The 55,949-nt window shown below is 66.9% G+C and carries 52 protein-coding genes and 1 other RNA gene (1 of these 53 running past the window's edge); 34 read left to right on the top strand and 19 right to left on the bottom strand.

The features are described 5' to 3' along the window. A protein-coding gene (locus VIM54_RS06015; protein WP_331899860.1) for an MFS transporter crosses the window boundary here: on the bottom strand, positions 1 to 1,387 show its 5' portion. The gene continues 80 nt to the left of window position 1, outside the view; 1,387 of the gene's 1,467 nt are visible here — the first part of the coding sequence; the start codon lies at positions 1,385 to 1,387; its stop codon lies off the left edge, out of view. Positions 1,388 to 1,476: 89 nt separating this feature from the next. Between VIM54_RS06015 and VIM54_RS06010 the strand changes: the two genes are divergently transcribed. Together VIM54_RS06010 and VIM54_RS15925 are read left to right on the top strand one after the other, a co-directional pair. After that, positions 1,477 to 2,328: a LysR family transcriptional regulator gene (locus tag VIM54_RS06010; RefSeq protein ID WP_331899859.1), complete on the top strand. Its 852-nt coding sequence runs from the start codon at positions 1,477 to 1,479 to the stop codon at positions 2,326 to 2,328. Between the two features lie 414 nt (positions 2,329 to 2,742). Continuing rightward, positions 2,743 to 3,135: a hypothetical protein gene (locus VIM54_RS15925; RefSeq protein WP_414673179.1), complete on the top strand. Its 393-nt coding sequence runs from the start codon at positions 2,743 to 2,745 to the stop codon at positions 3,133 to 3,135. Between the two features lie 646 nt (positions 3,136 to 3,781). Here VIM54_RS15925 and VIM54_RS06000 read toward each other — a convergent pair. Both VIM54_RS06000 and VIM54_RS05995 read right to left on the bottom strand, forming a co-directional pair. Then, positions 3,782 to 4,822 carry a CU044_5270 family protein gene (locus VIM54_RS06000; RefSeq protein WP_331899857.1) on the bottom strand — a complete coding sequence of 347 codons (1,041 nt, stop codon included), beginning with the start codon at positions 4,820 to 4,822 and terminating at the stop codon, positions 3,782 to 3,784. Then, positions 4,788 to 5,411: a sigma-70 family RNA polymerase sigma factor gene (locus VIM54_RS05995; RefSeq protein ID WP_331899856.1), complete on the bottom strand. Its 624-nt coding sequence runs from the start codon at positions 5,409 to 5,411 to the stop codon at positions 4,788 to 4,790. The genes VIM54_RS06000 and VIM54_RS05995 overlap by 35 nt, the downstream gene beginning before the upstream one ends. 461 nt (positions 5,412 to 5,872) lie before the next feature. Here VIM54_RS05995 and VIM54_RS05990 point away from each other — a divergent pair, with 461 nt between their 5' ends. The 3 genes from VIM54_RS05990 to VIM54_RS05980 all read left to right on the top strand — a co-directional run bounded on the left by VIM54_RS05990 (position 5,873) and on the right by VIM54_RS05980 (position 7,027). Then, the gene (locus tag VIM54_RS05990) at positions 5,873 to 6,310 is read left to right on the top strand and encodes a phosphoribosyltransferase family protein (RefSeq protein ID WP_331899855.1); all 438 of its coding nucleotides are present in this window, start codon (positions 5,873 to 5,875) and stop codon (positions 6,308 to 6,310) included. Next, the gene (locus VIM54_RS05985; protein WP_331899854.1) at positions 6,307 to 6,633 is read left to right on the top strand and encodes a hypothetical protein; all 327 of its coding nucleotides are present in this window, start codon (positions 6,307 to 6,309) and stop codon (positions 6,631 to 6,633) included. The genes VIM54_RS05990 and VIM54_RS05985 overlap by 4 nt, the downstream gene beginning before the upstream one ends. A 64-nt stretch (positions 6,634 to 6,697) precedes the next feature. Next, positions 6,698 to 7,027: a hypothetical protein gene (locus VIM54_RS05980; RefSeq protein WP_331899853.1), complete on the top strand. Its 330-nt coding sequence runs from the start codon at positions 6,698 to 6,700 to the stop codon at positions 7,025 to 7,027. A gap of 48 nt (positions 7,028 to 7,075) precedes the next feature. On the opposite strand, the gene VIM54_RS05975 is transcribed toward VIM54_RS05980, so the two are convergent. Continuing rightward, positions 7,076 to 7,600, bottom strand: coding sequence for a GNAT family N-acetyltransferase (locus VIM54_RS05975; RefSeq protein WP_331899852.1), 525 nt, complete (start codon positions 7,598 to 7,600; stop codon positions 7,076 to 7,078). A gap of 121 nt (positions 7,601 to 7,721) precedes the next feature. Beyond that, entirely contained in the window at positions 7,722 to 7,994 is a 273-nt protein-coding gene (locus VIM54_RS05970; RefSeq protein ID WP_331899851.1) for a type II toxin-antitoxin system Phd/YefM family antitoxin, read from the bottom strand. Between the two features lie 97 nt (positions 7,995 to 8,091). On the opposite strand from VIM54_RS05970, the gene VIM54_RS05965 reads away from it, so the two are divergent. From VIM54_RS05965 to VIM54_RS05955, 3 genes are all read left to right on the top strand, one after another. Next, positions 8,092 to 9,273, top strand: a complete 1,182-nt coding sequence (locus tag VIM54_RS05965; RefSeq protein ID WP_331899850.1) for an MFS transporter — start codon at positions 8,092 to 8,094, stop codon at positions 9,271 to 9,273. A 150-nt stretch (positions 9,274 to 9,423) separates the two neighbouring features. Then, the gene (locus VIM54_RS05960; RefSeq protein WP_331899849.1) at positions 9,424 to 10,020 is read left to right on the top strand and encodes a GNAT family protein; all 597 of its coding nucleotides are present in this window, start codon (positions 9,424 to 9,426) and stop codon (positions 10,018 to 10,020) included. 102 nt (positions 10,021 to 10,122) lie between these two features. Beyond that, positions 10,123 to 11,310, top strand: a complete 1,188-nt coding sequence (locus VIM54_RS05955) for a geranylgeranyl reductase family protein (RefSeq protein ID WP_331899848.1) — start codon at positions 10,123 to 10,125, stop codon at positions 11,308 to 11,310. 142 nt (positions 11,311 to 11,452) lie between these two features. On the opposite strand, the gene VIM54_RS05950 is transcribed toward VIM54_RS05955, so the two are convergent. Beyond that, complete coding sequence (locus tag VIM54_RS05950; protein ID WP_331899847.1) at positions 11,453 to 12,694, bottom strand: MFS transporter; 1,242 nt, start codon at positions 12,692 to 12,694, stop codon at positions 11,453 to 11,455. Between the two features lie 70 nt (positions 12,695 to 12,764). Between VIM54_RS05950 and prfB the strand changes: the two genes are divergently transcribed. Next, entirely contained in the window at positions 12,765 to 13,874 is a 1,110-nt protein-coding gene (prfB, locus tag VIM54_RS05945) for a peptide chain release factor 2 (RefSeq protein WP_331899846.1), read from the top strand. Here prfB and VIM54_RS05940 read toward each other — a convergent pair. Genes VIM54_RS05940 through VIM54_RS05930 form a run of 3 tightly spaced genes read right to left on the bottom strand, consistent with a single transcriptional unit; the run spans position 13,871 to position 17,009 of the window. Further along, complete coding sequence (locus tag VIM54_RS05940; RefSeq protein WP_331899845.1) at positions 13,871 to 14,794, bottom strand: carbohydrate ABC transporter permease; 924 nt, start codon at positions 14,792 to 14,794, stop codon at positions 13,871 to 13,873. The genes prfB and VIM54_RS05940 overlap by 4 nt on opposite strands. Continuing rightward, entirely contained in the window at positions 14,791 to 15,720 is a 930-nt protein-coding gene (locus VIM54_RS05935; RefSeq protein WP_331899844.1) for a sugar ABC transporter permease, read from the bottom strand. Before VIM54_RS05935 ends, VIM54_RS05940 begins: the two co-directional genes overlap by 4 nt. Then, the gene (locus VIM54_RS05930; protein WP_331899843.1) at positions 15,717 to 17,009 is read right to left on the bottom strand and encodes an extracellular solute-binding protein; all 1,293 of its coding nucleotides are present in this window, start codon (positions 17,007 to 17,009) and stop codon (positions 15,717 to 15,719) included. The genes VIM54_RS05935 and VIM54_RS05930 overlap by 4 nt, the downstream gene beginning before the upstream one ends. 217 nt (positions 17,010 to 17,226) lie before the next feature. On the opposite strand from VIM54_RS05930, the gene VIM54_RS05925 reads away from it, so the two are divergent. Then, positions 17,227 to 19,218, top strand: a complete 1,992-nt coding sequence (locus VIM54_RS05925) for an aldo/keto reductase (protein WP_331899842.1) — start codon at positions 17,227 to 17,229, stop codon at positions 19,216 to 19,218. A gap of 39 nt (positions 19,219 to 19,257) precedes the next feature. Next, positions 19,258 to 20,262, top strand: a complete 1,005-nt coding sequence (locus tag VIM54_RS05920) for a LacI family DNA-binding transcriptional regulator (RefSeq protein WP_331899841.1) — start codon at positions 19,258 to 19,260, stop codon at positions 20,260 to 20,262. A 97-nt stretch (positions 20,263 to 20,359) separates the two neighbouring features. Here the strand turns inward: VIM54_RS05920 and VIM54_RS05915 are convergent, their stop codons facing one another. Next, positions 20,360 to 21,373, bottom strand: a complete 1,014-nt coding sequence (locus tag VIM54_RS05915) for a LacI family DNA-binding transcriptional regulator (RefSeq protein WP_331899840.1) — start codon at positions 21,371 to 21,373, stop codon at positions 20,360 to 20,362. Between the two features lie 93 nt (positions 21,374 to 21,466). Further along, positions 21,467 to 22,711, bottom strand: a complete 1,245-nt coding sequence (locus VIM54_RS05910; RefSeq protein WP_331899839.1) for a Gfo/Idh/MocA family oxidoreductase — start codon at positions 22,709 to 22,711, stop codon at positions 21,467 to 21,469. A gap of 225 nt (positions 22,712 to 22,936) precedes the next feature. On the opposite strand from VIM54_RS05910, the gene VIM54_RS05905 reads away from it, so the two are divergent. The 8 genes from VIM54_RS05905 to VIM54_RS05870 all read left to right on the top strand — a co-directional run bounded on the left by VIM54_RS05905 (position 22,937) and on the right by VIM54_RS05870 (position 29,613). After that, a complete protein-coding gene (locus VIM54_RS05905; protein WP_331899838.1) occupies positions 22,937 to 24,199 on the top strand; it encodes an ABC transporter substrate-binding protein in 1,263 nt (420 codons plus the stop codon). 25 nt (positions 24,200 to 24,224) lie between these two features. After that, positions 24,225 to 25,181: a sugar ABC transporter permease gene (locus tag VIM54_RS05900; protein ID WP_331899837.1), complete on the top strand. Its 957-nt coding sequence runs from the start codon at positions 24,225 to 24,227 to the stop codon at positions 25,179 to 25,181. Next, a complete protein-coding gene (locus tag VIM54_RS05895; protein ID WP_331899836.1) occupies positions 25,178 to 26,020 on the top strand; it encodes a carbohydrate ABC transporter permease in 843 nt (280 codons plus the stop codon). Before VIM54_RS05900 ends, VIM54_RS05895 begins: the two co-directional genes overlap by 4 nt. 96 nt (positions 26,021 to 26,116) lie before the next feature. Then, entirely contained in the window at positions 26,117 to 26,887 is a 771-nt protein-coding gene (gene ftsE, locus VIM54_RS05890; protein ID WP_331899835.1) for a cell division ATP-binding protein FtsE, read from the top strand. Further along, positions 26,884 to 27,798, top strand: coding sequence for a permease-like cell division protein FtsX (gene ftsX / locus VIM54_RS05885; protein ID WP_331899834.1), 915 nt, complete (start codon positions 26,884 to 26,886; stop codon positions 27,796 to 27,798). Before ftsE ends, ftsX begins: the two co-directional genes overlap by 4 nt. A gap of 87 nt (positions 27,799 to 27,885) precedes the next feature. Continuing rightward, on the top strand, positions 27,886 to 28,362 hold the full coding sequence (smpB, locus tag VIM54_RS05880; protein WP_147782905.1) for an SsrA-binding protein SmpB: 477 nt from the start codon (positions 27,886 to 27,888) through the stop codon (positions 28,360 to 28,362). A gap of 180 nt (positions 28,363 to 28,542) precedes the next feature. After that, positions 28,543 to 28,919, top strand: a transfer-messenger RNA (tmRNA) gene (gene ssrA, locus VIM54_RS05875). 82 nt (positions 28,920 to 29,001) lie between these two features. Beyond that, positions 29,002 to 29,613, top strand: coding sequence for a hypothetical protein (locus VIM54_RS05870; protein WP_331899833.1), 612 nt, complete (start codon positions 29,002 to 29,004; stop codon positions 29,611 to 29,613). A gap of 106 nt (positions 29,614 to 29,719) precedes the next feature. Here the strand turns inward: VIM54_RS05870 and VIM54_RS05865 are convergent, their stop codons facing one another. Beyond that, a complete protein-coding gene (locus VIM54_RS05865; protein WP_414673178.1) occupies positions 29,720 to 31,747 on the bottom strand; it encodes an alpha-amylase family protein in 2,028 nt (675 codons plus the stop codon). A gap of 86 nt (positions 31,748 to 31,833) precedes the next feature. Between VIM54_RS05865 and VIM54_RS05860 the strand changes: the two genes are divergently transcribed. Further along, complete coding sequence (locus tag VIM54_RS05860; protein WP_331899832.1) at positions 31,834 to 32,640, top strand: 3-hydroxybutyrate dehydrogenase; 807 nt, start codon at positions 31,834 to 31,836, stop codon at positions 32,638 to 32,640. On the opposite strand, the gene VIM54_RS05855 is transcribed toward VIM54_RS05860, so the two are convergent. Further along, the gene (locus VIM54_RS05855) at positions 32,607 to 33,569 is read right to left on the bottom strand and encodes a LysR family transcriptional regulator (protein ID WP_331899831.1); all 963 of its coding nucleotides are present in this window, start codon (positions 33,567 to 33,569) and stop codon (positions 32,607 to 32,609) included. The two genes, VIM54_RS05860 and VIM54_RS05855, sit on opposite strands and share 34 nt — an antisense overlap. 159 nt (positions 33,570 to 33,728) lie before the next feature. On the opposite strand from VIM54_RS05855, the gene VIM54_RS05850 reads away from it, so the two are divergent. The 4 genes from VIM54_RS05850 to crcB all read left to right on the top strand — a co-directional run bounded on the left by VIM54_RS05850 (position 33,729) and on the right by crcB (position 36,614). After that, the gene (locus VIM54_RS05850) at positions 33,729 to 35,132 is read left to right on the top strand and encodes an MFS transporter (RefSeq protein ID WP_331899830.1); all 1,404 of its coding nucleotides are present in this window, start codon (positions 33,729 to 33,731) and stop codon (positions 35,130 to 35,132) included. Between the two features lie 134 nt (positions 35,133 to 35,266). After that, positions 35,267 to 35,773, top strand: a complete 507-nt coding sequence (locus VIM54_RS05845; RefSeq protein WP_331899829.1) for a universal stress protein — start codon at positions 35,267 to 35,269, stop codon at positions 35,771 to 35,773. Continuing rightward, positions 35,770 to 36,240, top strand: a complete 471-nt coding sequence (locus VIM54_RS05840) for a fluoride efflux transporter FluC (RefSeq protein WP_331899828.1) — start codon at positions 35,770 to 35,772, stop codon at positions 36,238 to 36,240. Before VIM54_RS05845 ends, VIM54_RS05840 begins: the two co-directional genes overlap by 4 nt. After that, complete coding sequence (gene crcB, locus VIM54_RS05835; protein ID WP_331899827.1) at positions 36,237 to 36,614, top strand: fluoride efflux transporter CrcB; 378 nt, start codon at positions 36,237 to 36,239, stop codon at positions 36,612 to 36,614. The genes VIM54_RS05840 and crcB overlap by 4 nt, the downstream gene beginning before the upstream one ends. Positions 36,615 to 36,617: 3 nt before the next feature. Here the strand turns inward: crcB and VIM54_RS05830 are convergent, their stop codons facing one another. The 3 genes from VIM54_RS05830 to aroA all read right to left on the bottom strand — a co-directional run bounded on the left by VIM54_RS05830 (position 36,618) and on the right by aroA (position 40,109). Next, positions 36,618 to 37,484 (bottom strand): inositol monophosphatase family protein, encoded by an 867-nt coding sequence (locus VIM54_RS05830; RefSeq protein ID WP_331899826.1) that lies wholly within the window; start codon positions 37,482 to 37,484, stop codon positions 36,618 to 36,620. A gap of 143 nt (positions 37,485 to 37,627) precedes the next feature. Further along, entirely contained in the window at positions 37,628 to 38,653 is a 1,026-nt protein-coding gene (rsgA, locus tag VIM54_RS05825) for a ribosome small subunit-dependent GTPase A (RefSeq protein ID WP_331899825.1), read from the bottom strand. 55 nt (positions 38,654 to 38,708) lie between these two features. After that, positions 38,709 to 40,109 (bottom strand): 3-phosphoshikimate 1-carboxyvinyltransferase, encoded by a 1,401-nt coding sequence (gene aroA, locus VIM54_RS05820; protein WP_331899824.1) that lies wholly within the window; start codon positions 40,107 to 40,109, stop codon positions 38,709 to 38,711. Between the two features lie 160 nt (positions 40,110 to 40,269). Here aroA and VIM54_RS05815 point away from each other — a divergent pair, with 160 nt between their 5' ends. Both VIM54_RS05815 and VIM54_RS05810 read left to right on the top strand, forming a co-directional pair. Further along, entirely contained in the window at positions 40,270 to 40,917 is a 648-nt protein-coding gene (locus VIM54_RS05815) for a sigma-70 family RNA polymerase sigma factor (RefSeq protein WP_331899924.1), read from the top strand. Then, entirely contained in the window at positions 40,914 to 41,156 is a 243-nt protein-coding gene (locus tag VIM54_RS05810) for an anti-sigma factor family protein (protein WP_331899823.1), read from the top strand. The genes VIM54_RS05815 and VIM54_RS05810 overlap by 4 nt, the downstream gene beginning before the upstream one ends. A 148-nt stretch (positions 41,157 to 41,304) precedes the next feature. Here the strand turns inward: VIM54_RS05810 and VIM54_RS05805 are convergent, their stop codons facing one another. After that, on the bottom strand, positions 41,305 to 45,195 hold the full coding sequence (locus VIM54_RS05805) for a multifunctional oxoglutarate decarboxylase/oxoglutarate dehydrogenase thiamine pyrophosphate-binding subunit/dihydrolipoyllysine-residue succinyltransferase subunit (RefSeq protein ID WP_331899822.1): 3,891 nt from the start codon (positions 45,193 to 45,195) through the stop codon (positions 41,305 to 41,307). Between the two features lie 144 nt (positions 45,196 to 45,339). Between VIM54_RS05805 and VIM54_RS05800 the strand changes: the two genes are divergently transcribed. From VIM54_RS05800 to VIM54_RS05790, 3 genes are all read left to right on the top strand, one after another. Further along, entirely contained in the window at positions 45,340 to 46,779 is a 1,440-nt protein-coding gene (locus tag VIM54_RS05800) for a GuaB1 family IMP dehydrogenase-related protein (RefSeq protein WP_331899821.1), read from the top strand. Between the two features lie 136 nt (positions 46,780 to 46,915). After that, positions 46,916 to 48,232, top strand: a complete 1,317-nt coding sequence (locus VIM54_RS05795) for a hemolysin family protein (protein WP_331899923.1) — start codon at positions 46,916 to 46,918, stop codon at positions 48,230 to 48,232. Then, entirely contained in the window at positions 48,229 to 49,269 is a 1,041-nt protein-coding gene (locus VIM54_RS05790) for a hemolysin family protein (RefSeq protein WP_331899820.1), read from the top strand. The genes VIM54_RS05795 and VIM54_RS05790 overlap by 4 nt, the downstream gene beginning before the upstream one ends. Positions 49,270 to 49,490: 221 nt before the next feature. On the opposite strand, the gene VIM54_RS05785 is transcribed toward VIM54_RS05790, so the two are convergent. Beyond that, positions 49,491 to 50,579, bottom strand: a complete 1,089-nt coding sequence (locus tag VIM54_RS05785; RefSeq protein ID WP_331899819.1) for an NADH:flavin oxidoreductase/NADH oxidase — start codon at positions 50,577 to 50,579, stop codon at positions 49,491 to 49,493. 3 nt (positions 50,580 to 50,582) lie between these two features. Next, entirely contained in the window at positions 50,583 to 51,203 is a 621-nt protein-coding gene (locus VIM54_RS05780; RefSeq protein WP_331899818.1) for an HAD family phosphatase, read from the bottom strand. A gap of 40 nt (positions 51,204 to 51,243) precedes the next feature. Here VIM54_RS05780 and VIM54_RS05775 point away from each other — a divergent pair, with 40 nt between their 5' ends. The 5 genes from VIM54_RS05775 to VIM54_RS05755 all read left to right on the top strand — a co-directional run. After that, the gene (locus tag VIM54_RS05775; RefSeq protein WP_331899817.1) at positions 51,244 to 52,065 is read left to right on the top strand and encodes an ADP/ATP-dependent (S)-NAD(P)H-hydrate dehydratase; all 822 of its coding nucleotides are present in this window, start codon (positions 51,244 to 51,246) and stop codon (positions 52,063 to 52,065) included. Between the two features lie 49 nt (positions 52,066 to 52,114). Then, positions 52,115 to 53,527 (top strand): glycosyltransferase 87 family protein, encoded by a 1,413-nt coding sequence (locus VIM54_RS05770; RefSeq protein ID WP_331899816.1) that lies wholly within the window; start codon positions 52,115 to 52,117, stop codon positions 53,525 to 53,527. 67 nt (positions 53,528 to 53,594) lie between these two features. After that, complete coding sequence (locus VIM54_RS05765; protein ID WP_331899815.1) at positions 53,595 to 53,906, top strand: thiamine-binding protein; 312 nt, start codon at positions 53,595 to 53,597, stop codon at positions 53,904 to 53,906. A 90-nt stretch (positions 53,907 to 53,996) separates the two neighbouring features. Beyond that, positions 53,997 to 54,566, top strand: coding sequence for a TetR/AcrR family transcriptional regulator (locus VIM54_RS05760; protein ID WP_331899814.1), 570 nt, complete (start codon positions 53,997 to 53,999; stop codon positions 54,564 to 54,566). Between the two features lie 153 nt (positions 54,567 to 54,719). Further along, positions 54,720 to 55,949: MFS transporter (locus VIM54_RS05755; protein ID WP_331899813.1), on the top strand; the 1,230-nt coding region annotated here is incomplete at its 3' end.

Genomic DNA, 55,949 nt, shown 5'->3' with positions numbered 1-55,949 from the left:
CGGAATTCATCGCTCGTCGACTGGTGGTTAGGAAGGCGAGAACCGCAACGCAACCTCCTGCAGCGGCAACGGTCCACCATCCTGGATGGCTGGCGGCGGCGATGGAAGTACCCACCGCGGCGTTGCTTATGCCGGGAATCACGATTGCGCCAACCACGGCCACTCCGATGGCTTGCCCGACCTGACGAGATGTCGATGCCATGGCGGACGCGACTCCGGATTGCGCGGCGGGCATGCCGGCAACAGCAATCGATGTAATCGGTGCGTTCAACATTGCGAATCCCAGACCGAACAATACCAGCGAGATGATCAATATCCAGGCCGGAGCGGATTGGTGCAAGTGAGTGAGGAGCGCCGCGCTGACTGCGATCGCGGTGCCACTGATGACAAGCGGAGTCCGGGGCCCGCGTGCCGCAGCAAGCCGACCCGCCACTGGGGCGAAGAGGAACACCATGACTGCGACAGGAAGAAGGAACAGCCCCGCAGCCACAGGGGACATCTGCTTGGAATCTTGCAGGAAGAACGTCATCACCCAGAGGTATCCGCCCGCCCCAGACATCCCGACCAGAGACATCACCACCCCTCCTGCAAATGGGGCGCTCGCGAAGAACCGTGGGTCGATCAAGGGTTCCGCCTGTCGCAGTTCCCACCGGACCAGCGCTGTTGCGGCGACCGCCACCGTCACGAACAACGCAAGGATCTCTGTCGAGGCCCAACCGAGGGACTGGCCCTCGATGATGGCGTAGGTCAAGGCCAGCAGTGTGATGACGACCAGCGCCTGGCCGACGGGGTCATGCTTACGGGGCGTAGGCGATCGCGATTCGGATACGAAGAGGGCACACAAGACAATCGCGATGATCCCGATCGGGACGTTGGTCCAGAAGATCGATCGCCATCCTGCGGTGCCGACGAGGACTCCGCCGATGACCGGCCCGATGGCCATGCTCAGCCCATAAATTCCACTCCATACCCCGTAGGCTTTCGCGCGCTTCTTCGGGTCGGGGTACGCCTGGGCGACGATCGCCATGGCGACGGGGTTCATCATCGAGGCACCCAGGGCTTGAAGGATCCGGAACCCGACCAGCCACCCCACACTCGGAGCAAGGCCGCACAGGAGCGACGCGACACTGAAGATGGTCAGACCGATCTGAAGGGTACGCCTGCGCCCCCACCGGTCCGCGATCGCGCCAGCCATGAGCAGGAACGCGCCCAGAACAAGCTGGTACGCGTCGACTGTCCATTGAAGGTCCGTGAATGACGCATGTAGGTCAGAGCGCATGCTCGGCAACGCGATGGTGACGATCGTGTTGTCCACCCCGACGATCAAAACGCTCAGACAACAGATACCCAGTATCAGGCGAGGGCGCGTGCGAGAAGGAAGCGACATCTCACCACTGTCGTGTTCTTACCCGTCTGGCGTCCAACAATGATTCCGTTTCGGTATTGATCCTTTAGCATTATCAGTAGCATCGGGGCATGGTAACGCTGGACATTGTGACCCTTCGCAGTCTCGTGGCCGTCGCAGCGTGCGGCGGATTTCACAAGGCGGCGCACGCGCTGCACCTGACCCAGGCCGCGGTCAGCCGCCACATCCAGCGTCTGGAGGACAGCCTCGGGGAAGAGCTCGTCACGCGAGATGGCCGCGGCACCCGCTTCACGGCTGCCGGCGAACGGATGCTCGGCCATGCTCACGTCATCCTCGAGGCGCACGATGACGCTCTCGCGGACTTCGCCACCCCTGGAAACGTCCTCACCGTCGGAACGATGGACCACGCGGCAAACTTCGTGCTGCCCGAGTTGACAGATACCCTCCGCGACGCCTTCCCGCAGAAGACGATTCAGCTTCGACTCGGCCGCAGCGCGAACCTTCGCGAATCAGTCGCCAGTAGCCGCCTCGACGTCGCACTCGTGCTCGAACGCCTCAGCCATGACTCGAGCGAATCCGGGGCTCTGCCAACACGATGGGTCGGAGGAGAAGATCCCACCTCCGCAAAAACCACGACCGTGCCGCTTGTGCTCTTCGACCATCACAGCGGACTCCGCAGCGCTGCTATCGACACTCTCACCAGAGCTGGAATCCGACATACCATCGCCGCGGAAGCATCCGACCTCGCGGGCATTCACTCGGCGGTCCGCGCCGGTCTCGGCATCACACTCCTTCCGCGACTCGGCCGCCTCCCGGACCGTCTCCGCGAGATCAGCGACCTGCCCGAGCCCCCCGGAGTAATCGTGAGCGTCCAGACTGGGTCCCACATCTCCGACACTGACGCACGCACCATACGGCGCATAATTGAAGTTCGATTCCAGGCCGCCATCGAGCGCCTCTGACGCCCAGGCCGATGGGTGCCGCTCCGCGCAAGCGGCCTTGAGAAATCGTGCACGCGCCCTTGAGGAACGACAACATGGGCATGCCAGTCTCGCGACGGCGAGACGTCTCGTAACCCTAGGGTTGCGAGACAGCGGAGAGCGACCAGAGATCGCCCGACGTTACGGGTTCAATCTCACTCGTGAAGAAATCCCATCAAGGTTGAGAGATAAGCGCGCGACAGGAGACGCAAGTCATCAATCCGCACATGCTCGTCGATCTGGTGGATGGTCTCGCTAGTGAGCCCGAATTCGGCCACGGGGCACTAGAGGAGATGAAGCGGGCATCCGAGGTTCCTCCTCCGGTGTTGAACACCGGAGCGACGCCCGTGGCTCCTTCGACAGCGGCCGCAAGATCACTGAGTTCACTGCGCTCTCGTGGTCGAACGATTAGCTGACTACACCCAGGAAGATCTCGACGCGTTCACCATCCCAGCCGAGATCACCGCCGCTGATGCAGTACACCTTGCGTCCGCCTTCCTCGACCAGCTCGCCGGTCGGCCGGATGCCCAAGCGGTCCGCTTCGCTTTGCTGTTCGAACTCCGTGGCGATAGAGAACTCCGTGCGATGCTGACCGCAGATGCCCCCGTGCGCGGAAACTTGATCGAGGCAGCTCGAGGCGTCCTCCAGGCTATCGGCGTCAGCGAACCGGCTGTCCACGCGCCGGACCTTGTCGGGCTGATCGACGCGCTGCTGATGTACCGAACATCTGAGGCCGCGCCAATCGAGTCCCAAAGAGTGTTAGGCGCGTACCTTTCCGGCCTTCACTAAGGGCAAACCGCCGACCGGTCCACAGAGCATTCGGCTTATTTGTCAAGCTCTTGGCGGGCAGAGGCGTCCGGGGCCGCGCGAACTCGGAAACCCACAACTGACCTATTGCGCCCACTTTTCTCGCTGTCCCAGGGCCCACGCGCGGAGAGTGCCACCAACGCAAGGCCCACAAGTACAAGCGCCGCAAGACCCCACGAGGGTGCCATCACCAATCGAAGGACTCCGGTCACACCGGCGATAATGCCGGCGGCGAAAAGCGCGCGGCTGATCTGCTGTGCGGGCTCGTGCCGTTCAATCAGCGAAGAGCCGTAGTCGAGTGGCTGAGAACGCGCCCTCTAATAGTTTCCCGTAAGGCGTCCGGCTTGCGGTGATTCGTTCACGGGACACACGCGTGCCGGTGGCGAAACTCGAAACGGAGGGCGGTCGATGACCGTCCTCCGTTCGCTGACTCAGTATTTGAGACTCTTGAGCTCGAGGACCTATCAGGTGAGCGAAGCGGGGTTCACATCGGCCCGAAGGGCCGCGATAACGGATCTTGTGATGTCTACGGACTTGCATGGCGGAAGGCGCACAGCGTGAGGTTCGATGATTTCACGGCGTCTCTCCGTCGCCGACAGGTTTGAGATGGACTCTCCAGGTGACGTGATCATTTGCTCGGTGTGCTGGTTGGCGCAGAATTCACTACCGATGTCGTGACGGATGTTGAGCCCAGCGCGGTGCCTGCGGGAATTCCGGGTTGCCCGTTGAGAATCACGAGCCTCTCTCCGATGACGAGGCCGTTTGTCGGATCGATAATGATGTCCTGGCGTTCGGCGGTCTTGCTCTCGGTGCGGCCGATGGAAATCCCTTTTCGTCCGTCCAGCGTGGCGGCTTTCTCCGTCACGCTCACGCCGGGAACGAGCGCGGCTGCTTTGTAGAGCGCGGCCCGAAGATCGGCAGGAACGAATCCCGTGCGAAGCAAAACAACGATGAGGTCGAAGGCTGCGCCATCTTTTGAGACGCCTGCCCCTGGGTTCACGAGATAGAAATGGTCGAGGAGCTGCTGCGGGTCCCGCGGTAATGCTTTTAGCGCTTCTGGGGTGTAGTCAGGGCGAGAGTTCATGAACGCGCCGTTTCTGGCCTGAAAGTACTCTCCGCCCGTACCGTGTTCAGCCACTATTTCCGCCTGATTCTTCGAGGCATAGGCTTGCGATTCTGGACCGAACGTTTGAAACACCGCCGGCAATGACCGCTGCAACACCCAGCTTTTCTGGTCCGATTTCGGCACGAACAGAGAACTCGTGCTCAAGGTCGAATACCAGATGTCATGGCCGGAAATCGTGGTCCCCACCCCGCTGACAGCCTTCGTGTCGACACGGAGATACTGGTCGGGGCCGACAATCGGATCCGCGGTGAGAATTGTTGTCTGCGCAGCCTCATTGAGCACTTCTGCAGCCTCAGCCGAGGCCCCTACCGGGGACCCACCGAATCCAATCGTGTCGGTTGCGACTAGGGTTATCGCTATCGTCGCCGCCACCCCGGCTGAGGCGAATGTCCACCCCACGCGGCGCTGCATCCGCTTTTTCGCCGATGTGCGGGAAGCCGCACCGCCGATCGCCTTGTCGAGGGCCACCCGGTTTTTTGCGAGCTCGTCGAGTGGCACGGCAGGAAAATCACGTGCGCTGCGCAACAGGGTTAACTCGTCCATCGGGTACCTCCAGTTCAGGAGCTATCGCTCCGGTAGTTGTGGCCTCACGCAATGTGCGCTTGGCCCTGTTTAGGCGTGAGCGGACAGTGCCCACGATCGTGTTTGTCGTCTGCGCTATTTCCTCGTAGCTGAGTCCGGCCCAGGCAAAGAGGAGAAGTGTGTCGCGATCCCTGGCCGGCATCCGCCGCAGCACTTTGCTCAGCGCTGCGACAGACCGTTCCGCGTCGAGCCGTCGGCCGATGGCGACGTCGTCATCGGTGGGGCCGATTTCTCGTGGTGCAGCTAACAGCGCTTTCAGCGCACGAGTCTCGTCATGGTGATGTTTCCGGATGAGGTTGGTTGCGATACCGAAGAGCCAAGGGCGAGCATCCGTCCACTGCGAATCGAACTTGTCGCGTCGCTCAAACGCGATCAAGAAGGTATCGGACAGCACGTCATCCGCAGCACTTTCACCGACGCGGCGAACGACGTAACGGTGAAGCACCGCCGCGTGTCGAACGAATAGCTCGCCGAATTCCGCCGGCGTCTCAATGGACCGTCGGATCACTGCGCTGTCTGTGTTCACATAGTTAATTGCGTTACCGCCCAATTTAAGTTCATTCTTCCCCTTGAAGGCGAAGGCGTAGACCAGATAGGCAATGCTCCAGCCTCACATCGGTCATCAGCGGGTAGTTGCGAGACGGCCAAAACTGCTCTACGCCAGCGCGCCTGTCAGCAATCAGGTCCAGGTACCCCGCAGAACGTGGCTCCATCGTTCGTCGTCTTGACCAACGCTGCCCCAGCCCCCGTAGTCACGTCTTGAATGTCTTGCGGCGGCCCGCTATGAATCAGCACGGTGGTGCGGTAGCCGTTCATCATCTGCGCCAACTCGAGGTTCACGATTCGCAAGCGATGCATTGCCTTACGATGTGTGCTCGTAGGGCTCTCCTATGCTTCTGGGGTGAGCAATTCGGACGTTCGTGCGCGTATGGCTGAGCTCTATGTTCCGGTGACCGACCGCCTGACCGGTCCGAATATGTCAATCTGCAGCCGTGGTGGAGAGACGCAACGGTGATTGCGGGCATTGGCCAATTGTTGGCCTCGTCCTTCACTAACCCCGCACCTACGGTCATCATTGGGCCGCCTACGAGCGGGCACTTTCTTGGCGGTTTGGTCGCAGGCTACCTGGGCTTGGGTTTTGCGGCTATTCGCAAGGACCCTGTCGTCGCGGTCGACAGCGACCCGTGGATCGTCGTCACCACCCCGCCGGACTACCATGACCGCCATCTTGAGTTGGGACTTCGCCGCGGCATCCTCTTGTCCACCGACCGGGTTCTGGCCGTCGACGACATTGTCGACACGGGTAGCCAGCTCACGGCACTCAAACAAATCGTCGAACTCGCCGGAGCGCAGTGGCTCGGCGCCTCGGTTGCGATTGACCTGTTAGATCGCAACGCCACACGCCGAGAACTCAACATCCGCACCATCTTTCACAATCGTGAGCTTTGACCCGGGGCGCGGGACGGACAAGCCGCGGTAGCCGCGAGATCGCGGTCGCCGTCGCGACGGGCGCGGCTCTCGTCGTCTTCGGGGCCATGATGTGGGCCGCTCCCGACCAGAGCGACAGTTGCGAGGTGTACTGCGGGCCGTTCAACCTCCTCGGCACCGAGTACCTCTTGGTGCTTGCACCGGTAGTCAGCATCGGGGTCGCTGCGTTCCTTGGCATCCAGGCCATCAGGAAGCGGTGCAATCGAGTGGTGCTCATCGTCTGCGGGACGCTGCTCTTGGTTCCTCCGGCGGTTCTGCTGCACATGTACTTGGCCTCCCGGTGAGGGGTCGACCTGCAGTCGTCATCCTGATCGCGATGCGCGGCCCTGATCGCAGGAGATCTCCAGCATGATTGCTGCCCGCAATGAACCGCGAAACGGAATACTCAACCCCGGTCCAATAGCGCTTGTTATTAGCATCGCCGCCTTTCTGCTCCTGCTGACGGGCGAGATTCTCGCCCTCACGGACAAGGGAACCTCCTTCGAAAGCCAATTCAACGCCGCCGTTGGCTTCCTCATCGGCGGTGGAGTGCTCTTGCTGATCGCCATTGTTACGTCCATTGCCGTCGCGATAGAGGACCAGTCACCGCTCGCCTGGTCCGCGCTCGCGATCGCGGTACTTTCACTTCCGCTCATTGGGCTCATCTACTTCCTCTTCACGGCGCTCTTCTACTCCTAGCGAGGAGCGGACCATGACGGCAGAGTGAATAGCCCGCTCAGGGTTCGGCTAACTGGACCCGGGGATGAGCGCTTGAGGCTCACCGAGGGTGATCCAGTAACGCCACGCGTCGGCGAGTTCGCTTCCGCCGACATCATCACGGATGCCGCCTTGGCGCTCGATCGTCTTCGCTGACTGGAGGTTGCCGGCCTCGCAGACAACGAGGACCCGGTGCATGCCCAGACCACGCGCCTCATCCACCATCTGGCCCAGCGCCCACGTCGCCAGCCCGCGTCGGCGCGCAGATGGCCGGATGCCGTAGCCGATGTGCCCGGCCCGCTGAACGACGTCGTTGGACTCGTGCCGCAGCGCGATCCCGCCGAGCACCTGGTCGTCTTCGACGATCCACCGGTACGTGCAACGTGCCGAGTCCTCGGCCAGCCGCGCCGCCCACGCCGCGAATCCGGCTGGTGAGTCGACCTCGTCGGTCGGCAACAATCCGAAACCGTCCTCGTGCACGCCTGGACCCCACTCGGCATGTGCCTCGAGCCAGGTGGTGCGGAGCCGTCCGGTTGGTGCGATCAGGTGCGGCATAGGGCAACTGTATCGACACGGGAACCCGGGAGAGACCCCGCGCCGACGGTGCGACATTGATGCTCCCGTACGCCCTTCCCAAGTGACACAGCATCAGCACGCCTGAGCATTGCCTATAGGGCTAAGAAGGCCCGTCGAGTGAGGACGCGGACGTGTATTGTGCGGCTTGCTCGAACGTGTGCTGCGAGGCTGTCAGGTCGAGGACTTGCAGCGTGTGCGGGGTGGTTGCCTCCTGGATTGCCAGCGAATCGAGGAGTTTCGCCTCTGCTACGGAGACCAGAACCGCCAACGGCTTACCGTGGCGGGTGAAGGTGACGCGTTCCCGGCCATAGGCCACTTCGTTCACCAGTTCTGCTAAGACCGCTCGCGCTTGGGTTACGGGAATCTCTTTCATCCTGATTCTCCTTTCTGTACAGGACGTACGTTTAGGACTATGTTCGATACGTACATTATGTACACTATCGAGCACAGAGGGGGCGTGGACCCCACCGATGTCGATGCCTCGCGACTACATTCGACTGTGGGCCGCATCCACAATCTCGGCGCTGGGAGATGGGCTGCGGATCGCCGCCATTCCCCTTCTTGCCGCCTCGGCAACATCGGACCCGTTCGCGATTTCGATTGTGTCCGCCGCAGGCTTCCTGCCATGGCCAGTGTTCGGGCTCCTCGGCGGGGCGATCTCCGATCGTTTCGAGCGGCGTCGCTTGATGTGGATGGTCAACGCTGCTCGCGCCATCATCATCTGCGTCTCGACGATCATCCTCCTTGCCGAGGGATCACTGCCAATAGCGCTGCTTGCACTGCTCGCTTTCTTGCTCGGGACCGCCGAGACCGTTTACGACAATGCGGCGATCGGAATACTGCCCCAGGTCCTCACCCCAGATCTCCTGCCCGCGGGCAATTCGCGATTGTTCACGAGCCAACTCAGCGCAACACAGCTGATCGGACCGCCGCTCGGCGGACTCCTTTTTGTTTTCGGACCCAGCGTCCCCCTCACATTGGACGCGATCTCGTTCGTGATTAGCGCCACTCTGATCGCGTTTCTCTCTCCAACCTCCCGTTACCCTGAACAGACGCCGATGAATCTGCGCCGAGACATCAGCGAAGGAATCGCGTGGCTGTGGAAGAGTGCGACCTTACGGACCATGGTCGTTCTCACTGTTGCCCTCAGCGCGGCAAGCGGCGCGCTACTGGCAATGCTGGTCGTCTACGCTCACGACCAACTACACACCAACAGCATTGGATACGGCCTCCTTCTCGGCGCCTTCGCCGTCGGTAGCATCGCGGGCGCACTGTGCACCCCGAAGTTGATGCGGACCCGACCGCTCCGAGAAGTGCTCACCGGATCCATCGTCGCCGCCATCGGAGTCTTCGCCGGTTTGGCAACGACATCCACCCCCGCCGTAGCGGCCGGCCTCCTCCTCCTGGGAGCAGCCGTCAGCACCTGGAATGTCGCATCGGTAACAACCCGCCAGCGCATCGTCCCGAACCACCTCCTCGGACGAGTCAGCAGCGCCTACCGCGCGAGCGCCCTCACCTTCACCACCATCGGCGCCCTAACCGCTGGAATACTGACCGGCACCACATCGATCACAACCACACTGTGGGCATGCGCCGGCCTCGGACTCGTCGGACTCCTCGTCCGAGGTCGGGGTCTCTGGCAACTCCATTGAGCCGAATAACCCACATCAACGCGTCGGCCAACGAATATCGATCCTCTCGCGCGCGCGAACCCTGCGTGCAGGGACAACCTGCACGTGCCGTCCCACAGGACGTTCCTTGGGGTCTTACGGGCACGCCTTTGCGGGCCATATCGTTTAGGCATGACTTTCGCGGCCACTCCAACCCTCAAGAACGACCGTGTGACTCTGGAGACCCTTCGCCCGGAACACTGCGGCCACCTTGCGGTCGCGGCCGAAACGGATGACTTGTGGCGAACGTGGTACACCCACATCCCGGCGCCGACCGATATAGATGATGAGATCGAGCGCCGACTCTCTCTTCAGAAAGAGGGTCGTATGGCGCCTTGGGCGATCATCGACGGTGCAAGTGGCCGTGCTGTTGGCATGACGACGTACTGCAACCTCGATCCTGCTAATCGTCGCCTGGAGATTGGGTCGACCTGGCTCAGCCGTGCCTCGCAAGGTACCGGCGTCAACGCGGCGGCGAAACTCCTCCTCCTGACGCGGGCGTTCGAGGAGCTGGGCTGCATTGCTGTGGAGTTCCGGGCGCACTGGCACAATCACCAGTCGCGAGCCGCCATCGAGAAACTCGGCGCGAAGCAGGACGGCGTGCTGCGCAACCACACCGTCTTCGAGAACGGAACCGTGCGCGACACCGTCGTGTTCTCCGTCATCGACAACGAGTGGCCCACCGTGAAGTTCGCGCTGTCTGACCGCGTTAACCGCGAGGCCAGCTGAGTCCGGATCTCCGCAGGACGTTCCCCTTTATGCACTCGGCAAACGACGTCTCGGTCTGTGCAAAGGACTATTGAAATTTGTGCAGACGTAGGGTTGACGCAAATGTTCAGCGAGCAGACCCTCTGGGATGTGGTCGTCGTGGGAGCCGGGCCGGCCGGCTCGACGGCGGCGCGCGTCGCGGCCGAGGGCGGGGCATCCGTGTTGCTCGTCGACCGGGCGCGGTTTCCGCGGTACAAGACCTGCGGCGGCGGACTGATCGGCATCTCGCTGGAGCACATTCCGCCGTCGGTGCTCGAGACCGTGGAGCGCCGCGCGAGCGCCGTGCGGTTCTCGCTGCGCGGTGGCGCCGTGCGGTCCCTCCGGGCGGGTCGACAGTTGCTCGCCCTCGTGCAGCGGGAACGGTTCGACGCTGCCCTCGTGGCGGCGGCGGTCGCGGCCGGCGTCACGTTCGCCGATGGCCTCACGGTGCGCTCGCTCGCCGAAGTCGAAGCCGAGGCCGAGGGCGGGGAGGTTGTCATCGCAACCGACCGGGGCGACATCCGGGCACGAACGGTGATCGGCGCCGACGGCACGAGCGGCCGCTGCGGCCGCTACGTGGGGGTGGTCGCGGGTGGGATCGACCTCGCGCTCGAGCTGGAGATCCGCCGCCCGTCGGAAAGGAGACAGGTCGACGCCACGAGGTTCGACGACCGGGTTTTTCTGGATTGGGGCGAGAGTCCTGGCAGCTACGCGTGGATGTTCCCCAAGGACGACGTGCTCACTGTGGGGGTGATCCAGGCAAAGGGGTCACCCGACGCCACGCGGCGCTACCTGCGCGAGTGGGTTGAGGGGCTGGGCCTGCAGCACGAAGAGGAGCTGCGGTCGTCCGGGCACCTCACCCAGTGGCGAACGCCGGACTCGCCGCTGCGGCGGGGAAGCGTGATCGTGGCGGGGGACGCGGCCGGGCTGCTCGACCCGTGGACCAGGGAGGGCATCTCCTACGCCCTCCGCTCCGGATCCTGGGCGGGAGAGGCTGCGGCGCGTGCCTCCTCCCACGCCGACGAGAGCGGTCGGGCGGCGGCCCTCGACTCCTACGTGGCGCGAGTCGACACCGAGCTCGCGGCCGACATCTCGGCGGGCCTCAGGCTCCTGCGAATCTTCGAGAAGCATCCGGGGGTCGTGCACTTCTTCCTCGCGTTCTCGGGCGTCGGAGGACGCCTCTTCGTGAGCGTCTGCACCGGCGCGAAGACCCTCTCCGGCATCGTCCGCACGAGGGCGATGCGCACGGCTCTCGCCCTGCTGCGGCTCTGACCCGCGGGGGCGATTCGGCCCGGGAGAGTGAGCGGAGGATCCACCGTTCGACGTACAGTCGTTCACTCGTGATCGGGCGGGGTCGCGCGCGCCGGCGCGAGCGGCGGCTGAGTTAGCGGCGGCTCAGCTGACGGCGGCTGAGCTAACGGGGGTGCGGGGCGAACCGCGGCACGTAGCGCAGCAGGATGCCCGCCCCGATGAGCCCGACGACGCCCATGACGCCGCTCGCGACGGCGATCGACGCGACGGCCACGACGGCCGAGACGGCGAGCGGGGCCGCTGCACTGCCGGCGTCGCCGGTGAAGCGCCAGGCCCCGAGGAACGGGGCAGGGTCCCGCGGGTCGGCGAGGTCGGCGCCGAGAGTCATCAGGATTCCGCTGCCCACGCCATTGGCGAGCGACATGAAGATGGCCGCGGCGATGAACCAAACGACGGCGCCAGGCACATCGTGGGTGAAGGCGAGGATCAGGTGCCCGACGCCGAGGCCGATCATGGATGGCAGGGCGCTCCAGAGCCGGCCCCAGCGGTCCATGATCTGGCCGCTCGCGTAGAAGAGGGCGAAGTCCACCGCGCCGGCCGCTCCAATGATGAGGGCGGTCTGGGCGTCCGGAATCCCGATGCTCACCGCCCAGAGCGGCAGGATCACCTGCCGGCTCGCCCGCATCGCCCCGATCAGGGCGGCGCCGGTGCCGAGCCGCGCGAGCACCGCGCGGCTGTTCCAGATGCTGCGGAACAGGCCGTGCGCCTCGTCGGCCACGAGCTTCTCGCCCTCGCGCATCGCGGCCGGCGCGCGACTGACCGCGAGCTGCTCCGCCGGGTCCCTCAGCACGATGAGCAGGAACGCGGCCGTGGTGCAGCCCACGATGTGCACCCAGAACACCGACTGGGTGCTGCCGGTGAAGTGGATGACCGTCGCGCTGATGAACGGACCGACGAAGTACCCGAGGCGGAAGGTGCCGCCGAGCGTGGAGAGGGCGCGGGCCCGGTATGCGCGCGGCACGAAGCTCGTCATGAAGGCGTGCCTGGCGAGGGCGAACACCGCGGTGGAGAGCCCGATCGCGAGGATCCCCACGCCGAGAACCCACGGGTTGGGGGCCAGCAGGGCGGTGACGAGCCCGACGATGGACAGCAGCGCCGCGTAGATCATGGCGGTGCGTTCGCCGATGCGCGACACGATCCAGCCGCTCGGGATGTCGCCGAAGAGTTCGCCGAGCATGATCATCGACGCGATCAGGCCGGCGACCGCGAGCGAGGCACCGAGGCTGTTCGCCACCACCGGGATGATCGGGATGATCGCGCCCTCGCCGAGCGAGAAGGCGAGGGTCGGCAGGATGGCGGGTAGGGCTATCGAGCGGAAGCTGAAGTCCTGCTCTGCGGTGCCCATCCCGTTCGATGCTACCCGCGGTCGGTGGGCAGGAAGGGGTACCCGGCAGGCCCGGTAGGCTGGTGGGGACATGGACGAGCTCGATTTTTCTGAACAGATCGCCGCGCTTCGCTCGACCTTTGCGGACATCCGCTCTGTCGTCGGGGTCGACAAGCTCACGGCGGAGATCGCGGACCTGAGCGAACAGGCCGGCGTGCCCGACCTGTGGGACGACACCGAGAAGGCGCAGAAGATCACCTCGGCGCTCAGCCACAAGCAGGCGGAGCTCGCGAAGATCGTGAGCATCCAGTCGCGGCTCGACGATCTCGAGATCATGGTCGAGCTCGCCAATGAGGAGTCGGACGCCTCGGCCGCCGCCGACGCGCAGGCCGAGCTCACGAGCATCCAGAAGCTCCTCGGCGAGCTCGAGGTGCAGACGCTGCTCAACGGGGAGTTCGACTCCCGCGCCGCCGTCGTCACCATTCGCGCCGGCGCCGGGGGAGTGGACGCCTCGGACTTCGCCGAGATGCTCATGCGCATGTACCTGCGCTGGGCCGAGCAGCACAACTATCCAGCCAAGGTGCTCGACACGAGCTACGCCGAGGAGGCGGGCATCAAGTCGACGACGATCGAGGTGGACGCCCCGTACGCCTTCGGCACCCTGAGCGTGGAGGCCGGAACCCATCGCCTCGTGCGGATGAGCCCGTTCAACTCGGCCGGCAAGCGGCAGACCAGCTTCGCCGCGGTTGAGGTGATCCCGCTCATCGAGCAGACCGACGTCGTCGAGGTGCCGGAGGGCGACATCCGGGTGGATGTCTTCCGCTCGAGCGGTCCGGGCGGCCAGTCGGTGAACACCACGGACTCCGCGGTGCGGATCACCCACATCCCCACCGGCACCGTGGTGTCGATGCAGAACGAGAAGAGCCAGATCCAGAACCGCGCGGCGGCGATGCGAGTGCTGCAGTCCCGCCTGCTGCTCATCGAGCGCGAGCGTGAGGCGGCTCAGAAGAAGGAACTCGCCGGCGTGATTACCGCGAGCTGGGGCGACCAGATGCGTAGCTACGTGCTCGCGCCGTACCAGATGGTGAAGGACCTGCGCACCGACTACGAGGTGAACAACCCGTCTGCCGTGTTCGACGGTGACCTCGACGGGTTCATCAGCGCCGGCATCAAGTGGCGCAAGCGCGACAAGAGCGACTAGCCCTTTACCGCCCCCGCCGCGATGTTGGCGATGAAGTGGCGTGAGCCGATCAGGAAGACGCCGATGAGCGGCACGACGCTGATCAGCGCGCCGGCCATCACCATGCCGTAGTCGGTTCCGTAGATGGAGCTCAGCTGCGAGAGGGCCACCTGCAGGGTCTGCCTCTTCGGATCGACCAGCACGATGAGCGGCCAGACGTAGTCGTTCCACGCGCCGATGAAGGTGAAGATGCCGAGAAACGCGAGTCCGCCGCGCAGCATAGGAACGGCAACCAGGAAGTAGGTCCTGAAGAAGCCGGCGCCATCGATGCGGGCCGCCTCCACGAGTTCGTCCGGAATGGCTCCGGATGCCAGCTGCCGCAGCAGGAAGATCCCGAACGCGTTGGCCGCCCCCGGGATGATCAGCGCCTGGAACGAGCCGATCCAGCCGAGCTGGCTCATGACCACGAAGTTGGGAACGAGGGACAGCTGCGCGGGGATCATGAACGTGGCCAGCAGCACCGCGAACAGGGTGCGCCGAAACGGGAACTCGAACTTGGCGAAGGCGAATGCCGCGAGCGAGTCGAAGAACATGACGAGCACCGTGCAGGACAGGGCGACGAACAGGGTGTTGCCGAGTGCTCCCAGCAGGTCGATGCTGGCCAGCACGTGGCCGATGTTCTCGAAGAGGTGAGTGCCGAAGATGAGCTTGGGCGGGTATCCGAAGATGTCCGCGGTGGTATTGGTGGCCATGACGACGAGCCAGTAGAACGGGAAGATCGACAGGAAGACGCCGACCAGAATGGCGAGGTGGGTGACGATCCTGGCCACCCGGCTCTGCTTCAGCGCCCGGGCGTCCCGCCTGGCCTGGGCCTCGTCGATCGGGGGCGACAGCTGCGGAGGGGTCTGCAGCTCCGGCGGTTTGGCCTGCGTGGTCGTCATTTTGTCCGTCCCCACTTCTTCGTTCCAGTGCGTTCACTGACCAGCCGCCAATTGAGCGCCGCGAACAGCGCGGCGATCACGAAGAGCGCCCAGCCGATGGCCGAGCCGTAGCCGAAGTCGAACTGGGTGAACGCCTGGTTGTACTGGTAGAGCACGATGGTCATGCCGGACTCGTTGGGGCCTCCGGCGTTGCCCAGCAAGACCTGCGGTTCGGTGAAGAGACTGAGTCCGCCGATTGTGGAGGTGATCACGGTGAAGAGGATCACCGGCCGCAGCATGGGGATGGTCACCTGGGCGAAGATGCGGGCAGTGCCCGCGCCATCCATCTTGGCCGCGTCGTAGACGTCGGAAGAGATGGCCTGGAGGCCGGCGAGGAAGATGATCGCGTTGTAGCCGGTGAACCTCCAGATCACCATGACGGCGATCGTGGTCTTGATTCCCCAGTCGGAGGTGAGCCAGGGCACGGTGTCCAGGGAGAGGGACTTCAGGGCGGAGTTCACGATTCCGAAGGTGTCCGAGAAGACGGAGCCGAAGACCAGGGCCATCGCCACCATCGACGTGACGTTCGGCATGAAGTACGCGACGCGGTAGAAGCCCTTGAAGCGGATGTTCTGGTGCAGCAGCACGGCGATCACGAGGGCGAAGAACAGCATCGGGATCGTGGACATGAACCAGATGATGAAGGTGTTCGAGACGGCGTTCCAGAACCGGGGATCGCTCAGCAGGTACTGGAACTGGGCGAGCCCCACCCACTTCATCGTGCCGATGCCGTCCCAGTCGTGCAGGGAGATGTAGAGCGAGAACACGACGGGGAAGAGTCCGAAAACCAGGAACAGGATGTAGAACGGCGAGATGGCCAGGTATTGTGGCCAGTAGCGCTTGAGGGCGGGCACCGGGCGGCGAGTCGTCAACGGGGAGGTCGTCATTTCATCAGCCCCCTCTTCTCGAGCTGGCGTATGCCCTGGGCCATGGCGTCGGCCCAGGCGCGATCCGGGTCCTTGCCCTGGGTCTCGACGTTCACGAGCTCCTTGAGCACCCCCTCGGAGACCTGGCTGTCGTATGGGCTGACAAAGGTGATCGGCACCTCCTTCGCCGACTCCTGGAACACGCCGAGCACGTCTTGCCCGCCGAAGAACTTGTCTGGCGAGCTGAGTTGGGGCGACTCGAATGCCGTCGGGGCCGAGGGAAAGAGCTGTACGTCCTTGTACGTCTCGATCTGGGCCTCTGGCGAGGTGAGCCAGGTGATGAAGTCGAAGGCGGCCTTGGGGTCCTTGCAGCTCTTCGGGATGGCGAGGAAAGACCCGCCGCTGTTGCCGGGGGCGCCCGGCTGGTGGGCCACGGCCCACTTGCCTGAGCTGTTCGGCGCGGTGGACTTGAGGATCGGGCCCCACCACACCGCCTCGATGTGGCTCGCGACCTTGCCGCTGACCCAGGCCGAGTTCATCTCGGCCGGGGTCTGCACCTTCGCGGTGATGCCCGCCTGGGCCGCGGCGACCGCGACATCCCAGGCCCGGCGGACGGTCCCCTTCTGGTCCTGGAACAGGGCACGGCCGGCGGGGGAGAAGTAGCGTTCGGCGCTCGCGTTGATGATCTGGTTGTAGACGATGCTCGCGTTCGCGAGCAGGGACACCCCCGAGTTGCGCTTGAGCTTTTGGCCCGCGTCGAGCCACGCCGGCCAGGTGTCTGTGGTGGCCGCGACCTCGTCAGCATCCCGTGGAAGCGAGGCGGCGGCGAAGAGGTCGGTGCGGTAGAACTGCGCCGTCGGACCGGTGTCCATCGGCCAGAAACACATGCGGTCGGTCGGCGTGACCCCGAACTGCCACTTCCAGGGCAGGTAGTCCGCCTTGTGCTCTTGCGCCCCCAGCTCGTTCATGTCCACGAACTGGTCTTCCGAGGGGAAGTAGAGCGCGACATTCGAGTTCAGCCCCGTGATGTCCGGCACGTACGCCCTGCCGGCGAGACTCGTGCGGAGCTTGACGTCGAAGTTGCCGCCGATCATGTCGGTACGCAGTCTTCGCGGTGTGCCGGTGATACTCCGCCGGGCCGAATCCAGCAGTTTCTCGCTGATCGAGCGGTTCCAGTACCACAGCGTCAGGAGGTTGGGATCGGTGGAAATCGACTCCGTTCGGGAGCAGCCGGCGAGCGCTCCCGTCGCCGCGAGCCCCGCGACAGCCATCGTTCCGGTCATGAATCTGCGGCGGGACAAGTTGTCCATCCGGTATCCCACTCTCATCATTGAGCACGCGTGAACGTTCACGAAAACTTAGCCGACTCTGTCAGGTTCACGAATGGGTGTCAAGGATGCGGATGGCTGTCCTGGCCGCCGATGGGCGTCGGCCACGGTCGGGACCGGGCGGCAAAAACCATTTGACCTACGGTGCGCCGCTGGGTAACCTCGAGACTTCGTGAACGTTCACTACGCGGAGGGAAGAATGAGTCGACACGCCCTGAACTGGGGAATCCTGGGGCCCGGAAACATTGCTCGCCGTTTCGCGAGCCAGCTCGCCGACAGCGCAACGGGGCGCCTCGTGGCGGTCGCCAGCCGTGACCCTGCGAAGGCCGAGGCCTTCGCCCGGGAATTCGGGGCGGAGCGAAGCTATTCGAGCTATGAGCAGCTGCTCGCCGACCCCGACGTCGACGCCGTGTACATCTCGCTCGTGCACACGTTGCACGCCGAGTGGACCGTCAAGGCCGCGGACGCCGGCAAGCACGTCCTGGTCGAGAAGCCGATCGCGGTCAACCATGGATCGGCAATGGTCTCGGCGGAGGCCGCGCGGCGTAACGGCGTCGTGCTGCTCGAGGCGTACATGTACCGGTTCCACCCACAGATCGACACGCTGCTCGAGCTCGTCTCCGGCGGGGCGATCGGCACCGTTCAGCACATCGACGCGAGCTTCTCCTTCGACACGGGCGGGAGCACCGGTCGACTGTTCGACGAGAGCCTCGCCGGCGGAGGCATCCTCGACGTCGGCGGCTACCCGGTCTCCCTGGCGAGGCTGGTCGCGTCGGCCGCGCTCGGCCGTCGCAGCGAGCCGGTCTCGCTCACCGCGCAGGGCTCCATCGGCGACACGAACGTGGACGAGTGGGCCGCAGCAACCCTGCAGTTCGAAGCGGGAATCAGCGCGCACGTGCGCACCGGAGTGCGCCTCGACGACGAGGAGCGCGTGGTCGTCTACGGCTCGCACGGAACGATCCAGCTGCACACGCCCTGGGTGGTCGAACCGTCGGCGAACCCCAGGATCACCGTGCGCCGGGTGGGGGAGCAGGTGCGGGTCATCGAGTGCCCGGCCGGGTCGCAATACGCCGCGGAGGCCGATGCTGTCGCCGCAGCCGTGGCCGGCGGAACCACGTCATCCGATGTTCCGCGCATGACGATCGACGACTCGCTGGCCAACCTCCTCGTGCTCGACCAGTGGCGGGCCGCTATCGGCCTGCGCTACTCCTTCGAGCGGGACGACGCCACGACGCCCACGGTGAGCGGCGAACCACTCGCGGTGCGCGCCAACTCCATGCTCTACGGCAGAATCCCGGGCATCGACAAGAACGTGTCGCGCCTCGTGATGGGGTGCGACAACCAGCAGAACCTGGCGCACGCCTCGGCGATGTTCGATGACTTCTTCGAGCGCGGGGGGAACGCCTTCGACACGGGGTACATCTACGGCGGAGGGCTGCAGGAACGGCTGCTCGGGCAGTGGATCTCGAACCGGGGCCTGCGCGAGCAGACGGTGGTGATCGCCAAGGGCGCCCACACGCCGCACTGTGACCCGGAGTCGATCACCCGTCAGCTCACCGAGAGCCTCGAGCGGCTGCAGACAGACCACGTGGACATCTACCTCATGCACAGGGACAACGAGGATATTCCGGTCGGGGAATTCGTCGACGTGCTGGACGAGCACGCGCGCGCCGGGCGCATCCGGGCCTTCGGCGGGTCGAACTGGAGCCTCGCGCGATTCGACGAGGCCAACGAGTACGCCAGGGCCAACGGAAAGCAGCACTTCGGCATCCTGAGCAACCACTTCGGACTCGCGGAGGCGTACGACGTGCCGTGGGACGGCTGCCGCCACGCCACCGAGGCTGCGTCGAAGCTCTGGCTCAAGCAGACCCAGACCCCGCTGTTCCCCTGGTCGTCGCAGGCCCGCGGGTTCTTCACCGGCAGGGCTCGGCCAGAGGACCTCTCCGACCCGGAGCTCGTGCGCTGTTACTACGGCGACGGCAACTTCGAGCGGCTCCGTCGAGCCGAGCAGCTCGGCGCGGAGCTCGGCGTGATGGCAACGGCGGTTGCCCTGGCCTACGTGCTGCACCAGCCGTTCCCGACCTTCCCGCTGTTCGGTCCACGCTCGATCTCCGAGACGCGCACCTCCATGGCTGGGCTGAGCATCGAGCTGACGGATGATCAGGTGCGGTGGCTGGACCTGGTCGGCTGAGGCCGGGCGGCTGCCGGGCCGACTGCTAGGGTGCACAACATGAAGCCGGAACGGTCGCGAGCGAAGCCCGCGACGATCCTGGATGTGGCGAGCGAGGCGGGGGTCTCGCGCCAGACGGTCACCCGCGCCATGAACAACATGTCGGGGATCAACCCCGCGACGAAGCAGCGGGTGCTGGCGGTGGCGAGGGCGCTCAAGTACCGCCCGAGCCGGTTCGCCAGGGGACTGGTCGTCGCGCATCCACTCACCATGGGCCTGCTGCTCGACGACATGACCAACCCCTTTTATTCCGAGTTGGCGGCGAGCGTGGTGTCCTCGGCGGCCGAACTGGGCTGGAACGTGATATTCGCGGACACCGCGCACGGCCTCGCCGGGCCGCGCCCGATCCTCGACTCCCTGGCCATGCAGGTCGACGCCGCCATCGGCTACGTGCACGTGGGCTCCGACGAACTGGACGAGGTCTTCGGCGACATGCCGGTGGTCGTGCTCGAGAAGTCACCGGAGCCGGGGGACCGGTCGGTGATCACCTTCGACTTCGAGCCGGGGCTCCTGGCCGGCATCGCCCACCTGGACGACGCCGGCCGCCGGCACATCGCGATGCTCGACGCCGGCAGCGTCGACGAGCCGTCCGAACGCGGCCGACAGTTCGAGCGGATCATGCTCGAACGGGGTCTCGAGCCGATCCGCTTGCCTGGTGGCCCGACCATCGCCGACGGCGTCGACGCCATGCGGCGACTTCTCGACACGAGGCCGGAGGTCGACGCGGTGATCGCCTTCAACGACCTGGTCGCGATGGGGGCCATGAAGGAGCTCCATCGCGTGGGGGTCGACATCCCCGGCCGATGCGCCGTCCTCGGCATCGACGGCCTCTCGATCGGCGAGATAGTCACGCCGGAGCTCTCGAGCCTCGCCCTCGACCTCCGGGCGGTCGGGCGGCTCGCGGTCGAGCTGGCCGTGGGGATGTACACGGGGGAGCTCCCGATGACGGGTCCCGAGGTGCAGCGCACGGTGAGCCACACGCTCCTGCTGCGCGCGACCGCCTGACCGCCGCGCGATTGTTCCCGTGTGTCGGGTCGGGGACCTGTCGACCGAGCACAGTGGCTACACGGGGGCGCAGACAGACGGATGCGGGCAGTCGGGTTCAGGCGGGCGGCATGCCGCATCCGCAGCTCTGCCGCACTATCAGCCTGGTCGCGTAGAGGCTGAAGGCGTCAGACGCCGTGGGGGCGACGAGCCGCTCGACGGCCTCCTCGGCCATCTCCGCCACGGGCTGCTGCACCGTGGTGAGGCCGGGCCAGGTGTATTCGGCCTCCGGCGAACCGTCGAAGGAGACGACGGCGATCTCGGCGGGAATGGCGATCCCCGCCTCATGGATGGCGCGGAGCACGCCGATGGCCTGGAAGTCCGAGCTCACGAAGATGGCGGTCGGACGGTTGTCGCCGGCGATCAACAGCTTGCCGGCGGCGTATCCGCCCTCCCGGGTGAATGTGGCGGCGGCCTCGGGGCCCGCCGGGAGTCCCGCGGCGGTGAGGGCATCCCGCCAGCCGCGTTCTCTCACGTCCGGCGGCCCCAGCTCGCCCACATACCCGATGTTGGTGTGCCCGTGCCAGATGAGGTGGTTGACGCCCGTGCGGGCACCCTCGTAGAGGTCGGGGCCGACCGACGGCATGCCATCGACGCCGCTGAACTGGTTGATCAGCACGGTGCGGATGCCGCACTCGCTGATCGCGGCCAGGATCGGCATGCTCACCTGGGCCGCCACGATCATGCCGTCGACCTGCCGCAGCGCGAGCTCGCGGATGCTGCTGGCGATGTCGTGGCCGGGGTCATCGAAGTTCACCACTATCAGGGCGTACCCGTGGGCGGTCGCGGCCTGCTCGATAACGCGGCCGAGCTCCACGAAGAACGGGTTGCCGGAGTCGGGGACCACGACACCGAACATCTTCGTGTGCCCGATCTTGAGCGCCCGGGCCACGGCGTTCGGGCGGTAGCCGAGCACGCGGATCGCCTCCTGCACCCGCGCGCGGGTGGCGGGGGCCACCGCGCGGGGACCCGCGTTCACGGTGTAGCTCACCACGGCCGGGCTCACCCCGGCGTAACGCGCCACATCGGCTCTCGTCGCCCGTCTGGCGGGAGCGGCGTCAACGATGTCCATACCGGCCGGCCCTTTCTCGGTGCGCCTGGGTCTGAGTGTGCCTAAACGTGGCCGCGGTGAGCGGCGTGGAACCGATGATATATCTCCGGTCGATCACCGTGCCGTTGCTGGCTCGGCACCCGCGATGGCCGCGAAGGGGAGCGACTCCGGAGCGTCGCCGAAATCGTCGATCGGCAGGCGGGCGCCGCCGTTGAGTGCGGACTGGTGGGCGACGATTCCCGGGAGGGTGAATCGCGCGGCCACCCAGGCGTTCACGGGCGGCAGAGTCCCGTTGACCACCGCGGTCACGAAATCGTCCGCGAGGAAGTGGTGGCTGCCCTCGTGCCCGTCCGGCGCCCCGATGAACGAGTCGGGCAGACGCGACGAGTCATGGACCTCGGCGTGGCCGGAGATGAACGACGCGCGAAGCTCGGGAGCGACGTGCGCGAGGATCTCGTCATCCGGCGACATCGTCTCGGCGGTAGCGAGCAGCGTGGAGACGTCTTCGACGCCGTCCTTGGTCTGCCAGACCGAAACTTCGGCGAGCTGCTCGAAGCTGCCCTCGGTGCCGAAGAAACGGAACCGGGATTCGCGGATGTGGGACGGGTAGCCGACGCGGCGCATCTCGTTGATGCGCATCGAGCCGCCGCCGTCGAGTTCGAAGAGGGCGGTGGCATTGGAGAAGTCGTTGTCGAACATGCTCGTCTCGCGATCGAACACGCCGTCCCCGCCCTGGTCCCGCACGCCGATGCAGCTCACGCTGACCGCGTGGGTGGGCAGGGCGCCGAGAACGCCGCCGATGGAATGGGTGGGGTAGAGCATGGGCGGGTAGCTCGCCGTGCGCTTCCACTCCGGGCCTCCGCTGTACTCGTAGGCGGTGTAGAAGCCCAGGTCCATGTCGTGAACGTAGTCGCCCTCCGCGTAGAAGACCCGACCGAATGCGCCGGAGGCGAGCTTCTTGCGGGCGAAGACCGTCGCCGGGTTGTAGTAGCTGGTCTCGCCCATCATGTAGGTGAGCCCGGTCTCCCGCACGGCGTCGATGATGGCGGCAATCTCGTCGCGGGAGATCGCCATGGGCACGGCCGAGTAGACATGCTTGCCCGCGCGGAGGGCAGCGAGAACCAGCGCGCCATGCGTCCAGCGCTGGGTGAAGATGGCGACGGCGTCGACATCCGATGCCAGCATCGCGTCGAAGTCGGGCAGGGTTCCGTCCAGCTCCTGCAGCTCGTTGAGCGTGTTCGCACGCTCAGGCACGAGGTCTGTGACGTGGACACGGGAGACCTGGGGATGCAGCTTGAACAGCTTCGTGAACTGGCCGGCGAACTGACCGGCGCCCACGACGCCAATGGAGATCGACATGGTGTGACCCTTTCTGGAGATAGCTCACAGTTACACAGGCAATCTACACGCGTCAACACCTTCTTTGGGCAACAAGATACCCGTCGATGAAACAGTCTCGGCGATTCTTGCTTTCAACTATTGACTCGTGTAGCTTGTCGCGAGGGTCGACCAGGAGACTGCCGGATCGCGGCTGGCCCGACCGCAAAACGAAAGCAAATTTCACATCCCAATGGAGGAACGACCATGAGATCGCGACCGCTGTTCGTCGTTGCCGGTGCGGCAGCCCTCGTGCTCGCCCTGGTCGGGTGCGGGTCGTCGCCCGGATCGAGCCAGACGAAGGCCGCACTGGAATTCCAGACCGGGCAATCGGTGGACTCCGTCTTCCTCAAACAGCTCACGACCATCACGAAGAAGTTCGAATCGGCGAACCCGGGAATCACCGTGGATCTGAGGCCGTCGACCTCCAGCTACGAATCGGACATCAAGGTTCGCCTCGCTTCGGGCAACGTGCCGGACATCTGGTGGACGCACGGCTGGTCTCTCCTGCGCTACAGCAAGTTCCTCGTCCCGCTGCAGGACGAGGCCTGGGCGAAGGACTTCAACCCGGCGCTCGCCCCCGCGATGAAGAACTCCCAGGGCCAATTCTTCGCCTTCCCGGTGGACACGGATGTCGCGGGCATCATCTACAACAAGGACGTCCTCGCGGCCTCCGGCGTCTCGGTCGCCGGCCTCACGACCTGGGACGCCTTCGGCGCGGCGGCCGAGAAGATCGCCGCCACCGGAATCGCCCCGATCACCGTCTCCGGCAAGGCCAACGGACCGGCCGGCAACCTCGCCGACTGGATCGCCTCCGGCGCGTACTCGAAGTCGGAGCTCGCCGAGCTGTCCAACGGCACGTTCGTCGATGCCCCATACACGCACGTGCTCGACCTGATCGCCGCGTGGAAGAAGGAGTCGCTGTTCAACCCCGACTACGTCTCCGCGACATCCGACGACATGTCGCGTGCCCTCGCGACCGGCAAGGCCGCCTTCGCGTTCAGTCAGAACACGACGGCGGGCGATGCCCTCCAGTACAACCCGAAGGCCAACCTCGGCTACTTCCCCGTACCATCCCTCACCGGCGGCAAGCCGTACCTGATCGGCGGCGAGATGAACGCGTTCGGGATCTCGAAGACCTCGAGGCACCTCAAGGATGCGAAGGCATTCATCGCCTACCTGGCCAAGCCGGCCAACGCGACCCTGCTGGCGAAGGCCGCCGGCTCCATCCCGGGCCTGACGAATGTGACGCCGGACCTCGGGGCGCTGCAAGCCAGCTACGACTCGGTCGTGAAACCGGGCAAGTACCCGCTCGTGCCATACTTCGACCGGGTCTACCTGCCCAACGGCATGTGGAACACGATGGTGACCACCGCGGACTCGGTGGTGACTGGCGGCAACTCGAAGGTCGCCGAGGGGGTTTCGACGATGTCGAAGGACTTCGCCAGACTGGATGCCCAGAACAAGTAGCCGCGAAGGCCGACGGGGAGCGCGCATGACTCGGGCCTCGACACCGGCCACCGCCACCGCCGTAGCAGCAGCGGCCGGGGTTCGCCCCACTCCCACGAGGGCACGCCTCCGAACGCGGGGCGGCGGCCTCATCAACCTGCTCTACCTGCCGGCAGTGCTGCTGTTCGTCGTTTTCACGGTCTATCCGCTCCTCACCGGCGTCGGTTTCTCCTTCACCGATTGGGACGGCTACAGCCCGGACAAGGCCTTCGTCGCGCTGCAGAACTACCTGAGGCTCTTCCAGGACGACACGTTCCGGCTGGTATTGCTCAACACCTTCGGGTACGGGATCGGCAGCACCATCCTGCAGCAGCTGCTCGGGCTCGCGCTCGCGGTGGCCCTCGACCGGCCGTTCCGCGGCCGGTCTGCCGCGCGGGCGATCATCTACCTGCCGGTGCTCGTCTCGCCCGTGATCATGGGCACCATGTACTACCTGCTCTTCCAGTACAACCAGGGGGCGTTCAACGACATCGTCGTGCTCTTCGGCGGCGCGCGCGTCGCGTGGTTGAGCGACCAGTCGGCGGCGGTCGCCATCATCGTGGTGGTCAACTCGCTGCAGTTCGTGGGCATCTCGATGATTATCTATCTCGCCGGGCTGCAGGCGATCCCCACCACCTACTACGAGGCGGCGATGCTCGACGGAGCCGGTGCGTGGCAGCGGTTCACCGGGATCACCCTCCCCCTGCTGCAGCCGGCCTTCGCAACGAGCATCGTGCTCAACCTGATCGGCGGGCTCAAGCTCTTCGACGTGATCAAGGTCATGACGGGGGGTGGCCCCGGCTACACCACCAACTCGGTGTCGACGCTCATTGGGGTCACATACTTCGAGAACCAGAGCGCCGGATACGCGTCGGCGATGGGGATCGTGCTCTTCATCATCATCGCCATCTTCACCCTCGCGCTCAATGCGCTTCTCAACCGCCGACGGCTGGAGCAGCAGTGAGTGGGACTCGGACGGATGCGAGCCGGCGCACCGGCAGGATCGCGATCGGCGCGGCGCTCCTCGCGGTGATCCTGCTTCAGCTGCTGCCCTTCTACGTCGCCCTGACCACGTCGCTCAAGGCCAGGTCAAACCTGTCCTCGCAGTGGTCGTTCCCGATCGGCGACCTGTTCTGGGGCAACTTCGCCACCGCCATCCGGGACGGCGGCATCCTCCGGGCCATCGGCAACAGCGCGATCGTCACCGTCGCCGCCACCGCCATCGTCTGCGTTCTCGGGGCACTCGCCGCCTACCCCCTTGCCCGTCGGCGGTCGACGCTTAACAAGGCGGTGCTGCTCGCGATCATCGGCCTGATCATGATCCCGCCGCTGAGCATCCTCGTTCCGCTGTACTCGATGCTCAACCGGTTGGGGGCGATCAACACCTACTGGGGGATCATCCTGGTGATGGCGACGACCCAGCTCCCTCTCGCGATCTTCCTCTACTCCTCCTTCATGCGATCGCTGCCCATCGCGGTGGAGGAGGCGGCGGTGATGGATGGCGCGAACCTGCTCCAGGTGCTCTTCCTGGTGATCTTCCCGATGCTCAAACCAGTCACCGCCACGGTGGTGATTCTCTCCGGGGTCGCCATCTGGAACGACTATGCGCTCTCGGTCTACGTGCTGACCGACCCGGAGGTGAAGACCATTGCGCCGGCGATCGGCGCCTTCTTCTCCACCCAGTCCAGCAACCTCGGGGCGGCCGCCGCCGCGTCGCTGATGGGCTTCCTGCCGGTGTTGGTCGCCTACCTGTTCCTGCAGCGCTACTTCATCCGGGGGATCGTGGCGGGGTCGGAGAGGTAGCTGCCCCCTCTCGTTAGCCGAGAAACCTGAGAGTCCGGGGCATCCGGCCTGTCGCTGTGCTGCGGATGCGCCGGCCGAACCTAGAGTCGGAGGGTCATGATTCGGTTTGATCAGGTAACCAAGCTCTACAAGGGCAACGCGCGACCGGCGCTCAATGCGGTGACGCTTGAGATTTTACGCGGTGAGTTCGTGTTTCTCGTTGGGGCGTCCGGCAGCGGCAAGTCGAGCTTCCTGCGGCTCGTGCTCAAGGAAGAGAGCCCGTCCAAGGGCCAGATCCATGTGCTCGGCCAGAACCTCGGCGGCCTCACGAGCCGAAAGGTGCCGTTCTTCCGGCGCAACCTCGGCGTCGTGTTCCAGGACTTCCGGCTGCTGCCGCAGAAGAACGTCTTCGACAACGTGGCCTTCTCGCTGCAGGTGATCGGCAAGTCCCGCGGCTTCATCCAGGAGGCCGTGCCGGACGTGCTCAAGATGGTCGGACTCGCCGGCAAGACCAATCGACTCCCGCACGAGCTCTCCGGTGGCGAGCAGCAGCGCGTCGCGATCGCGCGCGCCATCGTCAACAAGCCGGCCATCCTGCTCGCCGACGAGCCGACGGGAAACCTCGACCCCTCCACGAGCGCGGGCATCATGACCCTGCTCGAGCGCATCAGCCAGAGCGGCACCACCGTGATCATGGCCACCCACGACGCGGGCATCGTCGACCAGATGCAGCGCCGGGTGATCGAACTGGTGAGCGGCCAGATCGTGCGTGACGAACGCCAGGGCGGCTACCAGACCCAGACGATTCCGCTGCAGGGCTTCGGCCCGTCGTCCATGCCGCGCCAGAATCTCGGCATCGCCGGCCAGGCAGAGGAGGCGATCCGATGAGGTTCGGCCTGATCATGTCGGAGGTCGGCCACGGACTGCGACGCAACTTCTCGATGGTCGTCTCCGTCGTGCTCGTGACCTTCATCTCCCTGACCTTCGTGGGGGCGGCGATCCTGCTCCAGTTCCAGATCGGCCAGATGAAGGGCTACTGGTACGACCGGGCCCAGGTGGCCGTCTACATGTGCACGAGCCTGTCGACCGACGGCAACTGCAAGCTCGCCGAGGCGACGAAGGATCAGAAGGCGCTGGTCGAGGCGCAACTCAAGTCGCCGGCCATCGCCGGCCTGATCAAGAGAGTCGACTTCGAGAACCACGACCAGGTCTACGCCGAGTACAAGGCGCAGTTCGGCGACACCACCGGCTCGGACTTCGTCACGCCCGCCTTCCTGCCGGAGACCTTCTGGATCAACCTCAAGGACCCGCAGCAGGCCGACGTGATCGTGGAGAGCGTGTCAGACCTCCCCGGGGTCGAACAGGTGAAGGACCAGCGCAAGTACCTCGATCCGATCTTCACCGCCCTCAACGCCGCGAGCTTCACCGCGGTGGGCGTCGCCGTGCTGATGCTCGTCGCCGCCGTGCTCCTCATCGCCACCACCATCCGTCTGTCCGCGTTCTCCCGACGCCGCGAGCTCGGGATCATGCGCCTGGTTGGCGCGTCGAACCGGTTCATCCAGACGCCGTTCATTCTCGAGGGCGTGATCGCCGCGCTCATCGGATCGGTGCTCGCGAGCGCGGCCGTCGTCGCGATCGTGAAGTTCTTCGTGCAGGGGTACCTCGGCGGCCAGGCCCAGGACACCCCGTTCATCGGGATGTCGGACGCACTGATCGTGGTGCCGATCCTGCTCGTGGTGGGCGCGGTACTTGCCGCCTCGTCGGCGAGCTTCGCGATCGGCCGCTACCTGAAGGTCTAGCAACCGTTCGCGGTGGAGCGCGGTGGGAAGCTCAGGTTAGACTGATGGGCTGCTCACGCCGTGTGGGCCGGAAAACAGGAGTGAATCGTGCCCAGGGAACGTGGCCAGAAGGTTGTGGCCACCAATCGTAAAGCCCGCCACGACTACACCATCGAGGACACCTTCGAGGCCGGACTGGTCTTGACGGGAACCGAGGTGAAGTCGCTGCGGGCCGGTCGGGCGTCCCTCGTCGACGGCTACGGGTTCATCGAGAACGGCGAGGCCTGGCTCGACGCCGTGCACATCCCCGAGTTCAACCAGGGTTCGTGGAACAACCATCCGCCGCGCCGCAAGCGCAAGATGCTGTTGCACAAGGCGCAGATCCTCAAGATCCACAACAAGGTGAAGGAGGGCGGGTACACGCTCGTCCCCCTGTCGATCTACTTCAGCGACGGCAATGCGAAGGTGGAGCTCGCCGTAGCCAAGGGCAAGAAGGAGTACGACAAGCGCCAGGCGCTGCGCGAGCGACAGGACAACCGCGAGGCCGACCGGGCGATGTCTGCCCGCCGCCACCTGGGCGACTGACCCCGGCTCTGGCGGGATGACGCGTTCGGCGGCGACCGCTCGCTTCCGCGCTAAATCCGGCGTAGGATAGAGGGCTGCCTCGGTAGCGAAGCCAGCGCCCGCGAGGGTGCTGATTGACAAGTCAACAGTGCGCGATAACGACCGCCTCCAGCAGCGAATTCGGCTGCCCGGGGTGAGCATGGGGATGATCGGTTTCGACATTGCCTGCGCAAGTGTGAGAAGCGGGTCGAGGATGCAGGGTTAACTCGTTAACGATCTCTGCAAACAATAAGTGCGAAAACAAACCGCGCTGACTTCGCTCTTGCTGCATAAGCAAAAGCACTAAATGAAGTCCGTCAGACCGGGGACGCTCTCTAACCGGATCCTGGCGCAATTTAGAGGGATTGCTGCTGTGTTACGCCTTCGGGGCACAGCGGGACTTTTACCAGGGCTGGGCTTGTCGGATTGGATGCCAGTGGCAAATTCCGGAGCCGAGTAGAACGCTTTCACTGGCTACACCCGTAGAAGGCACATGACCACAGCAGTGGACGGGGGTTCAATTCCCCCCATCTCCACCATGGTCGTTCTCGCGCACTGTTGGCCTCCTTCCGTTGGCGATCGCATTCGGCTACGCGCACGTGGAGAGCGGGACATCGACCGATGGCCAGGAAACGCGAACGGCGATCCGAGCCGGTACGACCGTACGTGCCGGTGCCCCGCGCCGAACCCATCACGGTCGAGCGTGCCGTCGAGGAGGGCATGCTCATCGCGCGCTCGGCCCTCACGATGGAGGTGAAGAACCGCATCATCGTCGGGGCGCTTCGCGACGACCTGGCCTTCGACCCGGCCGAGACGGCCGACCTGGTGAAGAGCGAGCTCGCGGTGCTGTCCCGGGAACAGGCGGGCTATGCGAGGCGCATGAACCGGCTCGCCGTCGCCGTGTCCGGAGCGAGGGGGTCGTCGATCCGTGACCACGACTACGGTCCGCGCGACTATCGGGTGCTCACCCAGCGGGGCAAGATCTACGCGGCCCTGTCCGCCGAGCTCGAACGCCTCGTAGAGGATGCGGGATTCGTGGACGAGATCGTGGAGACCGCCAGGGCCCAGGCCTGGGCGGAACTGGGCAGGACGATCGTGGGCCGGCTCGAGCGCGCCTTGGGGGCCCACCGTGACCCGGACTACGCGATCGACCGCGACACCCGTCTGCGCGCCTTCATCGCGATCGACCTCGCCCGACTGCAGCGCAGTGCGGGCGAGATCGCCGTGACCTGAACGATCCGAATGCAGTCTTAGCGGATCCGGCCCGATGAGCGGCTGGTACGCGACACCGTGGTGAACCCGAATTCGGAGCCCGTCACCGTCGCAGCTGGGCCGGCGCTCACCCCACCCGCAGCCAGACGAACTGGTGCGGGGCGAGCAGCAGCCCGCCGGAGAGCAGCAGTCGCGTGCCGGTCACGAGGTCGAGGGCGACCGCGGGCAGCCCGGACAGCGTGAGCGCGGCGACCTTCTCCGCGGTGTCGGCGAAGTTCGCGAGCACCACGACCGCCGAGCCGCCGTTCCGGCCGGGTCGCTGGTAGCCGAGCACGTGGTCGTTCTTCGCGTCGAACGGCACGAGCCGCCCGCCCGCGAACTCGGCGGTGGCCGCGCGGGTGTCGATGAGCCGGCGCAGGCGCGTGAAGATGGCGCCGGCGGCCGTCGTGGGATCGTTCCGCTGGGAGTACGCGCCGGCGGGGTACGTCGGCCGGCCCACCCATCGGCTGTCGTCCGCATGGGCCGGCACGTCGAGGTAGCCGTAGTCGTTGAGCTGACCCACCTCGTCGCCGAGGTAGAGCAGCGGGATGCCGCCCGTGCTCAGGACGATCGAGTGGGCGAGCAGCACCCGGTCGATGGCCTGCGGGTCGTGGGCCTCGAGGCCGGCGAGGGACGCCGTGGTTCCGGAGATGCGGCAATCACCGGTGCGCGGGTTGTCCTGGAACGGCACGCCGCGCGCGAAGCTCCCCTCGAACCGGTTGACGAAGAAGGCGTTGAGGAATCGGCGGTGGTCGAACCCGTTGATGCCGAGCTCGGCGACGTCTTCGTCGGCGAACGTCCAGCCGATGTCGTCGTGACTGCGCACGTAGTTGACCCAGGCCGTGCCCGGCGCGATCTCGTGGCGCCGTTCGAGGGCCTGGGACAGCATCCGCACGTCCCGGGTGGCGAGGGAACTCCAGATGAGCGCCATCTGCAGCGGGTTGTAGCTGAGCTGGCATTCCTTCTCGTCGATGTATTCCTCGATCTGGTCGGGATGCACGATCGCCTCCGACTTGAAGAGCAGCGATGGTGCGGCGATTCGGCACACCGCGTTGAAGGCCTGGATGAGCCAGTGCGCCTGGGGCAGGTTCTCGCACGAGGTGCCGAGCTCTTTCCAGAGGAACGCCACGGCGTCCATGCGCAGCACGTCGACGCCCTGGTTGGCGAGGAAGAGCATTTCACCCGCCATCGTGCGGAACACCGCCGGGTTGCGGTAGTTGAGGTCCCACTGGAACGAATGGAAGGTGGTCCACACCCATCGGCCGTCGGCGAGCTGCACGAACGAGCCGGGGTGGTCGTCCGGGAAGATCTCCCGCACGGTCTGCTCGTAGGCGTCCGGCATCACGCGGTCGGGGAAGATCCAATAGAAGCCCTCGTACTCCGGGTCGCCGGTGAGTGCCTTCCTCGCCCACTCGTGCTCATTCGAGGTGTGGTTGAAGATGAAGTCGACGACGAGCGAGATGCCGTTCTCCCGCAGCTCCGCGGTGAGGGTGGCGAGTTCGGCCATGGTTCCGAGGGCAGGGTTTACGGAGCGATAGCTCGAGACGGCGTAGCCGCCGTCGGAGTTCTCCGCCGGCGCGAGGAAGAGCGGCATGAGGTGCAGGTAGGTGAGGCCGAGCTCGCGGAAGTAGGGGATCCTCGCACGGATCCCGGAGAGGTCGCCCGCGTACCGGTCGACGTAGCAGACTCCGCCCAGCATGCGGTTGGACTGGAACCAGTCGGGCGTCGTCGCACGCCTCGAGTCGATGGCCTTGAGGTCCGTCGGTCTGTCCTGCCAGGAGTTCGCGGCATCGATCGCCAACAGCGCGAGTTGCTCGACGGCCTCTGGGCCGTCGCCGTAGATGTCGCGGAAGAGTCTCTCGAGCCGGGGAAACTCGGCGTCGAAACGCCTCTCGAGCGACCTCCAGTCCGCGTCGGTGGTGGTGTCGCGGCGGATGGCCGAGACTCGGTCCAGGAGGGGAAGCGTCGTCGCTTCCGTCCGCTCGTCAGTGGGGCACACGAGTGCAAGTGTATTGCCGCGGCGGCCCTCACCGCCGGGGCGCGGCGCGCCACACCGTGCTGCAAATCTGCAGATGCCCAGTGCGAATACGCCGGTTGACCCGCGTTCTGAGTGCATGAATACTCATTAGGTCCTCTCCGGGATCGAAAATGTTGCGCCCACCACGCCCGGAGAGACGTTGACGTGGACAGGAAAGAGCACCGATGAGCGACCCCAGACCGCCTGCTGGCAACGACGCGATGGCCGGAAGCGGGCCGCTCGGCGGGAGGCGTGCCGTCGTCACCGGTGGCGCGAGCGGCATCGGAGCGGCCGCAGCCCGGGCCCTCGCGGCGCGAGGCGCCCACGTGGTGGTCGCCGACATCGATGCGGCCGGCGCAGCGGAGCTCGCCGCCGAGATCGGGGGGTCGTCGTGGGCGGTCGACCTTCTCGACACCGAGGCGCTCGGCGACGGCGCGCTCGCCGAGGCGCTCGACGGAGTGGACATCCTCGTGAACAACGCGGGCATCCAGCGCATCAGCCCGATCCAGGACTTCGACCCGTGCGACTTCCGGCGCATCATCTCCCTCATGCTCGAGGCGCCGTTCCTCCTGATCAGGGCGGCGCTCCCCGGCATGTATGAGCGGGGCTTCGGACGCATCATCAACGTGTCGTCGGTTCACGGAATCCGCGCGTCGCCGTTCAAGTCGGCCTACGTCTCGGCGAAGCACGGTCTCGAGGGGCTGTCGAAGGTCACCGCCCTGGAGGGCGGGCCATTCGGCGTCACGAGCAATTGTGTGAGCCCCGGCTACGTGCGCACCCCGCTCGTGGAGAAGCAGATCTCCGAGCAGGCGCTCGTGCACGGCATCCAGGAGTCCGAGGTGCTCGAGAGGGTGATGCTCACCGAGAGCGCGATCAAGAGGCTCGTCGAGCCGGAGGAGGTCGGCTCGCTCGTGGCCTGGCTGGCCTCTCGGGAGGCCGCGATGGTCACCGGATCGAGCTACACCATGGACGGCGGCTGGTCGGCACGCTGATCGCCTGATTGCGTCGGCACGGTGCCGGCCCCCATCAGCTCGGCGTGGAAGCCCCGGGTCTGCGCCCGCAGCGCGTCGGCGACCGCAGCGACGGCCGGTTGCCGAAGCGACTCCGACCGCAGCACCATCCAATACGGAAGCATCTCGGCGAAGTCCCCGGGCAGCAGGCGCACCAGGTCCGTGTGCCGATCGGCCATGAAGCACGGCAGGAGGCCGATGCCGGCGCCCACCCGCGCCGCTTCCACGTGCACGAACACGTTCGTGGAGCTGATCGAGTCGCGCATCGTCGGCACGAGCCGCCGTGGCGCGTCGAGGTCGTCTACCTGCAGCATCGAATCGACGAAATAGACGAGCGGATGCGCGATGAGTTCGTCCACGGTGGCGGGCGTGCCGTGCTCGGCGAGATAGCCGCGCGAGGCGTACATGCCGAGAACGTAGTCGCCGAGCTTGATCGCCTCCGCGCGGTGAACCTGCGGCTCGCCGACCACGATCTCGATGTCGAGCCCTGAGCGGTGCTGCATGGCCCGTCGGGTCACCGTGACGATCTCAACGCTGAGGGTGGGGTTGTCGCGCTGCAGGGCGGCGATGGCGGGAGCGGCGATGTACGCGCTGAAACCGTCGGTCGCCGACATCCGCACCACCCCGGTGAGCTGGCGCGCGTCCCCCGGCGAGCCGCCGAGCGTCGACACGGCGGACTCCACATCCTCCGCGGCCTGCACGGCGCGACGACCGAGGTCGGTGAGCTCCCAGCCCCCGACGGTGCGGGAGAGCACCCGCCCAGCCAGGGACTTCTCGAGGGCGCCGATCCGGCGCGAGACCGTGGTGTGATTGAGACCCAGGCTCTCGGCCGCGGTGGTGAATCGCCCGGTTCGCGACACGGCGAGCAGGATGAGCAGGTCGTCGGGATGGGGCGGGGGCGGAGGCGCCATCGAATCCAACATATCTGCAAGTATGCACACGAAATGTGCGCAAGTGGTCATTGATGCCCACCATCTCTGCAGGAATACTCAGTGGAGCCCCGTCGCGCAGCACTCGAGAGCGGCGGGTTCCCACGACAGGTGTCAGCGACGACACTGGAGGAGACACAGATGAGCGTCAGCAGTAGCGCCGGAACCGTCGAAACGGGCAGTGGGGGATCGCGGGGCGGCAACGCCGAGAACTCCGGGCTCAGGAAGATCGTCGCCGCGTCCATGGCCGGCACGGTGGTCGAGTGGTACGAGTTCTTTCTCTACGCGACGGCGGCCAGCCTCGTCTTCGGCACCTTCTTCTTCCCCAACGCCGGCACTCAGCTCGACGGCATCATCGCCGCCTTCCTCACCTACGCGGTCGGGTTCATCGCGCGCCCCATCGGTGGCATCGTCTTCGGCCAGATCGGCGACCGCCTCGGCCGCAAGCACACCCTGCAGGTCACGATCATCCTCGTGGGCGTCGCGACATTCCTCATGGGCTGCCTGCCCGGCTACAACACCATCGGCTACTGGGCACCGGCGCTGCTCGTGGCCCTGCGCTTCATCCAGGGCTTCGCCGTCGGCGGCGAGTGGGGCGGCGCGGTGCTGCTCGTGGCCGAGCACAGCCCGGACAAGTCCCGCGGATTCTGGTCGAGCTGGCCGCAGGCGGCCGTGCCAGTGGGCAACCTCCTCGCGACCCTCGTGCTGCTCACGATGTCGTGGATCCTCCCGTCCGACCAGTTCCTCAGCTGGGGCTGGAGGGTGGCGTTCTGGCTCTCGGCCATCATCGTGCTCATCGGCTACTACATCCGCACTCACGTGAGCGAGGCGCCGATCTTCCTCGAGGCGCGTGCTCAGGTGGAGGCCGAGAAGGCGATCAGCTATGGCGTCGGCGAGGTCATCCGCAAGTACCCGAAGGGTATCCTCCAGGCCATGGGCCTGCGGTTCGCGGAGAACATCCTGTACTACATCATCGTGAGCTTCTCGATCGTCTACCTCGTCACGGTGCATCAGTACAACACGAGCCAGCTCCTGCTCGCCCTGCTGATCGCGCATGCGGTGCACTTCCTCGTGATCCCGCAGGTCGGCCGCCTCTCCGACCGGATCGGCCGCAAGCCCGTCTACCTCGTCGGAGCGGTGCTTGGCGCCACGTGGGCGTTCTTCGCCTTCCCGATGTTCGACACCCTCAACCCCGTGGTCATCGTGCTCGCCATCACCATCGGGCTGTGCTTCCACGCCTTCATGTACGCCGGCCAGCCGGCCATCATGTCGGAGATGTTCCCCACCCGCATGCGCTACTCGGGGGTCTCGCTCGGCTACCAGGTCACGTCGATCCTCGCCGGGTCGCTCGCCCCGATCATCGCAACGGCGCTGCTGCAGCAGTACAAGTCGTGGGTGCCCGTCGCCATCTACCTCGTGGTCGCCTGTGCCATCACGGCGTTCACCGTGATCACGCTGCGCGAGACCAAGGGAGTCTCGCTGCGGGACGTGGACTTCGCCGACGCGAAGAAGCACGGACTCGCGACCGCGCACCGTCCGGTCTAGCGCCACCAGTCGACGGAGAGTGCGGTCGCCCCTCGGGGTGGCCGCACTCTCCTGTCCTCGTGGCTTGCTGTGTTTCGGCCGACCGGTCTGGCAAGCTGGAGTCAGCATCCGCCGGCCAGGAGAGGACGGGAATCATGACCACGCAGTCCAGGTCCGTCGTCGTCGGCATCGTGCCAGGGCAATCGGATGACGTGGTGCTCCAGGCCGCGATGTTCGCCAGCCGATTCGAGGCCCAGCTCGTCTGCGCGTTCGTGGAGACGAGTCGCTACGTGGTGGAGGAGCTGGCCGACGGGAGCGTGCGATCGCTCCCGTTCGACCCCGACCTGCCCGAGCTGCGCGACGAGGTGTTCGACCCGGAACTCGCCGCCCACCTCGGGTCGCTTCTCGCGGCGCGGAACGTGCGCTGGAGCACGCGCGCGCTCGCCGGCGACCCGGCCCGCGCGCTCGCCCACCTCGCCGACGCCGTCGACGCCGCGATGATCGTCGTCGGCACGCGGCGCACCTCGCCGAGGCGGGGCATCCGCGAGTTCTTCGGGGGCTCGGTCGCGGCCCAGCTCGCCCACCGCCAGCACCGCCCGGTCGTCGTCATTCCTCAGGCTCCGGTGTCGATCGAGGAACCGCTGCCCTGGGAACCCGCTTGACGGGCAGGGCCCACGACGGGCGCCGCGACGGTCCGCGGCCCATCCATCTTCGCTGGCGCTACCTGGGGCTCGTCGCGGCAGGCGGGGCGGTCGGAACGGCGCTGCGCGAGGCCCTCAGCCTGCTGGTTCCTCCCGTCGGCGGCATCGACATCGCCGTGCTCGGCATCAACATCGTCGGGGCCTTCGCGCTCGGGGTGCTGCTGGAACACCTCGCCAGGCGCGGCACGGACGAGGGCGGCCGGCGAACCGCGCGACTGCTTCTCGGCACCGGGGTGCTCGGCGGTTTCACGACCTACAGCGCGCTCGCGGCCGACACGAGCCTGCTCTTCGCGGCCGACCGCGCCTGGCTCGCGCTGGCGTACTCCCTCGGCTCGGTGGTGCTCGGAGGACTCGCCGCCTGGGCGGGCATCGCCGTCTCGGCTGCCGCCGGGCGGGCGCGCCGCTCGCCGACGGGGGACACCGAGTGAGCGCCCTGCTGTTTCTCGCGATCTCGGTCGCGGGCGGCGTCGGAGCCGCACTCCGGCTCGCCGTCGACGGCATTCTCCGGGCCCGCATCCGCATCGCATACCCGCTGGGCACCACGGTGATCAACGTCACGGGCTCGCTCGTGCTTGGCTTCCTCGTCGGACTTGCGCTCACCGGGGTGCTGTCGGCGGAGTGGCGGCTCGTACTCGGCACCGGCCTCATGGGCGGCTACACGACCTTCAGCACGGCGAGCGTGGAGACGGTGCGGCTGCTGCAGAGCCGCCGGTTCGCCGCGGCGTTCGGCACCGGGCTGGGGATGCTCGTGGTCTCCGTGCTGGCCGCGAGCCTCGGCCTGTGGGCCGGTTCCCGCTTCTGACCCTCAGGCGAGGCGTTGGATGACTTCGTCGTGCAGCAGCCCATTGGTGGCGATCGCCGACCCGTGCCAGGGACCGGGCTCGCCGGCCACCGAGGTGAAGCGGCCGCCGGCCTCCTCGACGATCGGGATGAGGGCGGCGATGTCCCACGGCTTCATGTCGTACTCGCCCGCGATCTCCACGAGTCCTTCCGCCACCATCATGTACGGCCACATGTCCCCGTAGTCCCGGCTGCGCCACACGCTCCTGGCCAGGCCGAGAAACCTGTCGAGCTTGCCGGCCTGCTCCCAGCGCATGAGACCGCTGCAGCTCATCGACGCGTCGGCGAGGGTGTTCACCGCTGAGACGGCGATCCGCCGCTCGCTCGAACCGGTGGCCGAACCGAGGGAGTCGTCGATGAAGGCGCCGAGGCCCTTCGCCGCCCACCACCGCTTGCCGAGGGCCGGTGCGCTCACGACGCCGACCACTGGCACCCCGCCGATCGCGAGCGAGATGAGGCTCGCCCAGACCGGAACCCCGCGCACGTAGTTGGCGGTGCCGTCGATCGGGTCGATGATCCATTGCCGGGGGGATGCTGCACCGGCCTCGTCGGAGGCGCCCGGCTCCTCGCCGGCCTCCTCGCCGAGCTCCTCGCCGAGCACCTCGCCGAACTCCTCGCCGAGCACCGAGTCGTGTGGCCGACTGTCGCGGAGCGCGGCACGGATGGCCGCCTCGACGGCCCGGTCGGCATCCGTCACGTGGGTCATGTCCGGCTTCATCGACACCGCGAGGTCGTTTGCGCGAAAGCGGTCCATCGAGATGGCGTCGGCCATGTCGGCGAGCTCACGGGCGAGCCCAAGGTCTGACTGGAGGGAGTATGCGGTGTCGGTCACACCTCAAGGGTATGGCAGATGCGGGCGCCGGTCGGGCCTCCGTCCCCTTCCGAAATCCATGCAATCCGAGCCGACACGCCGCTGCGTGGCACCAACACGCCGAGGGCGGACGAGGAATGCATGGATTTCGGAAAGGGGGAGGGTCAGGCGAGGGAGGCCAGCAGGCGCTGGAACGAGTCGAGCCGCAGGGCGCCGGCATCGCCGAGTTCGCCCGCCTCGACACGTTCGATGATCGCGCAGTCCGGCGCATCCGGCAGGTGGGTGCAGCCGCGCGGGCAGTCCTCGGCGATCTTCGCGAGGTCCGTGAACGAGCGCAGGATGTTTTCTGGGTTGACGTGCCCGAGCCCGAACGAACGCACCCCTGGCGTGTCGATGATCCAGCCGTCGCCCACTCGGTAGGAGATCGTGGACGACGAGGTGTGCCTGCCGCGCCCGGTGACCGCGTTCACCCGGCCGATCGCTCGGTTGGCGTCCGGCACGAGGGCGTTGACGAGAGTGGACTTGCCCACGCCGGAATGGCCGACGGCCACCGTCGTGTGGCCCACCAGGAGCGCCATGATCTCCTCGGTCGGCATCGCGTCGGTGCCGCTGCGCACGACTGTCACGTCGAGCGCCGCGAAGTTCGCCAGGAAGTCGGTGGGGTCGGCGAGGTCGGTCTTGGTGATGCAGATGATCGGCTTGAGCCCCGCGTCGAACGCGGCGACGAGGTAGCGGTCCACGAGTCGGGATCGCGGCTCCGGGTTCGCCGCGGCGACGACGATGAGCATCTGGTCGGCGTTCGCGACGATGATGCGCTCGACCTCGTCCGAGTCATCCGCGCTTCGTCGCAGCACCGTCGTTCGAGGCTGGATGCGCACGATTCGGGAGAGGGTGCCCGTCTCGCCCGAGGTGTCGCCGACGAGGTCGACGAGGTCGCCCGTGACGATCGCCTTCTTGCGCAACTCGCTCGCGCGGGAGGCGGTGGCCTCGTGCTCCTCCGGCGTGCCCTCGCCGACGAGCACCGAATAGCGACCGCGGTCGACCGTGAACACGCGACCGGTGACCGCATCCCCGTGCTCCGGGCGGATCTTGGTGCGCGCCCGATTTCCCTTGGGGTTCGGCCGCGACTTCGCCTCGTAGTCGGCGTACTTGTCGTCGTCGTCATCGTCGACGTCGGTGAGCCAACTCACTGCGCAGCGCCGATCACAGGAGGCCGATCACAGGAGGCCGATCACGGCAGGCCGATCACAGGAGGCCGAGCGGGTCGACGGATGGCTTGCTGAGGCCGAGCGTCTGGCCCATCCAGAGCTCGACGAACTGGGGGAGGGTCTTCGCGGTGGTGCCGATGTCGTCGACCAGGATGCCGGGCACGGCGAGGCCGATGAGCGCCCCCGCCGTGGCCATGCGGTGGTCCTCGTAGCTGTGCCAGAGTCCGCCGTGCATCGGCTTCGGACGGATGACGAGGCCGTCCTCGGTCTCTGTCACGTCGCCGCCGATCGCATTGATTTCCGCGCTGAGCGCCGCGAGCCGGTCGGTCTCGTGGCCGCGCAGGTGGGCGATGCCGGTGAGCACCGTCTCGCCGTCGGCGAGAGCGGCGAGGGCGGCGACGGTCGGCGCCAGTTCGCTCGCGTTGTCGAGATGGATGCCGTGGATCGCGCCCGAACCGGTGACGGTGAGCTCACCGAGACCGTCGCCGGTCTCTTCGAACTGCACCACGGCTCCCATGTCGGCGAGGATGGTCGCCATCTGGGCTCCCACCTGGGTCGTCTCCTTCGGCCAGCCGGTGACGGTGACCGATCCGCCGGCGACGAGTGCGGCGCCGAGGAACGGCCCCGCGTTGGAGAGGTCGGGTTCGATGGCGATGTCCGCGCCCGAGATCGGCCCGGGCGGCACTACCCAGACGCCCGGCTCTGGACTCCGCACGGTGACGCCGCGCCGAGCGAGGGTCGCGATCGTCATCTCGATGTGCGCGAGGCTCGGCAGGCCATCGCCGGTGTGCCGGAGGGTGAGGCCGTTCTCGAAGCGCGCCCCGACGAGGAGCAGGCCGGAGACGAACTGGCTGGACGCGCTCGCGTCGATCGCGATCTCGCCACCCCGAACGGATCCAGTGCCGTACAGGCTGAACGGCAGCCTGCCTCGACCGTCGTCGTTCACATCGACACCGAGGGCGCGAAGCGAGTCGATCGTGGTGCGCATGGGACGCTTTCGGGCGGCGGCGTCGCCGTCGAATGCCACCGGGCCGAGCGCAAGGGCGGCGACCGGGGGAAGGAATCGCATGACGGTGCCGGCGAGTCCGCAGTCGATCGAGGTGCCGCCCGCGAGTTCCGCCGGCGTGATCCGCAGGTCGGCGCCGTAGGCGTTGTCGCCCGGAAGCTCCTCGATCACCGTGCCGAGCGCGCGGAGCGCCTCGATCATGAGCGCCGTGTCCCTCGAGTGCAGCGGCGCGCGCAGCGTCGACGGACCGTCGGCGATGGCGGAGAGCACGAGCTCGCGGTTGGTGAGCGACTTCGATCCGGGCAGGCTCAGGCGCGCCGAGAGCGGCCCGGGCGCGAAGGGCGCCGGCCAGGGGCCAGGGGTGTCGTCGACCACGAGCTCGTCGTCGCCGAACGGATTGAACTCTGGCCCGGAATACTTGAATACCTGCATCGGTTACTAGGGTATCGGCACTTCACAGAACGCAACGGAAAGCACATCGGTGACTCTCGTACTCGAACGGCCAGGCGTCGTGCGCCCGGCGCCTCGACATCCCGGCAAAGTAAGCTTGTCGGCGATGACGAATTCGACGGAAGACACGACGGCGCCGAACATGACAGCGAGCGGCGCGACAGGCGGATTGACCGCGCAAGCGGAGACGGACGCCAAGGCGGATGTGCGCGCTCTCTTCGAGACCCAGGCCATTCCATTCATGGACCAGTTGTACGCCGCGGGCCTGCGCATGACGCGCAACCCGGCCGACGCTGCCGACCTGGTGCAGGAGACCTTCGTCAAGGCGTTCGCCGCCTTCGGCCAGTTCCAGCAGGGCACGAACCTCAAGGCCTGGCTGTACCGCATCCTGACGAACACGTTCATCAACACCTACCGCAAGAAGCAGCGTGACCCTTACCAGGGCACGATTGACGATCTTGAGGACTGGCAGCTCGGCGGGGCCGAGTCTGTCACGCAGGGTCGCTCGACCCGCTCGGCCGAGGCCGAAGCGATCGACCACCTGCCAGACAGTGCGGTGAAGGATGCCCTGCAGGCGATCCCCGAGGATTTCCGCATGGCCGTGTACTTCGCCGACGTCGAGGGCTTCTCCTACCAGGAGATCGCCGACATTATGAAGACCCCCGTGGGGACCGTGATGAGCCGCCTGCATCGTGGCAGGCGTCTGCTTCGCGATCTCCTCGCCGATTACGCGCTCGATCGCGGAATCTCGGCGGCGGGACCTGCCACTGCGAGGAGCAAGAAGAAATGACCGATTGCGGTTGTGACAAGGCCAAGGCCGAACTCGAAGAGTATTTGCATCAGGAGCTGGCCGAGCAGGATGCCCAGGACATCGCCGAGCATCTGGCGACCTGCACGGACTGCACGGAGGAGCACCTCGTGGGCCTGACGCTCACGCTCAAGGTGCAGAAGGCGTGCCAGGAGAAGGCCCCGGCCGACCTGCGCGACCAGGTTCTGCTGCGGCTGCGAGAAATGCAGTCCAGCCGCTAGACGAGGCCAGCCGCCGACAGGAACGGGGACAACCCGACACTGCCGCGAACTCGGCCTGCAGCTGAGTGGCGCTCGAGCGGGGTCGGCCTGTTACGAGACGGGCCGCCCTCGTCGATGACGTGGCGGCCCGTGCTCGGAAGGGCGATGGCTAGCCGATCGTGAGGGCCTTGTTGATGAGCTCGACCTGCTCCTGGGCGCTGCGCTTGGCGGACCCCGAGGCGGGTGACGCGGATGCCGGGCGCGACGCGACCGAGATCGTGCGTCCGTTCAGCCGCTTCGCGAGTTCGAGTCCGATGAACGGCCACGCCCCCATGTTCTCCGGTTCGTCCTGCGCCCACACGAGGTCGGCGTTCGGATACTGGGCGAGCACGGCGTCGAGCTGGGCCTGCGGGAGCGGGTAGTACTGCTCCAGCCGCACGAGGGCGACGTCGGTCTGCTCGCGCTTCTCCACCTCGGCGAGCAGATCGTAGTGGATCTTGCCCGCGTGCAGCACGACGCGGCGCACGGCCGAGGCGTCCCGGATGCGGGCGTCATCGAGCACCGGCTCGAACTTGCCGTTGGTGAAGTCGGCGACATCGCTCGTCGCTCCGCGCAGTCGCAGCATCGCCTTCGGGGTGAAGACGATGAGCGGGCGACGGGGCCGGGCGTAGGCCTGCCGGCGCAGCAGGTGGAAGTACGACGCCGGGGTCGACGGTCGCGCCACGGTCATGTTGTTCTCGGCGCACAGCTGCAGGTAGCGCTCGATGCGGGCCGACGAGTGGTCGGGTCCCTGGCCCTCGTAGCCGTGCGGCAGAAGCAGCACGACGCTCGAGCGCTGGCCCCACTTCTGCTCGGCGGCCGAGATGAACTCGTCGATGATGGTCTGGGCGCCGTTGGCGAAGTCGCCGAACTGGGCCTCCCAGAGCACGAGGGCGTCCGCCCGCTCCACCGAGTAGCCGTACTCGAAGCCCATCGCCGCGTACTCGCTGAGCAGCGAGTCGTAGATCCAGAACCTGGCCTGGTTGCCGCTGAGGTTGCCGAGGGGCAGCCACTCCTGGCCGTTCACCCGGTCGTGCAGCACGGCGTGGCGCTGCACGAAGGTGCCTCGCCTCGTGTCCTGGCCGGCCATCCGCACCGGCGTTCCCTCGACGAGCAGGGACCCGAGGGCGAGAAGCTCGCCGAAGGCCCAGTCGATCGAGCCGTTGCGGCTCATGTCGAAGCGCTTCTTGAGTAGCTGTTGCAGCTTGGGGTGCACCGAGAAGCCGACCGGCGGGTTGTCGTGCGCGTCGCCGATGAGCGAAATAACGCTCTCGTTGACGGCGGTCGACGTCGGCTCGCCGGCCGTGTCATCCTGCTGGGACTCCGGGCGCTCGAGACCGGCGACGGCATTGCCGTCCTGGACGATGATCGGAATCGAGCCGGTCTGCGCCGCGTGGGTCTCGGCGAACGCGCGCTCCAGGCGGTCCTGGAAGTCGGCGTGGGCCGCCTCGTACTCCTCCTGGGTGATGTCGCCGCGACCGATGAGCGCCTCGACGTAGAGGGTTCGCACCGACCGCTTCGCCTCGATCAGGTTGTACATGAGCGGCTGCGTCATCGACGGGTCGTCGCCCTCGTTGTGACCGCGGCGGCGGTAGCAGATGACGTCGACGACCACGTCGCGGTGGAACCGCTGGCGGTAGGCGAACGCGAGTTCCGCGACTCGCACGACGGCCTCCGGGTCGTCGCCGTTCACGTGGAAGATCGGCGACTGGATGGTCTTCGCGACGTCCGTGGAGTAGATCGACGTGCGACCCTCTCCGGGGGGAGTCGTGAAGCCGACCTGGTTGTTGATGTTCACGTGCACGGTGCCGCCGGTGCGGTAGGCCCGCAGCTGCGACATCTGCAGGATCTCCGCCACGATGCCCTGACCGGCCATCGCCGCGTCGCCGTGGACCATGATCGGCAGCACGGTGAAGGTGCCGATCGGCTTGCGGTCCTGCTTGGCACGCACGATTCCCTCGAGCACGCCGTCGACGGCCTCGAGGTGGGACGGGTTGGCCGCGATGTAGACGGGGATCTGGTCGCCGTTGGCGCTCGTGAACGTGCCCTCGGTGCCGAGGTGGTACTTCACGTCGCCCGAACCCTGAACGGTGCGCGGGTCCTGGGTGCCCTCGAACTCCCGGAAGATCTGGCCGTAGGTCTTGCCGGCGATGTTGGTGAGCACGTTGAGGCGGCCGCGGTGGGCCATGCCGATGACGACCTCGTCGAGGTCGGCGTCCGCCGCGCCCTGCAGGATCGCGTCGAGCAGGGCGATGGTGGACTCGCCGCCCTCGAGGCTGAATCGCTTCTGGCCCACGTATTTGGTCTGCAGGAAGGTCTCGAAGGCCTCGGCCTCGTTGAGCTTGCCGAGAACGCGCAGCTGGGCATCCTTCGTCGGCTTCGTGTACGCCTGCTCCACATGCTCCTGGATCCAGCGTCGCTGCTCCGGGTCCTGGATGTGCATGTACTCGATGCCGAGGGTGCGCACGTATGAGTCGCGAAGCACGCCCAGGATCTCGCGCAAGTGGGCGGACTTCTTGCCGCCGAATCCGCCGGTCACGAACTCGCGGTCGAGGTCCCAGAAGGTGAGGCCGTGGCTCGAGATATCGAGGTCGGGGTGCGAACGCTGGCGATACTCGAGCGGGTCGATGTCGGCCATGAGGTGGCCGCGCACGCGGAAGGAGTTGATGAGCTCCTGCACGCGGGCCGTCTTGCCGACCTGGTTGGCGAGGTCGACGTGGATGTCCGAGGCCCAGTGGATGGGCTCGTACGGGATGCGGAGGTCGGAGAAGATGTCCTCGTAGAAACCACGCTCGCCGATGAGCAGCTCGTGCACCTTCTTGAGGAACTCGCCCGAGCCGGCGCCCTGGATCACCCGGTGGTCATAGGTGGAGGTGAGGGTGATGGTCTTGCCGATGCCGAGCTCCGCGAGCGTGACCTGGGACATGCCCTGGAACTCCGCCGGATACTCGAGCGCGCCTGCTCCCACGATGCAGCCCGCGCCGCGCATGAGGCGCGGCACAGAGTGCTCCGTGCCGATGCCGCCGGGGTTGGTGAGGGAGATGGTGTTGCCCTGGAAGTCCGGGGCGGTGAGCTTGTTGGCACGTGCACGGCTGACGACGTCTTCATACCCGGCGAGGAATTCGTTGAAGCCCATCTCCTCGGTGCGCTTGATGCCCGGCACCAGGAGAGCGCGGGTGCCGTCGGGCTTGGGCAGGTCGATCGCGATGCCGAGGTTGAGGTGCGCCGGCGCCACGACGGACGGCTTGCCGTCCTTCTCCTCGTAGTAGACGTTCTGGCTCGGGAACTCCTTGAGCGTCTTGACGATCGCCCAGGCGATGAGGTGGGTGAACGACACCTTGCCACCGCGGGCACGCTTGAGGTGGTTGTTGATCACGATGCGGTTGTCGATCATGAGCTTGGCCGGGATGGTGCGCACGCTCGTCGCGGTCGGGACCGTGAGGCTGGCATCCATGTTCGCGGCCAGCGACTTGGACATGCCCTTGAGGGTGGAGACCACATCCTGCGGCTCGGCCGCCTCGGCGTCTTCGGTGATCGCCGGGGGCTGGGTCGAGGAGGCGGGTGCCTGCGCCGGGATCGGCTGGGGCTTGGGCTGGATGGAGGTGGTGCGGGCGATCGGCTGGGTGGCCGGCGCCGCGTTCGAGGCCGGTGGCTTCTGGGCCTCGGGGGCGGCATCCGGTTCGGCATTCGCCGCCTCGACGATCGTCTCGGGAATCTGGGGTTGCTCGGGAATCTGGGGCTGCTCGGCTACCTGGGGCTGCTCGGCGGTCTGGGGCTGCTGGAGTGCCGGTTCGCTCGGAGCGGGCTCCGCTGGCGCCGCGGTCTCGGTCTGCGCTGTTTCCGCTGCCGGTGCTTCGGTCGTCATTTGGTGGTAGCTCTCCAGGATCGGCCACCATGACTGGTCCACCGAATTCTTGTCGACGATGAATCGTTCATACATCTCGTCAACGAGCCATTCGTTGGCTCCGAACTCGCCCGAGGATCCGTCGTCCGCTGCAAGTCCGGTCACTTGGCTAGACACAGCCCACCGCCCACTCTCTTAACTGTCGCTGTCCGTTGTCACTGTTGGACCGGGTGCCGGCCTTCGCTGGCCACACACTCGTCCAGCTTAATCACTTTCGATCGGCGGCACCGACCGTGGCCCGAAGGGATTACCTTTATTTTCATGGAGTTTTACGAGACGACGCCCAGCCACGACCTCACTTACTCCGACGTGTTCCTTGTGCCCAGCCACTCCGATGTCGGAAGTCGGCTCGCCGTCTCGCTCGCCCCTGGCGACGGCACGGGCGCGACCATCCCGGTCATTTCGGCGAACATGAACTCGGTGACCGGGCCGCGGATCGCGGCGACTCTCGCCCGGCGCGGCGGGCTCGGCGTGCTGCCGCAAGACCTGCACCTTCAGGATCTCGACGCGGCCATCCGGTGGGTGAAGGAGCAGCCGGTGGCGTTCGACACGCCGCTCGTGCTCGCGCCGGAAGAACTCGTCGCAGACGCCCTGCGCCAGATTCCCGCGCTCGAGGGCCATGGCATCGTGATCAAGGACGCGAGCGGGGCCTATCTGGGATGTATCTCCGCCGCGCGCCTCGACACCGTGCTTCCCGAGACCCGGCTCGGCGACCTGCTGACCGGGCGCCTCACGTCGATCGACGCCGACGACGTGACGGATGCGCGCGCCGCCTTCGACCTGATGGTCGCGGCCGAACTCGAATTCGCCCCGGTGCTGCACCACGGGGCCATCGTGGGCACGCTCAGCCGCACGAGCGCGCTCCGCTCGACCCTCTACACGCCCGCGCTCGACTCGTACGGCCGCCTGCGGGTCGCCGCCGCACTCGGCATCAACGGGGATGTCGCGAGGAGGGCGAAGGCGCTCGCGGCCGCCGGGGTCGACATCCTCGTGCTCGATACCGCCCACGGCCACCAGGCCGGCATGCTGAGTGCGATCGAGGCCGTCGCCGGCCTCGACCTCGGACTACCGATCGTGGCCGGCAACGTCGTGACGGCGGCCGCGGTGAAGGATCTCGTGGCGGCGGGTGCAAACATCGTCAAGGTGGGCGTGGGTCCCGGTGCGATGTGCACGACCCGCATGATGACCGCGGTCGGGCGCCCACAGTTCTCCGCGGTGCTCGAGACGGCTGCGGCGGCCCGTGAGCTCGGAGCGCACGTCTGGGCGGATGGCGGAGTGCGCTACCCGAGGGACGTCGCCCTCGCCCTCGCGGCCGGCGCGTCCTCGGTGATGATCGGCTCCTGGTTCGCCGGCACGATCGAGGCGCCGGGCTTCATCGAGACGGATGAGGACGGCGAGCTGTACAAGGACAGCTGGGGGATGGCATCCACCAAGGCCGTGCACGACCGCTTCGACCGGCTCGACCCGTACGAGCTGGCTCGCAAGGAACTCTTCGCCGAAGGAATCTCCTCGTCGAGGATCTACCTCGACCCGTTGCGTCCCTCCGTGGAAGACCTCGTCGACATGATCACGGCTGGCCTGCGCAGCTCGTTCACCTACGCCGGGGCATCCGACCTCGTGCAGTTCCGCGAGCGTGCCCTCGTCGGCATCCAGTCTGCAGCAGGCTACGAGGAGGGCAAGGCGCTCCCGGTCTCCTGGTGATCCGCGCCGCGGCGGATGCCACGACCGGGAGAAGGCCGGGTTCTCTCCGGTACACTTGAGCGAATAATGGACGACCCTCCCTCTAGGCGCCGTGCCGGCCAGACCGATGTCAGGCAGTCCCGTGTATGAGCTGATCATGCTGGGCATCGGCCTGCTCCTGACCGTCGGCACCGGTTTCTTCGTCGCCTCGGAGTTCTCGCTCGTCAACCTCAACCGCTCCGATCTGGAGTCGCGTGCGGCGCGCGGTGAGAAGAACCTCGGCCTCACGATCGGCGCGCTCAAGGTCACCTCGACCCATCTCTCGAGTGCCCAGCTCGGCATCACCCTCACGACGCTGCTCACCGGGTACACCATGCAGCCGGCGATCAGTTCGCTCCTGTTCGCCCCGCTCGCGGCAATCGGCTGGCCGAGCGGCGTCATCACCGTCGTCGCCTCGATCGCCGCGGTCGCCATCGCCACCCTGGTTTCGATGATTATCGGCGAACTCGTGCCCAAGAACTTCGCGCTCGCCCTTCCGCTGCCCACGGCCAAGCTCGTGATCCCCTTCCAGGTGGGGTTCACCACCGTGTTCCGGCCGTTCGTCACCGTGCTCAACAACACGGCCAACCTCATCCTGCGGACCGTGGGCATCGAGCCGAAGGAGGAACTGTCCTCGGCGCGCACCGCGGAGGAGCTGCGTTCCCTCGTGCGTCGATCGGCGACCGAGGGCAGCCTGGACCGTGACACGGCCACCCTGCTCGCCCGCACGCTCGTGTTCAGCGAGCACATCGCCGCGGACGTGATGACTCCGCGGCCGAGGGTGTCGAGCGTGGAACGGGGCGACCCGGCGCAGACGGTGCTCGAGCTCGCGCGGAGCACCGGTTTCTCGCGGTTTCCCGTCGTCGACGACGGGATCGACGACGTCGTCGGCCTCGTGCACGTGAAGCAGGCTATGGCCGTGCCCAGGGGCAGGCGCGCCGACGTGCCGGTGTCTGCGCTGCAGACGGAGGCGCTCCGGGTGCCGGAGACCATGAAACTCGACATTCTGCTCGGCGAGCTTCGCGGCCGCGGCTACCAGATGGCCGTGGTCGTGGACGAGTACGGCGGCACCGCCGGCGTCGTCACCCTCGAGGATCTCGTGGAGGAGCTCGTGGGCGAGGTGTCCGACGAGCACGACCGCACCCGGGCGGGCGTCGTGCGGTCGCGGGACTGGCTCACCTTCCCTGGAATCCTGCGCCCGGACGAGCTGCTGGAGCGCGCGGATGTCGTGGTGCCGGAGGACGGCCCGTACGAGACCGTCGGCGGCTTCATCATGAGCGAGCTCGGGCGACTCCCGCTGGTCGGCGACGTCGTGGCGATCGAGGGCGGCGAATTCCGGGTGGAGCGGATGGACCGCCGACGCATCGACCGGGTGCGCTACACCCCCACCGCGATCGACGACGACGGCGCGGCCGAGGGAGGTGTTCGAGCATGAGCGATTGGGCCGGACTCGCCTGGCTGGCCGTGCTGCTGCTGGTCAACGCCTTCTTCGTCGGCGCGGAGTTCGCGGTGATCTCGGCCAGGCGGTCGCAGATCGAGCCGCGCGCCGAGGCGGGCAGCCGTGCAGCGAAGTCGACCCTGTACGCGATGGAACACGCGACCCTCATGCTCGCGACCAGCCAGCTCGGCATCACCGTGTGCTCGCTGCTCATCCTCAACGTGTCCGAACCGGCGATTCACCACCTCCTCGAGGGGCCGCTCGGGTTCACCGGCTGGCCGGAACAGGCGATCGGCACCATCGGTTTCGTCATCGCGCTCGTTGTCGTGTCGTTCCTGCACGTGGTGCTCGGCGAGATGGTGCCCAAGAACCTCTCCTTCTCGGTTCCGGACCGCGCGGCCCTCATCCTCGCGCCGCCGCTCGTGTTCCTGTCCATGGTGTTCCGGCCGATCATCTCCGGGCTCAACCACACGGCGAACGGATTCCTCCGGCTGTTCAGGGTCGAACCGAAGAACGAGGCCAACAGCGCGTTCACCGTGGACGAGGTGGCCAACATCGTCGCCCAGTCCACGAGGGAGGGCGTGCTCACCGACAGCATCGGAGCGCTCAACGCGGCCTTCGAGTTCAGCACCAAGAAGGTGAAGGACATCGCCGTCGGCATGCCGGATCTCGTGAGTCTCTCCGAGGCGGCAACGCCGAAGGAGGTGGAACGCGCCGTGGCTCGCAGCGGATTCTCCCGCTACGTGCTCGTCAACGACGAGGGCGAACCCACGGGCTACCTGCACCTCAAGGACGTGCTCGACCTGGAGGATCCGGTGGAGTTCACCGAGCCGGTGCCGCCGAAACGGATTCGCCAGCTCATCTCCATCTTCCGCGGCACCGATCTCGAGGACGCCCTCGCGGCCATGCGCCGCTCGGGCGTGCACCTCGCCAGGGTGTTCGACGAGACCGGCGCCACCCGTGGCGTGCTGTTTCTCGAGGACATCATCGAGGAGCTGGTCGGAGAGGTGCAGGACGCGACTCGGCGTTCCTAGGGTCGCTCTCCAACCTCACAGAGGGTCCGGGGCTCCGTGACAAGGGTCGGGGTTCGGCGGGCATCTTTGGGCGGACCCGTGGCACGGAGTCCCGGGCCCGACCCACGCCGCCGAACCCCGAGCCTTGCCGCCCCGGCTCCGCCGATCGCGAACGCCGATCACGAACAAGGATGCGCGTCCGGGGATGGGCGACCGGCCCCTCTCCCTGGGTGGGTAGCGGGTCAAGCGGCGGGCCACTTGGCGCGGAGATACTGGGCCGGCCAGTAGTCGAGCTCGACGCCGAGTTCATGCGCGGCGCGAAGCACGAAGTGCGGATCCCGCATGATCGCCCGGCCGAGCATCACGGCATCCGCCTTGCCGGAGGAGACGATCTCCTCGGCCTGGTGCGCGTCGGTGATGAGTCCGACCGCGTTCACCTCGACGCTCGAGGCGTGCTTGACGAAGTCGGCGAGGGGTACCTGGTAGCCGGGCTCGAGGGGGATGGTGACGCCGGAGACGAGCCCGCCGCTCGACACGTCGAAGAGATCGGCGCCGGCATCCTTCGCCCAGCCCGCGACCGTCGCGACCTGCTCCTTGTCGAGTCCGCCCTCCGCGTAGTCGGTGGCGGAGAATCGCACGAACACGGGAACCGGGTCTCCCGCCTCCGCGCGCACGGCGCGCACCACCTCGAGCAGGAGCCGCGCACGGTTCTCCAGGCTCCCGCCGTACTCGTCGGTGCGGATGTTCGACAGCGGAGAGAGAAACTGGTGAAGCAGGTAGCCGTGCGCCGCGTGCAGCTCGAGAACGTCGAAACCGGCGTCGAGTGAGCGGCGAGCCGCGGCCACGAAGTCGGCCACGACCTGCGCGATGCCCGACGTATCGAGCGCGACCGGGGTCGCATAGCCCGCGAAGGCGATGGCGGACGGCGCGACGGCCGTCCAACCGCCGTCGTCGGCCGGCACGCTGCCGTGCTGCGCATCCCACGGCCGGCGGGTGGACGCCTTGCGCCCCGCATGGGCGAGCTGGATGCCGGCGACGGCATCCTGGGAGTGGATGAAGTCGACGATCCTGGCCCACACGTCGCGCTGCTCGTCGGTGTAGATGCCGGTGTCCTGCGGGGAGATGCGGCCGGCGGCGCTCACGGCGGTTGCCTCGGTCATGACGAGCCCGGCGCCGCCCTTCGCGAAGCCGCCAAGGTGCACGAGGTGCCAGTCGGTGGGCACTCCGTCCTCCTTCTCCACCGAATACTCACACATCGGGGCGACCCACAGGCGGTTGCGGAAGGTGACCGAGCGGATGCTGTACGGAGTGAAGATCGCTGGAGTGGACATGGCCTACCTGACTGAGATCGATTCGAGAAAAGTCCGCAGTTCGGCGGCACCGACGAAGTGGTGCCCGGTGATGCCGAGCGCCTCAGCGCCGTCGACATTGACCTGCTTGTTATCTATGAAGACCATTTGCTGGGGAGTTATTCCGAGCTCGCGGGCCACCTCGAGGTAGATGTCGGCGTTCGGCTTGATCGTGGAAAGCTCGGCGCTGATGAACATTCGCTCGAAGAAGCGGGCCATCGGAGAGAACCGGAAGGGGCTCGCGAAATCGAACCCGGCATTCGACAGCAGGGCCACGCGGGTGCCGCCGTCGTGCAGTTCGGCGATCACCTCGAAGGTCGCCGGGTTGACGCTCAGCCAGCCGGTGAAGTCGGCAACCCACAGCTCGTGGATCGTCGCCTCCGACCACACGACTCCGAGGTCTGTGGCCACGAGCCTCCAGTAGTCGCGGATGCTCGTCGTGCCCTCGTCGAGCCCGTCGCGGTGCGCCCAGTACGGCGGCCAGAACGCCTCGTCCGGCACGCCGGCCACCGACAGCAGGTCGGCCCGGTCGCGCTCGCTCGGGCTGCGCGAGATGACCTCGCCGTAGTCGAAGACCACCACGCGGTCTCGGATTGTCAGTGCCATAGCGCTCCCCTTGTTCGGCATCCAAACTATCGTGAGACCCATGAGCACCTTCACCGACTGGACGCCGGACGACGCCCGGGAGCACATCGCGATGCCGCGGGCGCACGACGACAAGTACTCGCGCGGGGTGCTCGGGATGATCACCGGGTCCGACGCCTACCCAGGCGCGGCCGTGCTCGGGGTGGAGGCGGCCCTGCGTACCGGGGTGGGCATGGTGCGTTTTCTCGGCGACGCCCGGCCGACGCAGCTCGTGCTGCAGCGCCGGCCGGAGGCGGTCACCGCGGCCGGCCGGGTGCAGGCGTGGCTGCTCGGCTCCGGGACGGATGCCGCCCAGCGCGACGAGGAGACGTCGAGGCGGCTCGCGGCTGCGCTCGCCGACGGCCATCCCACGGTGATCGACGCCGGCGCCCTCGACCTGATCGGCCGGGCGGCCGGACCCGTCGTGATCACGCCGCACTTCGGCGAGCTCGCGCGGGTGGTCGGCGCGACGAGGGACCAGGTCTCCTCGAACCCGGCCGCGTGGGCGGTTCGGGCCGCCGAAGAACTCGGCGTGACCGTGCTGCTCAAGGGCCACCAGACCTTCGTCGCCGCACCGGATGGCACCCGGATTGTCGCCTCCAGCGCACCGCCCTGGCTCGCCACGGCAGGCGCCGGCGACGCGCTCGGCGGCATCCTCGGCGCGCTGGCCGCGACCCACGCCGACGAAGTCGCCGCCGACCCGGGCGCACTGGCCAGACTGGCGGCCACCGCGGCGGTGATTCACGGGCTCGCGGCCGACCGTGCGAGCGCGGGAGGTCCCCTCGTCGTGCTGGATGTCGCCACGGCCGTGTCGCGGGTGATCGCCGACCTCGTGCGGCGGTGAGGGCGACCCGCGCGCTGCGGATGAGGGCCGCACGATACGCTGGGCAGTCATGAGCTCCCCGGCACACTCCAGGTCGGACTGGGCGTCCTCCGTTCGCGAGATCACGTCGAGCCGGATCCTGCTCTGGATCGCGTTTGTGCTCGTGCACCTCTGGCTCGGCCTGGTCAACCTGCACGGGCCGGGCCTGCCTCTCGGCGACGTGAGTTACGTCTACAAGTTCTGGACAGACCAGGCCATCGTCTCCCACTACTGGGTGGGCATCGACGGGTCCTGGGTCTATCCGATCGTCGCGCTCGTGCCCATGCTGATGGCGCGCGCCTTCGGGCCCGAACTCTACTCGAGCACCTGGCTCAGCCTCGCGATGGTGCTCGACGCGGTCGCCCTCGCGTTCATCGTCGGCTGGGGGAGGCAGCGACGCCACGTCGCCGTCGGCTGGTGGTGGGTGCTCTTCCTGCTGCTGCTCGGCCCCATCGCCCTCGGCCGCATCGACTCGATCACCGTGCCGCTCGCGATCGTGGGCATGCTCCAGGTGGCGAAGCGGCCGGGCGCGGCCGCGGCGCTGCTCACGATCGCGACGTGGATCAAGGTCTGGCCGGCGGCGCTGCTCGCCGCGATCGTCATCGCGGTCAGGTCCCGGCTGCGCGTGGTCGCGGTGAGTGTGGCAACGAGTGTCGCCATCGTTCTCGCGGCCCTCGCCCTCGGCGCCGGATCCAACGTGTTCAGCTTCGTCGGCCAGCAGACGGCCCGAGGCCTGCAGGTCGAGGCGCCGGTCTCCACGATCTGGCTCTGGGCGGGCTGGGCGCACGTGCCGAACACCTACGTCTACTACGACCAGGTGCTGCTCACCTGGCAGGTGCGCGGGCCGGGGGTCTCCACCGCGAGCGGGCTCATGACGCCGTTGCTCGCCCTCGTGCTGGTCGGTGTGGTCATCGTGGCGCTGCTCGCCATGCGCCGCGGGGCGCGCTCCCTCGAGGTGCTCCCCGCCCTGTCCCTCGCCTTCGTCTGTGCGTGCATCGCCGTGAACAAGGTCGGGTCGCCGCAATACATCACCTGGCTCGCCGTGCCGGTGATCCTCGGCCTCGTCACACGCCTGGAGGGGCACGGCCGGTCGTTCCGAACTCCCGCGATCATCGTGCTCGTGCTCGCGGTGCTCACGCAGGCGATCTACCCGTACCTGTACGGCTACCTGATCGGCCTCAACACGGTCATGCTCCTGGTGCTGAGCGCGCGGAACCTGCTCTATTTCGTGCTGCTGGTTTGGTCGGTTGTGGCGGTGTGGCGCGCGCCCGGGCTGCTGGGCGACCGGTGGTTCACCGACTCGACGGCCGACGCGGCTGTGCCGCCCGTGGCTGTGCCGCCCGTGGTCTGGCCGTTCTCGGCCGGCAAGAAGCCCGCTGATCGTCATGGTGCGGCCGATGGTGACAGGCTGGACCCAGAGACCCCGACCGACCGAACAACCTGACCGACCGAACAACCCGACCGACACAACCTGACCGACACAACCTGACCGACCGAACAAGGGAGTTACCGTGCTTGTGGCATTTTCGATTGCGCCGAGCGGCGCGGCGGGCGACTCGGTGCACGATGCGGTCGCCGCGGCCGTTCGCGTGGTGCGCGAGTCCGGCCTGCCCAACCACACCGACGCGATGTTCACGACGATTGAGGGGGAGTGGGACGAGGTGTTCGACGTGATCAAGCGGGCGACGGATGCCGTCGGCGCGTTCGGCACGCGGGTGTCCCTCGTGTTGAAGGCGGACATCCGCCCCGGGCACACCGGCGAGCTCACCGGCAAGGTCGAGCGCCTGGAACGGGCGATCGACGCGGCCGAGCGCGCAGAGTGACCGTAGGCCGCACCGTGCGCCGACGACGGTCCTGACAGCGGCCCGGCTATAGTGGAGAACGCAGGTTCTCAAGGTGGACGGGAGGCAGCGATGGATGACGACAGTGCCCGGGCCCTCGCCCTCGAGGCCGCCGAGCGGCTCTTCACCGCGCGCGGAATCCAGACGGTGGGAATGGACGACCTGCGCAACGAGGCGGGCATCTCCCTCAAGCGAATCTATGGGCTGTTCCCGTCGAAGGACGCCATCGTGGAGCAGGTGCTCGTGCGGCTCAACCGGTCCTGGATGCAGGGTGTGATCGAGTTCGGCGAGCGGGTGGACTCCCCACGGGACAAGATGCTCGCCGTCTTCGACTTTCTCGAGGACCGCTTCCGCCAGGGCGACTACCGCGGCTGCGTGTTCATCAACGCGTTCGGCGAGCTCGGTCCGACCGCGCCGCTCGTGGCGGAGGTGGTCCGGCGTCACAAGGCCGACTTCCAGAGCTATGTGACCGGGCTCGTCGAATCCGCCGGAGCCCCGGGATCCCTCGCCCCCCAGCTCGTGCTGCTCGCCGAGGGGGCCCAGAGCACCGCGGGCATCTTCGGGGACCCCGGTCCGGCCAGCCAGGCCCGCGCGGCGGCCGCCACCCTCATCGACGCCGCGCTGGCCAGCGCTCGAGCCTGATCCGCCGGACCACCGGCCGTGGCGGTGCGGCCGTGTCGCGTTCTAGAGTGGTGACGGGCCGTCGCGGACGGCACCGTCGCGAATAAGCACCGCCCCGTCGCTCGATGAAGAGCCGTCCCACCACCTTCCTCGAGTTCAGAACGGTTCTCCGCCATGCCAGCACTCTCCCCGACCCGCGTGCGGCTCGCGCTGCTCGCCCTCGCCCTCGGCGGTTTCGCGATCGGCTCGACCGAGTTCGTGGCGATGGGCCTTCTGCCCAACCTCGCCCACGATCTGCTCCCTGGCCTCTACGCGCGATCCCGCGAGGCGGCAAACGCGCAGGTCGGCTGGCTGGTCTCCGCCTACGCCCTCGGGGTGGTCGTGGGGGCGCCCACCATCGCCGCGGTGGCCGCGCGCTTCCCGCGTAAGAAGCTCCTGCTCGTACTCGTGGCGGCCTTCACCGTCGGCACGATCGCCTCGGCCGTGCTTCCGAGCTTCGGACTCGTGCTCGCGGCGCGCTTCCTCGCCGGGCTGCCGCACGGCGCGTACTTCGGCGTCGCGGCGCTGGTCGCCGCGTCCCTCATGGGGCCGGGCAAGCGGGGCAAGGGAGTCGCGATAGTGCTCTCCGGGCTCACCATCGCCAACATCATCGGCGTCCCATCCATCACCTACCTCGGCCAGGTCACCAGCTGGCGGATCGCCTACCTCGCCGTCGCCCTCATCTTCGCGCTCACCTTCGTCGCGATCGCCTTCCTGGTGCCGTTCCAGCCGGGGGATGCCGGGGCGACCATGCGACGGGAGCTGAAGGCATTCGGCCGGGCGCAGGTGTGGCTCGCGCTGCTGATCGGCGCGGTCGGGTTCGGCGGATTCTTCGCCGTCTACACCTACATTTCGCCCATGGTCACGGAGGTCACCCGTCTCGGGGCGATCTTCGTGCCCGTCGTGCTCGTCGTCGTGGGGGTCGGAATGACAATCGGCAACCTGATCGGGGGCTGGAGCGCCGACCGAAATGTGATGGGCTCGATCTTCGCCTACTTCGGCGTGTTCGTGGTGGCCCTCACCGGGCTCGCGCTCACCGCGAACACGGTGGCCGGCCTGCTCGCGTTCACCTTCCTCGTCGGCTTCGGCGCCGCGGCGCTGTCACCCGCCATCCAGACGAGGCTGATGGATGTCGCGGGCGACAGCCAGACGCTCGCGGCGGCCGTCAACCACGCGGCCCTCAACCTCGGCAACAGCCTCGGCGCCTACCTGGGCGGCGTCGCCATCGGTGCGGGTCTCGGCTACCTCTCGCCGAGCTGGATCGGCCTGCTCTTGTGCGTGCCCGGTCTGGGCCTCGCGCTCGCGAGTCTGCTGCTGCAGCGGCGCGGCGGCGGGCGGCTCGGCGAGGTCCCGGCCCTCGCCCTG

The sequence above is a fragment of the Lacisediminihabitans sp. genome, assembly GCF_036569425.1.
Lineage (GTDB): Bacteria > Actinomycetota > Actinomycetes > Actinomycetales > Microbacteriaceae > Lacisediminihabitans.
Note: the sequence above shows the minus strand (reverse complement) of the source record. Positions and strands in the feature narration are given on the sequence as shown.

Coding starts and splice junctions, on each gene's coding strand:
- VIM54_RS06010 (WP_331899859.1), top strand. CDS start 1,477: ATGGTAACGCTGGACATTGTGACCCTTCGCAGTCTCGTGGCCGTCGCA.
- VIM54_RS06000 (WP_331899857.1), bottom strand. CDS start 4,822: ATGGACGAGTTAACCCTGTTGCGCAGCGCACGTGATTTTCCTGCCGTG.
- VIM54_RS05980 (WP_331899853.1), top strand. CDS start 6,698: ATGATTGCTGCCCGCAATGAACCGCGAAACGGAATACTCAACCCCGGT.
- VIM54_RS05975 (WP_331899852.1), bottom strand. CDS start 7,600: ATGCCGCACCTGATCGCACCAACCGGACGGCTCCGCACCACCTGGCTC.
- VIM54_RS05970 (WP_331899851.1), bottom strand. CDS start 7,994: ATGAAAGAGATTCCCGTAACCCAAGCGCGAGCGGTCTTAGCAGAACTG.
- VIM54_RS05965 (WP_331899850.1), top strand. CDS start 8,092: ATGTCGATGCCTCGCGACTACATTCGACTGTGGGCCGCATCCACAATC.
- VIM54_RS05960 (WP_331899849.1), top strand. CDS start 9,424: ATGACTTTCGCGGCCACTCCAACCCTCAAGAACGACCGTGTGACTCTG.
- VIM54_RS05955 (WP_331899848.1), top strand. CDS start 10,123: ATGTTCAGCGAGCAGACCCTCTGGGATGTGGTCGTCGTGGGAGCCGGG.
- VIM54_RS05950 (WP_331899847.1), bottom strand. CDS start 12,694: ATGGGCACCGCAGAGCAGGACTTCAGCTTCCGCTCGATAGCCCTACCC.
- prfB (WP_331899846.1), top strand. CDS start 12,765: ATGGACGAGCTCGATTTTTCTGAACAGATCGCCGCGCTTCGCTCGACC.
- VIM54_RS05940 (WP_331899845.1), bottom strand. CDS start 14,794: ATGACGACCACGCAGGCCAAACCGCCGGAGCTGCAGACCCCTCCGCAG.
- VIM54_RS05935 (WP_331899844.1), bottom strand. CDS start 15,720: ATGACGACCTCCCCGTTGACGACTCGCCGCCCGGTGCCCGCCCTCAAG.
- VIM54_RS05930 (WP_331899843.1), bottom strand. CDS start 17,009: ATGGACAACTTGTCCCGCCGCAGATTCATGACCGGAACGATGGCTGTC.
- VIM54_RS05925 (WP_331899842.1), top strand. CDS start 17,227: ATGAGTCGACACGCCCTGAACTGGGGAATCCTGGGGCCCGGAAACATT.
- VIM54_RS05920 (WP_331899841.1), top strand. CDS start 19,258: ATGAAGCCGGAACGGTCGCGAGCGAAGCCCGCGACGATCCTGGATGTG.
- VIM54_RS05915 (WP_331899840.1), bottom strand. CDS start 21,373: ATGGACATCGTTGACGCCGCTCCCGCCAGACGGGCGACGAGAGCCGAT.
- VIM54_RS05910 (WP_331899839.1), bottom strand. CDS start 22,711: ATGTCGATCTCCATTGGCGTCGTGGGCGCCGGTCAGTTCGCCGGCCAG.
- VIM54_RS05905 (WP_331899838.1), top strand. CDS start 22,937: ATGAGATCGCGACCGCTGTTCGTCGTTGCCGGTGCGGCAGCCCTCGTG.
- VIM54_RS05900 (WP_331899837.1), top strand. CDS start 24,225: ATGACTCGGGCCTCGACACCGGCCACCGCCACCGCCGTAGCAGCAGCG.
- ftsE (WP_331899835.1), top strand. CDS start 26,117: ATGATTCGGTTTGATCAGGTAACCAAGCTCTACAAGGGCAACGCGCGA.
- ftsX (WP_331899834.1), top strand. CDS start 26,884: ATGAGGTTCGGCCTGATCATGTCGGAGGTCGGCCACGGACTGCGACGC.
- VIM54_RS05870 (WP_331899833.1), top strand. CDS start 29,002: ATGGCCAGGAAACGCGAACGGCGATCCGAGCCGGTACGACCGTACGTG.
- VIM54_RS05865 (WP_414673178.1), bottom strand. CDS start 31,747: ATGCACTCAGAACGCGGGTCAACCGGCGTATTCGCACTGGGCATCTGC.
- VIM54_RS05860 (WP_331899832.1), top strand. CDS start 31,834: ATGAGCGACCCCAGACCGCCTGCTGGCAACGACGCGATGGCCGGAAGC.
- VIM54_RS05855 (WP_331899831.1), bottom strand. CDS start 33,569: ATGGCGCCTCCGCCCCCGCCCCATCCCGACGACCTGCTCATCCTGCTC.
- VIM54_RS05850 (WP_331899830.1), top strand. CDS start 33,729: ATGAGCGTCAGCAGTAGCGCCGGAACCGTCGAAACGGGCAGTGGGGGA.
- VIM54_RS05845 (WP_331899829.1), top strand. CDS start 35,267: ATGACCACGCAGTCCAGGTCCGTCGTCGTCGGCATCGTGCCAGGGCAA.
- aroA (WP_331899824.1), bottom strand. CDS start 40,109: ATGCAGGTATTCAAGTATTCCGGGCCAGAGTTCAATCCGTTCGGCGAC.
- VIM54_RS05815 (WP_331899924.1), top strand. CDS start 40,270: ATGACAGCGAGCGGCGCGACAGGCGGATTGACCGCGCAAGCGGAGACG.
- VIM54_RS05810 (WP_331899823.1), top strand. CDS start 40,914: ATGACCGATTGCGGTTGTGACAAGGCCAAGGCCGAACTCGAAGAGTAT.
- VIM54_RS05800 (WP_331899821.1), top strand. CDS start 45,340: ATGGAGTTTTACGAGACGACGCCCAGCCACGACCTCACTTACTCCGAC.
- VIM54_RS05795 (WP_331899923.1), top strand. CDS start 46,916: ATGCTGGGCATCGGCCTGCTCCTGACCGTCGGCACCGGTTTCTTCGTC.
- VIM54_RS05790 (WP_331899820.1), top strand. CDS start 48,229: ATGAGCGATTGGGCCGGACTCGCCTGGCTGGCCGTGCTGCTGCTGGTC.
- VIM54_RS05785 (WP_331899819.1), bottom strand. CDS start 50,579: ATGTCCACTCCAGCGATCTTCACTCCGTACAGCATCCGCTCGGTCACC.
- VIM54_RS05780 (WP_331899818.1), bottom strand. CDS start 51,203: ATGGCACTGACAATCCGAGACCGCGTGGTGGTCTTCGACTACGGCGAG.
- VIM54_RS05775 (WP_331899817.1), top strand. CDS start 51,244: ATGAGCACCTTCACCGACTGGACGCCGGACGACGCCCGGGAGCACATC.
- VIM54_RS05770 (WP_331899816.1), top strand. CDS start 52,115: ATGAGCTCCCCGGCACACTCCAGGTCGGACTGGGCGTCCTCCGTTCGC.
- VIM54_RS05760 (WP_331899814.1), top strand. CDS start 53,997: ATGGATGACGACAGTGCCCGGGCCCTCGCCCTCGAGGCCGCCGAGCGG.